The 57,671-nt window shown below is 52.4% G+C and carries 48 protein-coding genes, 3 rRNA genes and 1 other RNA gene (1 of these 52 running past the window's edge); 23 read left to right on the top strand and 29 right to left on the bottom strand.

Going from position 1 to position 57,671, the window contains the following annotated elements; genetic code table 11:
• From tkt to fba, 6 genes are all read left to right on the top strand, one after another.
• On the top strand, positions 1 to 723 hold the 3' end of the coding sequence (gene tkt, locus NDQ72_00260; protein ID WKD28418.1) for a transketolase. 1,269 nt of this gene lie to the left of the window's left edge; 723 of the gene's 1,992 nt are visible here — the last part of the coding sequence; the start codon falls outside the window, past its left edge; its stop codon occupies positions 721 to 723.
• A 33-nt stretch (positions 724 to 756) separates the two neighbouring features.
• Positions 757 to 1,110 carry a CidA/LrgA family protein gene (locus NDQ72_00255; protein ID WKD28417.1) on the top strand — a complete coding sequence of 118 codons (354 nt, stop codon included), beginning with the start codon at positions 757 to 759 and terminating at the stop codon, positions 1,108 to 1,110.
• A complete protein-coding gene (locus NDQ72_00250) occupies positions 1,100 to 1,819 on the top strand; it encodes an LrgB family protein (protein WKD28416.1) in 720 nt (239 codons plus the stop codon). The genes NDQ72_00255 and NDQ72_00250 overlap by 11 nt, the downstream gene beginning before the upstream one ends.
• A gap of 60 nt (positions 1,820 to 1,879) precedes the next feature.
• Positions 1,880 to 2,923 (top strand): erythrose-4-phosphate dehydrogenase, encoded by a 1,044-nt coding sequence (locus tag NDQ72_00245; GenBank protein ID WKD28415.1) that lies wholly within the window; start codon positions 1,880 to 1,882, stop codon positions 2,921 to 2,923.
• A 48-nt stretch (positions 2,924 to 2,971) separates the two neighbouring features.
• Complete coding sequence (locus NDQ72_00240) at positions 2,972 to 4,141, top strand: phosphoglycerate kinase (protein ID WKD28414.1); 1,170 nt, start codon at positions 2,972 to 2,974, stop codon at positions 4,139 to 4,141.
• A gap of 64 nt (positions 4,142 to 4,205) precedes the next feature.
• Positions 4,206 to 5,270: a fructose-bisphosphate aldolase class II gene (gene fba / locus NDQ72_00235; GenBank protein ID WKD28413.1), complete on the top strand. Its 1,065-nt coding sequence runs from the start codon at positions 4,206 to 4,208 to the stop codon at positions 5,268 to 5,270.
• A gap of 100 nt (positions 5,271 to 5,370) precedes the next feature.
• Here the strand turns inward: fba and NDQ72_00230 are convergent, their stop codons facing one another.
• Complete coding sequence (locus NDQ72_00230; protein ID WKD28412.1) at positions 5,371 to 5,694, bottom strand: hypothetical protein; 324 nt, start codon at positions 5,692 to 5,694, stop codon at positions 5,371 to 5,373.
• A 248-nt stretch (positions 5,695 to 5,942) separates the two neighbouring features.
• Here NDQ72_00230 and NDQ72_00225 point away from each other — a divergent pair, with 248 nt between their 5' ends.
• Genes NDQ72_00225 through NDQ72_00215 form a run of 3 tightly spaced genes read left to right on the top strand, consistent with a single transcriptional unit; the run spans position 5,943 to position 7,985 of the window.
• Positions 5,943 to 6,641 carry an HAD-IA family hydrolase gene (locus NDQ72_00225; protein WKD28411.1) on the top strand — a complete coding sequence of 233 codons (699 nt, stop codon included), beginning with the start codon at positions 5,943 to 5,945 and terminating at the stop codon, positions 6,639 to 6,641.
• Between the two features lie 2 nt (positions 6,642 to 6,643).
• On the top strand, positions 6,644 to 7,018 hold the full coding sequence (locus tag NDQ72_00220) for a translation initiation factor Sui1 (protein WKD28410.1): 375 nt from the start codon (positions 6,644 to 6,646) through the stop codon (positions 7,016 to 7,018).
• A gap of 58 nt (positions 7,019 to 7,076) precedes the next feature.
• A complete protein-coding gene (locus NDQ72_00215; protein ID WKD28409.1) occupies positions 7,077 to 7,985 on the top strand; it encodes an NERD domain-containing protein in 909 nt (302 codons plus the stop codon).
• Between the two features lie 4 nt (positions 7,986 to 7,989).
• On the opposite strand, the gene NDQ72_00210 is transcribed toward NDQ72_00215, so the two are convergent.
• The 5 genes from NDQ72_00210 to NDQ72_00190 form a co-directional block, all read right to left on the bottom strand.
• Positions 7,990 to 9,333 carry a deoxyguanosinetriphosphate triphosphohydrolase gene (locus tag NDQ72_00210; GenBank protein ID WKD28408.1) on the bottom strand — a complete coding sequence of 448 codons (1,344 nt, stop codon included), beginning with the start codon at positions 9,331 to 9,333 and terminating at the stop codon, positions 7,990 to 7,992.
• A 128-nt stretch (positions 9,334 to 9,461) separates the two neighbouring features.
• Entirely contained in the window at positions 9,462 to 10,997 is a 1,536-nt protein-coding gene (locus tag NDQ72_00205) for a class I SAM-dependent methyltransferase (GenBank protein WKD28407.1), read from the bottom strand.
• Between the two features lie 628 nt (positions 10,998 to 11,625).
• Positions 11,626 to 11,741, bottom strand: a 5S ribosomal RNA gene (gene rrf / locus NDQ72_00200).
• A 118-nt stretch (positions 11,742 to 11,859) separates the two neighbouring features.
• Positions 11,860 to 14,752, bottom strand: a 23S ribosomal RNA gene (locus NDQ72_00195).
• 318 nt (positions 14,753 to 15,070) lie between these two features.
• Positions 15,071 to 16,605, bottom strand: a 16S ribosomal RNA gene (locus NDQ72_00190).
• The 16S, 23S and 5S rRNA genes sit together here, the layout of an rRNA operon.
• Before the next feature lie 643 nt (positions 16,606 to 17,248).
• Here NDQ72_00190 and pyrB point away from each other — a divergent pair.
• A complete protein-coding gene (gene pyrB / locus NDQ72_00185; GenBank protein ID WKD28406.1) occupies positions 17,249 to 18,274 on the top strand; it encodes an aspartate carbamoyltransferase in 1,026 nt (341 codons plus the stop codon).
• 15 nt (positions 18,275 to 18,289) lie between these two features.
• Here the strand turns inward: pyrB and ruvX are convergent, their stop codons facing one another.
• The 7 genes from ruvX to NDQ72_00150 all read right to left on the bottom strand — a co-directional run bounded on the left by ruvX (position 18,290) and on the right by NDQ72_00150 (position 23,141).
• Positions 18,290 to 18,745 carry a Holliday junction resolvase RuvX gene (gene ruvX, locus NDQ72_00180; protein WKD28405.1) on the bottom strand — a complete coding sequence of 152 codons (456 nt, stop codon included), beginning with the start codon at positions 18,743 to 18,745 and terminating at the stop codon, positions 18,290 to 18,292.
• 12 nt (positions 18,746 to 18,757) lie between these two features.
• Positions 18,758 to 19,315 carry a YqgE/AlgH family protein gene (locus NDQ72_00175; protein WKD28404.1) on the bottom strand — a complete coding sequence of 186 codons (558 nt, stop codon included), beginning with the start codon at positions 19,313 to 19,315 and terminating at the stop codon, positions 18,758 to 18,760.
• 73 nt (positions 19,316 to 19,388) lie between these two features.
• Positions 19,389 to 20,345, bottom strand: coding sequence for a glutathione synthase (gene gshB, locus NDQ72_00170; GenBank protein WKD28403.1), 957 nt, complete (start codon positions 20,343 to 20,345; stop codon positions 19,389 to 19,391).
• Between the two features lie 76 nt (positions 20,346 to 20,421).
• Entirely contained in the window at positions 20,422 to 21,126 is a 705-nt protein-coding gene (locus NDQ72_00165) for a S1-like domain-containing RNA-binding protein (GenBank protein ID WKD28402.1), read from the bottom strand.
• 254 nt (positions 21,127 to 21,380) lie between these two features.
• Positions 21,381 to 22,136 carry a 16S rRNA (uracil(1498)-N(3))-methyltransferase gene (locus NDQ72_00160; GenBank protein ID WKD28401.1) on the bottom strand — a complete coding sequence of 252 codons (756 nt, stop codon included), beginning with the start codon at positions 22,134 to 22,136 and terminating at the stop codon, positions 21,381 to 21,383.
• Positions 22,137 to 22,138: 2 nt separating this feature from the next.
• Complete coding sequence (secB, locus tag NDQ72_00155) at positions 22,139 to 22,648, bottom strand: protein-export chaperone SecB (protein WKD28400.1); 510 nt, start codon at positions 22,646 to 22,648, stop codon at positions 22,139 to 22,141.
• Positions 22,649 to 22,718: 70 nt separating this feature from the next.
• A complete protein-coding gene (locus NDQ72_00150) occupies positions 22,719 to 23,141 on the bottom strand; it encodes a rhodanese-like domain-containing protein (protein WKD28399.1) in 423 nt (140 codons plus the stop codon).
• A 251-nt stretch (positions 23,142 to 23,392) separates the two neighbouring features.
• Here NDQ72_00150 and gpmI point away from each other — a divergent pair, with 251 nt between their 5' ends.
• The 3 genes from gpmI to NDQ72_00135 all read left to right on the top strand — a co-directional run bounded on the left by gpmI (position 23,393) and on the right by NDQ72_00135 (position 27,486).
• Entirely contained in the window at positions 23,393 to 24,955 is a 1,563-nt protein-coding gene (gpmI, locus tag NDQ72_00145; GenBank protein ID WKD28398.1) for a 2,3-bisphosphoglycerate-independent phosphoglycerate mutase, read from the top strand.
• A gap of 5 nt (positions 24,956 to 24,960) precedes the next feature.
• Entirely contained in the window at positions 24,961 to 26,097 is a 1,137-nt protein-coding gene (locus NDQ72_00140; protein ID WKD28397.1) for a peptidoglycan DD-metalloendopeptidase family protein, read from the top strand.
• A gap of 87 nt (positions 26,098 to 26,184) precedes the next feature.
• Positions 26,185 to 27,486, top strand: a complete 1,302-nt coding sequence (locus NDQ72_00135) for a S41 family peptidase (GenBank protein WKD28396.1) — start codon at positions 26,185 to 26,187, stop codon at positions 27,484 to 27,486.
• Here NDQ72_00135 and NDQ72_00130 read toward each other — a convergent pair.
• The 4 genes from NDQ72_00130 to NDQ72_00115 form a co-directional block, all read right to left on the bottom strand.
• Positions 27,483 to 28,739 (bottom strand): UbiH/UbiF/VisC/COQ6 family ubiquinone biosynthesis hydroxylase, encoded by a 1,257-nt coding sequence (locus tag NDQ72_00130; GenBank protein ID WKD28395.1) that lies wholly within the window; start codon positions 28,737 to 28,739, stop codon positions 27,483 to 27,485. The two genes, NDQ72_00135 and NDQ72_00130, sit on opposite strands and share 4 nt — an antisense overlap.
• Before the next feature lie 25 nt (positions 28,740 to 28,764).
• Positions 28,765 to 30,003: a 2-octaprenyl-6-methoxyphenyl hydroxylase gene (ubiH, locus tag NDQ72_00125; GenBank protein ID WKD28394.1), complete on the bottom strand. Its 1,239-nt coding sequence runs from the start codon at positions 30,001 to 30,003 to the stop codon at positions 28,765 to 28,767.
• An 86-nt stretch (positions 30,004 to 30,089) separates the two neighbouring features.
• Positions 30,090 to 31,430, bottom strand: a complete 1,341-nt coding sequence (gene pepP, locus NDQ72_00120) for a Xaa-Pro aminopeptidase (GenBank protein ID WKD28393.1) — start codon at positions 31,428 to 31,430, stop codon at positions 30,090 to 30,092.
• Between the two features lie 14 nt (positions 31,431 to 31,444).
• Complete coding sequence (locus tag NDQ72_00115; GenBank protein ID WKD28392.1) at positions 31,445 to 32,023, bottom strand: YecA family protein; 579 nt, start codon at positions 32,021 to 32,023, stop codon at positions 31,445 to 31,447.
• Between the two features lie 206 nt (positions 32,024 to 32,229).
• On the opposite strand from NDQ72_00115, the gene NDQ72_00110 reads away from it, so the two are divergent.
• The 3 genes from NDQ72_00110 (at position 32,230) to NDQ72_00100 (ending at position 33,439) form a co-directional block, all read left to right on the top strand.
• Positions 32,230 to 32,538, top strand: a complete 309-nt coding sequence (locus tag NDQ72_00110; GenBank protein ID WKD28391.1) for a cell division protein ZapA — start codon at positions 32,230 to 32,232, stop codon at positions 32,536 to 32,538.
• Between the two features lie 51 nt (positions 32,539 to 32,589).
• Positions 32,590 to 32,772: non-coding RNA, 6S RNA (gene ssrS / locus NDQ72_00105), on the top strand.
• A 34-nt stretch (positions 32,773 to 32,806) separates the two neighbouring features.
• Positions 32,807 to 33,439, top strand: a complete 633-nt coding sequence (locus tag NDQ72_00100) for a 5-formyltetrahydrofolate cyclo-ligase (protein WKD28390.1) — start codon at positions 32,807 to 32,809, stop codon at positions 33,437 to 33,439.
• Positions 33,440 to 33,851: 412 nt separating this feature from the next.
• Here the strand turns inward: NDQ72_00100 and ilvA are convergent, their stop codons facing one another.
• Positions 33,852 to 35,366: a threonine ammonia-lyase, biosynthetic gene (gene ilvA / locus NDQ72_00095; GenBank protein WKD28389.1), complete on the bottom strand. Its 1,515-nt coding sequence runs from the start codon at positions 35,364 to 35,366 to the stop codon at positions 33,852 to 33,854.
• Between the two features lie 160 nt (positions 35,367 to 35,526).
• Between ilvA and rpiA the strand changes: the two genes are divergently transcribed.
• Entirely contained in the window at positions 35,527 to 36,201 is a 675-nt protein-coding gene (rpiA, locus tag NDQ72_00090; GenBank protein WKD30453.1) for a ribose-5-phosphate isomerase RpiA, read from the top strand.
• Here the strand turns inward: rpiA and waaA are convergent.
• Genes waaA through NDQ72_00075 form a run of 3 tightly spaced genes read right to left on the bottom strand, consistent with a single transcriptional unit; the run spans position 36,193 to position 39,999 of the window.
• Complete coding sequence (gene waaA, locus NDQ72_00085) at positions 36,193 to 37,482, bottom strand: lipid IV(A) 3-deoxy-D-manno-octulosonic acid transferase (GenBank protein ID WKD28388.1); 1,290 nt, start codon at positions 37,480 to 37,482, stop codon at positions 36,193 to 36,195. The two genes, rpiA and waaA, sit on opposite strands and share 9 nt — an antisense overlap.
• On the bottom strand, positions 37,482 to 38,912 hold the full coding sequence (gene hldE / locus NDQ72_00080; protein ID WKD28387.1) for a bifunctional D-glycero-beta-D-manno-heptose-7-phosphate kinase/D-glycero-beta-D-manno-heptose 1-phosphate adenylyltransferase HldE: 1,431 nt from the start codon (positions 38,910 to 38,912) through the stop codon (positions 37,482 to 37,484). The genes waaA and hldE overlap by 1 nt, the downstream gene beginning before the upstream one ends.
• Positions 38,902 to 39,999 carry a glycosyltransferase family 9 protein gene (locus NDQ72_00075; GenBank protein ID WKD28386.1) on the bottom strand — a complete coding sequence of 366 codons (1,098 nt, stop codon included), beginning with the start codon at positions 39,997 to 39,999 and terminating at the stop codon, positions 38,902 to 38,904. Before NDQ72_00075 ends, hldE begins: the two co-directional genes overlap by 11 nt.
• Here NDQ72_00075 and NDQ72_00070 point away from each other — a divergent pair.
• Entirely contained in the window at positions 39,998 to 40,765 is a 768-nt protein-coding gene (locus NDQ72_00070; protein ID WKD28385.1) for a 3-deoxy-D-manno-octulosonic acid kinase, read from the top strand. The genes NDQ72_00075 and NDQ72_00070 overlap by 2 nt on opposite strands.
• Before the next feature lie 3 nt (positions 40,766 to 40,768).
• On the opposite strand, the gene NDQ72_00065 is transcribed toward NDQ72_00070, so the two are convergent.
• Both NDQ72_00065 and NDQ72_00060 read right to left on the bottom strand, forming a co-directional pair.
• Positions 40,769 to 41,683 carry a hypothetical protein gene (locus NDQ72_00065; GenBank protein WKD28384.1) on the bottom strand — a complete coding sequence of 305 codons (915 nt, stop codon included), beginning with the start codon at positions 41,681 to 41,683 and terminating at the stop codon, positions 40,769 to 40,771.
• A complete protein-coding gene (locus tag NDQ72_00060; protein ID WKD28383.1) occupies positions 41,680 to 42,711 on the bottom strand; it encodes a glycosyltransferase family 4 protein in 1,032 nt (343 codons plus the stop codon). Before NDQ72_00060 ends, NDQ72_00065 begins: the two co-directional genes overlap by 4 nt.
• A 77-nt stretch (positions 42,712 to 42,788) precedes the next feature.
• Between NDQ72_00060 and NDQ72_00055 the strand changes: the two genes are divergently transcribed.
• A complete protein-coding gene (locus NDQ72_00055; protein WKD28382.1) occupies positions 42,789 to 43,541 on the top strand; it encodes a glycosyltransferase family 2 protein in 753 nt (250 codons plus the stop codon).
• Between the two features lie 133 nt (positions 43,542 to 43,674).
• Positions 43,675 to 45,327 carry a sulfatase-like hydrolase/transferase gene (locus NDQ72_00050; GenBank protein WKD28381.1) on the top strand — a complete coding sequence of 551 codons (1,653 nt, stop codon included), beginning with the start codon at positions 43,675 to 43,677 and terminating at the stop codon, positions 45,325 to 45,327.
• On the opposite strand, the gene waaF is transcribed toward NDQ72_00050, so the two are convergent.
• Positions 45,317 to 46,363 (bottom strand): lipopolysaccharide heptosyltransferase II, encoded by a 1,047-nt coding sequence (waaF, locus tag NDQ72_00045; protein ID WKD28380.1) that lies wholly within the window; start codon positions 46,361 to 46,363, stop codon positions 45,317 to 45,319. The genes NDQ72_00050 and waaF overlap by 11 nt on opposite strands.
• Positions 46,356 to 47,312 carry an ADP-glyceromanno-heptose 6-epimerase gene (gene rfaD / locus NDQ72_00040; protein ID WKD28379.1) on the bottom strand — a complete coding sequence of 319 codons (957 nt, stop codon included), beginning with the start codon at positions 47,310 to 47,312 and terminating at the stop codon, positions 46,356 to 46,358. The genes waaF and rfaD overlap by 8 nt, the downstream gene beginning before the upstream one ends.
• 110 nt (positions 47,313 to 47,422) lie before the next feature.
• Between rfaD and glyQ the strand changes: the two genes are divergently transcribed.
• From glyQ to gmhB, 3 genes are all read left to right on the top strand, one after another.
• Positions 47,423 to 48,382: a glycine--tRNA ligase subunit alpha gene (gene glyQ, locus NDQ72_00035; GenBank protein WKD28378.1), complete on the top strand. Its 960-nt coding sequence runs from the start codon at positions 47,423 to 47,425 to the stop codon at positions 48,380 to 48,382.
• Positions 48,382 to 50,448, top strand: coding sequence for a glycine--tRNA ligase subunit beta (gene glyS, locus NDQ72_00030; protein ID WKD28377.1), 2,067 nt, complete (start codon positions 48,382 to 48,384; stop codon positions 50,446 to 50,448). The genes glyQ and glyS overlap by 1 nt, the downstream gene beginning before the upstream one ends.
• A gap of 220 nt (positions 50,449 to 50,668) precedes the next feature.
• Positions 50,669 to 51,223 (top strand): D-glycero-beta-D-manno-heptose 1,7-bisphosphate 7-phosphatase, encoded by a 555-nt coding sequence (gene gmhB / locus NDQ72_00025; GenBank protein WKD28376.1) that lies wholly within the window; start codon positions 50,669 to 50,671, stop codon positions 51,221 to 51,223.
• Positions 51,224 to 51,376: 153 nt separating this feature from the next.
• On the opposite strand, the gene gyrB is transcribed toward gmhB, so the two are convergent.
• From gyrB to dnaA, 4 genes are all read right to left on the bottom strand, one after another.
• Complete coding sequence (gene gyrB / locus NDQ72_00020) at positions 51,377 to 53,797, bottom strand: DNA topoisomerase (ATP-hydrolyzing) subunit B (protein WKD28375.1); 2,421 nt, start codon at positions 53,795 to 53,797, stop codon at positions 51,377 to 51,379.
• A gap of 39 nt (positions 53,798 to 53,836) precedes the next feature.
• On the bottom strand, positions 53,837 to 54,940 hold the full coding sequence (recF, locus tag NDQ72_00015) for a DNA replication/repair protein RecF (protein WKD28374.1): 1,104 nt from the start codon (positions 54,938 to 54,940) through the stop codon (positions 53,837 to 53,839).
• Between the two features lie 105 nt (positions 54,941 to 55,045).
• The gene (gene dnaN, locus NDQ72_00010) at positions 55,046 to 56,149 is read right to left on the bottom strand and encodes a DNA polymerase III subunit beta (protein WKD28373.1); all 1,104 of its coding nucleotides are present in this window, start codon (positions 56,147 to 56,149) and stop codon (positions 55,046 to 55,048) included.
• Between the two features lie 55 nt (positions 56,150 to 56,204).
• Complete coding sequence (dnaA, locus tag NDQ72_00005; GenBank protein WKD28372.1) at positions 56,205 to 57,671, bottom strand: chromosomal replication initiator protein DnaA; 1,467 nt, start codon at positions 57,669 to 57,671, stop codon at positions 56,205 to 56,207.

Below are 57,671 nucleotides of genomic sequence, written 5' to 3'. Positions count from 1 at the left end.
GGTGGTTTCGTTCCGTATGGCGCGACCTTCCTGATTTTCATGGAATACATGCGTAACGCCGTGCGGATGGCCGCACTGATGGGCCAACAAGCCATTTATGTATTTACCCATGACTCTATTGGCCTGGGCGAAGATGGTCCCACCCACCAGCCGATTGAGCAGCTAACCAGCCTGCGCACAACGCCTAACCTGAACACATGGCGCCCCTGTGACGCGGTTGAAACAGCGGCTTCCTGGGATGCCGCGGTGAAGCGCCACGCTGGCCCCACCGCGTTAGTGCTCTCGCGCCAGAACCTGCCTCACCAGCAGCGCACCAAGGCGCAATTAGCGGCTATTCAGCGTGGTGGTTACATTTTGAAAGACAGCGACGGCACGCCCGAGCTGATTTTGATTGCTACCGGCTCTGAAGTATCGCTTGCCATGGACGCCGCAGCAGAACTAGAGCGGCAGGGTAGCGCAGTGCGCGTGGTTTCCATGCCGTCAACCTACTGCTTTAATGGCCAGGACGCGGAATACCGTGAAAGTGTACTGCCCAAGGCAGTCACCAAGCGGATTGCTATCGAAGCGGGCCATGCCGACTACTGGTACAAGTACGTTGGCCTGGATGGTCGTGTTATCGGCATGACCACCTACGGTGAATCTGCACCTGCGGGCGAACTGTTCAAACATTTCGGCTTTACGGTTGAAAATATTGTTAAACAGGCCAATGAGCTGCTGGGCTAACGCCATGCAGGCTAATCTAGCGTGGGTTCTGCCATGCCCGCGCTAAATGGTCTGCTTTGGCTAATTAGCTATTGGTTAATTGGGGAAGTGGTCATCCACTTCTCCGGTTTGCCTTTTTCTTCGGGGGTGGTGGGCATGCTACTGCTATGTGCCACCCTTGGCGTCTTAGGGCGCGTGCCTTCTAGTTTGGCGGCCGCAGCACAACCATTAATCGCGCTGCTGGCCATGTTGATTATGCCAGGCGTCGTTGGCGTGTTCTTTATTCTGGATGAACTCGCGGGTCAGTGGTTCGCCATACTCATTGCGCTATTGCTAGGGACGTTATTAAGCGTGATTACCACGTTATGGTTATTACAACGGCTAATTGGGCGATCAGATGCCCACTGATATGTTGTCCACTCTAACAGCCACACCGCTGTTTGCTGTAGGACTTACCCTTGCAGCCTATTTGCTCGGCAACCTGATTTTTAAGCGCTTGCGCAACCCTTCTTGGCTACCCGCAATTCTAATCGCTGCGTTGCTATTAGCAGCGGCACTTGTCGCGATAGGGCTGCCTTATTCGATTTACCAACAAGGGGCCTCATGGCTCACCATTTTGTTAGGGCCGGCGACCGTTGCCTTAGGCATGCCGCTCTATCAACAGTTGCCGCGCATTCGTGAGCTTTGGCAACCGCTGACACTTTGCTTACCAGTCGCCGCCGCACTAGCGGCCTGCTACGCAATCGGCATTGCTTGGCTGATGGGGGCTAGCCCGACTATTTTGGCGTCACTCGCCGCCAAATCAGTCACCGCGCCAATTGCCATCGGCATTACTGAACAGCTCGGCGGCAACGTAGCGTTACTCATGGGGGCGCTGTTAATGACAGGAGTCGTTACTATTCCCTTCGTGAGTGTCGTTGCTCGGCTGCTTAAAATTAACGATGAACGCATTATTGGTTTCGCACTGGGTCTCAATGGCCATGCCATTGGCACTGTGCGAGCCTTTGAACTTAGCCCAACGGCCGGCGCGTTTGCCTCGTTAGGCATGAGTTTAACCGGTATTTTTACCGCCCTATTGCTGCCACTCGCCTGGCGGCTGATCGGCACGGTCAGCTGAAAAAAAAACTCAGTTGAAATACGCTATCATTGAGCAATTTTTTGAGAGCCGCTTCGCGACATGGCTAATGCAAACTCGACATATCGAATTGCCATTAATGGTTACGGGCGCATTGGCCAATGCGTGTTAAGAGCGTTGGTTGAGCGCAACCACCCAGAAATTGAAGTGGTCGCTATCAATGAGCTATCTGATCTTGCGACAATTACCTACCTTACTCGCTACGATACGACCCATGGTCGTTTCCCAGGCGAAGTAGACAATGACGGTGAATGCCTGCTTATCAATGGCCAGCGCATACACGTTCTTTGCGAGCGTGATCCGCAGGCTCTGCCCTGGGCAGCACTAGACATTGATTTAGTTCTGGAATGCTCTGGAAGTTTCAAGGATCGTGCGACAGCGGAGCAGCATTTAGCCGCGGGCGCTAAGCGATTGCTGTTTTCTCAACCCGCCGAAAGCGATGTGGATACGACGATTGTGTGGGGCATCAACGAACATGAGCTCACACTCTCCCACCGCATTCTCTCAGCGGCCTCATGCACCACCAACTGCCTTGTCCCGTTACTCACCGTATTGGACGAAGCACTGGGGCTTGAACACGGCGTTACCACCACTATCCACTCGGCCATGAACGACCAGCCCGTCATTGATGCTTATCATCAAACGGATCTGCGCCTGACACGCTCGGCCATGCAGTCGATTGTCCCCGTAGACACGGGGTTGGCCGTCGGGATCAGCCGCTTGATGCCAAGTCTGTCCGGTCGTTTTGAATGTCTGCACGTGCGCGTACCCACCATTAATGTCTCTGCCATGGATGCCGCATTGACTGTGCGTTGTGATACGAGTGCCGAGCACGTTAACGACTTACTACGATCCGCCAGTCAGCAGCGCTTAGCTGGCGTATTAGGCTATACCGAAGCCCCCATGGCATCGATAGATTTTAATCATGATCCACGCTCTGGCATCCTAGACGCCACGCAAACACGGGTCGCGGGGACACGCTTAATTAAGCTGCTGTGTTGGTTTGATAATGAATGGGGCTTTGCCAATCGTATGCTGGATATCACCCAACGGCTGGCATCGCTTTCCAAAAGCAACGCTCGCTAGGCCTGCATCATGTCTTTTCATCTGCTTGAACACGAGGAAACCGCTCACATGAACGTGCAAAAAATGACCGACCTGCCCCTGGAAGGGCAGCGCGTGCTGATTCGTGAAGACCTTAACGTACCGATCAAGCATGGCCGTGTTTCCAGTGACGCTCGTCTTCGCGCGGCGCTGCCAACCATTCAGGCAGCAGCTCAAGCAGGTGCAAAAGTGATGCTAATGAGTCACTTAGGCCGTCCTACTGAAGGTGAGCCCGCTGAAGAGTTTTCACTCGCTCCCGTCGCTGAGCGCTTAGGCGAGCTGCTTAGCCGCCCCGTTACGCTAATCAGCGATTATCTCGATACAGCGCCAGCATTGGCTAATGGCGATGTTGTGCTGCTAGAAAACGTGCGCTTTAACAACGGTGAGAAAAAAGACGACGAACAGCTTTCCAAACAATACGCAGCGTTATGCGACGTTTTTGTCATGGATGCCTTCGGTACGGCTCATCGCGCACAGGCTTCTACTCATGGCGTGGCGCGCTTTGCCCCACAGGCGTGTGCAGGACCGCTGCTTGCCCAAGAGCTTGATGCACTTGAAAAAGCATTGGCAAATCCGGCGCGACCTATGACAGCCATTGTAGGCGGCTCTAAAGTATCCACCAAGTTAGACGTACTCACCGCCCTTTCAGACAAATGCGACCAACTGATTGTTGGCGGTGGTATCGCCAACACGTTTATCGCTGCGGCAGGCTATAATGTTGGCAAATCGCTCTTTGAGGCAGATTTAATCGGCCAGGCAAAAGCGCTCATGGAAAAAGTAGCCATTCCATTACCGACGGATGTCGTCGTTGCCACTGAGTTTTCTGATTCCGCAGAAGCTGTCATCAAGCCAGTTGATCAGGTCGCCGATAACGAAATGATTCTGGATATCGGTCCCGACACCGCTAGCCACTTAGCCAGCTTACTGAAAAATGCAGGCACTATTTTGTGGAACGGCCCTGTTGGTGTATTTGAAATTGATCAGTTTGGTAAAGGAACCGAAGTGCTTTCTCAGGCGATTGCCGACAGCAGTGCTTTCTCAATTGCAGGGGGCGGTGATACGTTAGCAGCGATTGATAAATATGCCATTGCTGACCGCGTTTCCTATATCTCTACTGGCGGTGGCGCATTTCTTGAGTACGTTGAAGGCAAGCAGTTGCCTGCCGTCGCCGCACTCGAAGCTGCCGCTCAGCGCGGTTAAATCTTTAAACAAATGGCACGCTCACTGCCTTTGTACCTACATACAACCCAACTAAGGTGATCCCATGGCTTTGATCAGCATGCGCCAAATGCTCGACCACGCAGCCGAATATGGCTACGGTATTCCAGCATTCAACGTTAATAACCTTGAGCAGATGCGCGCCATCATGGAAGCTGCTGACGCCACTGACTCGCCGGTTATCGTGCAAGCCTCTGCTGGCGCGCGGAAATATGCCGGTGCCCCCTTCCTGCGCCACCTGATCTTGGCAGCAGTTGAAGAATTCCCGCATATTCCAGTCGTAATGCACCAGGACCACGGTACTAGCCCTGCTGTTTGCCAACGCTCCATTCAACTCGGCTTCTCCTCAGTCATGATGGACGGCTCGTTGGGTGAAGACGGTAAAACACCGATGGACTATGACTACAACGTCGATGTCACTCGTCGTGCCGTAGAAATGGCGCATGCTTGCGGTGTCTCCGTGGAAGGCGAGCTAGGCTGTCTAGGTAGCTTAGAGACGGGGATGGCTGGCGAAGAAGACGGCATTGGCGCCGAGGGCAAACTGGATATGGAGCAGATGCTCACCGATCCGGAAGAAGCTGCCGAGTTTGTCAAAGCAACCCACGTAGATGCACTGGCTATCGCCATTGGCACCAGCCACGGGGCTTATAAATTCACCAAGCCACCCACTGGCGACACCCTGTCGATCCAACGCATTAAAGAGATCCATGCGCGCATTCCCGACACGCATTTGGTAATGCACGGTTCATCATCCGTGCCACAAGAGTGGCTGGAAGTGATTAACCAGTATGGCGGTCAAATTCCGGAAACGTACGGTGTACCGGTCGAAGAGATCATCGAAGGCATTAAACACGGTGTTCGTAAAGTCAACATCGACACCGATTTACGCCTTGCCTCTACGGGTGCCGTCCGCCGCTTTATGGCCCAGAACCCTTCCGAGTTCGACCCGCGTAAATTCCTTAAAGAAACCGTGACCGCCATGCGTGACCTGTGTATTGCGCGCTATGAAGCGTTCGGTACTGCTGGTAATGCGAGCAAAATTAAGCCCGTCAACTTAGAAGTTATGTTCCAGCGCTACGAGCGTGGCGAGCTAGCTCCTAAAGTGAAGTAACGTTCTCTTCACGTGTTCCATTTAAGGCGGCCGATTGGTCGCCTTATTTTATTGCAGCGCAGTGTAGCGCTAATTCGCGACGCCTAACACGCTAAAAGCACTACTCATTATCGCTGTTGCTCTGTTCACCCTCACCGCTTTCAATTGCATCCTCGGCACTACCAGTACCTCCCGTGCCTCCCTGTGTATCTTCTTTATTATCAGCATGGTCACTTTCAACGTCGCTGGTTTCCTCAGCGTCGTTGGAAATGGATTCCTCTCGCTGAACTGCTCCTGCCTTGATACCGTACTTCTCCTCTAATGCCGCATCGTCTAATGCGTCATGCTGCGTATTATCTGAGTCTGACGTTTCGGCTTGCGCTTGTCCTGCCACCAGTAGGGATGTACAAAAAGCAATTGAAAACACCCAAAGAGTAAATCGCATCGAAGCTCTCCTTTTTTGTGGTTATCAAAGCTTAGTCTAAACATGGCTACCCATCAGTGCTGTTGCTTTAAAAAGCCCTTCCTGCCCCAGCAATGAGGCTATCACTCAGCCCTTTCCTTGGGCACCTTGCTATAAACCTATAAAAAATTATCAAACAGTGTTCACAAAAAGCTAAAAATCCCGTTCAATAGCAGTCTGGTCGGCTTAAACTAACACGGGCAGCGCGAAAGACGTTGCAAGGAATGACAATGCCGCTTCCACTTTTGCTGTTTGACTGTGATGGCACCCTCGTCGATAGCGAGCCACTTCTAGCTGAAGAAATGGCTATCGGTCTAAATTCGGTAGGCTTACCCTTTAAATCCACCGATTATCTCGGAGAGTTTCGAGGTGCCCGTTTTCGACGAATTGTGGCAGAGTTACAGCAGCGTTACGGTAGTGTCGATGAAGCTCAATTAGCTAGCATGGAGCAGGCGATGCGGACCAACTTAGCTAATCGTTTATCAAGCGAGCTAAAGGCAATTCCTGGCGTCCATGAATCCCTTGAAGTACTGAGTAATTACCCGAGTGCGGTTGTATCTAATGGCCCAGAAAGCAAAATTCATACTGCTTTACAAGCAACCGGCCTCGCCAGCTACTTTGGGAAGCGTTTGTTCAGCGGTTATACCGCTAACTGCTGGAAACCAGAGCCCTGTCTTCACCTTCATGCAGCTAGTATCATGGGTTTTTCAGCAAGTGATTGTATTGCCATCGATGACGCACTCGTTGGCGTAAGGGCAGCTCTACAAGCGGGTATGACTGTCATTCACTTGAATCGCTACCCAGACGCTGAAACTACGCCTGAAGGCGCTATTATGATCAGCAACATGTATCAGCTACCTGCAGTCGTTGAGCGCCTTACTCATGAAAAGTGGCAGATGCCAGTGCCTCAACATTCAATAGAGAAATAAGTATGGCTTCATTACGTGACCAGCTCGGCGGCCTTGTGTATTCAACAGAGCAAGGCAAGACTTGCCCAAGCTGCCGCGAGTCTATCGACCAATGCCGCTGCGCAGATACCAGCGAGCAAGCGCGCATTGCTGATTTAGACGGCATTGTGCGAATCCGACGCGAAACCAGTGGACGCAAGGGAAAAGGAGTCACCACCATTAGTGGTATACCGCTTTCCAGTGCGGAGTTGAAAACGCTTGCTAAGACATTGAAGAAACGCTGTGGCACTGGTGGTGCTGTAAAGGATGGCATTATCGAAATTCAGGGCGATCATCGGGAAACGCTACAGCAAGCATTAACATCGTTAGGCTACCAAGTTAAATTAGCAGGTGGTTGACACACCTCTGTGATAGCGCTCTGTCTTGAGGCAAAGCACTAAAGGGCAAGGCACTGCAATGAATTGGTTAGAATACCTGCTACCACTCATTTTCCTGTTTCCCATGGCGGCCATGGGTGGCATTGTCTTGGCGCTGCGTAGCCTTCACGATGCACGCGTTCAGTCTCCCTTTAATGCTCCCTTGCGTGAACCCGGCCAAGCTCTGCGGCATCGCCTTGATCAAGCTTTTTCTAGCCTGTTTTTAAACGGTGCACTCGGTCCCATTATTAGCCTTGCCCCGCTGGTGTATGGCATGGGCCGTATGCTGTTTGTGGAGAAGCAAGACTGGGTGGAGTGGGCATTATATGGCTTACTTAGCACGCTGTTAGTGCTGGCTTTTTCACTACTACTTGTGCGCGATTATCAGCGCATTCGCCGTCTGAAACTCGGTTTAGCTTGTGAATTAGCCGTTGGCCAAGAACTTGAACGCATGGTGAGGCCAGAAGCCCACCCTTATTATGTGTTTCACGACGTCCCCACCGATAGCTTTACTATTGACCATGTCGTTGTCACACCACATGGCGTTTTCGTGGTAGAAACACGTGCAAGAGCATTAGCGATTGGCAGCAATGGTAAGGAGCTTAATAGCGTAGCGGTTGAGCGTGAGCGGCTACGTTTTCCTCACTGGCAAGAACGCCGCCCTCTGCATAAAACACGTCAGGGTGTTAGTTGGCTGACGCAATGGCTTGAGCGTCGTTGTGGTGTTCCTGTGCCGGTACAAGGTGTATTGGTTTTGCCGGGTTGGGACGTTGATACTAGCGAAGCTGCACCCGATATATTAGTCGTTAGCGGTGAGCAGCTATCTCGTCAACTAACCGAGCTCACCCCTGGCCAGATGAGCGATGCCATTCACGATAAAGTGATTCATCTACTCATTGAGCGTGCACGCCTTATGGAGCTCAAACACCTGCGTCAACCCTCCGTATAGAAGGTTAATTACCGCGCAAGCGCCCACCCATTTCTTGCGCGAGGTCGACAGCATAGTGATCGGTCATTCCACCAATAAAATCCAGCATGCGCCGATAGCTATCGTAGAGCGTCCAGGACGGCAATGGCGTATTTTCACCAATCAACGCCAGCACGCGCTGGTGCTTGAATGAGCTATGCCCTGTGTGGTGCAGTTCGTTAGCAGCACCAATAAATGCCTCCAATAAAATTCCCAGCGTCGTATAGGCACCAATTTCAAGTTTGGCTTTGCGCTCATTTTGAAAAATGCGCTCACGCGCTAACTGCTTTGCCGCTTGAACGCCCCACCCCAGGTTAGGGTGACATAGCTCCAATAAATCCTGGCCTAACGTTCCGCTGAGCAACGCTTGCTCATGTTGCACAAAAACCGCCCCCACATCATTCACCGCACGTTCCATAGCGGCGCCACGCAGTAAGGCAATTCGACGCCGTTGAGATACTTTCCGCCTCTCCATCTCAGCGTATTCTGGAGGGAATTCACCCGCGATCTGACGCAGTATCTCGACCACTTCCTCATAGCGAAGAATCCCCATCTCTAAGCCATCTTCTAAATCAAGCAGGGCGTAGCAGATATCATCAGCCGCTTCGACAAGCCAGGCAAGCGGGTGACGACACCAACGCTGATCTCCTTGAGGAAGAAGCCCGACAGCCTCAGCCACTTCTTTTAACAGCGCCTGTTCAGACTGGTAACAACCGAATTTTCCAGCACGCCCGCTGTAGCGTACCGTCCAGGGGTATTTAAGCAGAGTACCTAACGTAGCGGCAGATAACCGCATGCCACCATTAAACTGGTTGTACTCAATTTGGGTAATAACACGGAAGCCTTGGGCATTGCCTTCGTAGGTTAGTAAGTCATCACGCTCCGCATCAGACAAACCATCTAGCAAGCCACTTTTTTGAGCTCGCCGAAACCAATCACGAATCGCATATTCACCGGCATGACCAAATGGGGGGTTGCCAATATCATGTCCTAAGCACGCTGTCTGGACGATCACCCCTAAGTCAGCGGGTGTTATCCAGCCAGGCAGACGATCCCTTAGTAACTCGCCCACAATCATGCCTAGCGAGCGACCAACGCAACCGACTTCCAGTGAATGGGTCAAGCGTGTATGGATATGATCATTTTCAGTCAGTGGATGCACTTGCGTTTTCCGACCCAAACGGCGGAAGGAGCCCGAGAAAACGATACGATCATGATCTTTATGAAAAGGGCTTCGCCCGATTTCATGGGTTGCTTCACGCACACCGCCAGGGCGTTTATCGTGAAGACGTTGAGGGGATAATAATTGGTCCCATTGCATCTGTGTCATAGCGTTCCTCCGTGAGAGCAACATTTTGACATAAATCCAAGCAAGATAACCGTCTTCAACCTCGAGACATGCGTGCAGCGACAACCGTCGCTACACACATGTTATATGGCAGTAACACACCCTACTGATCAGATAATTTTTAACGCTCGGTAGAGGGGTAATCGCTTGTCTAGAAAATCACCAGCCTGACGCTCAAGCTCAGCCAAATTCTCATTCTCATCCGAAACTGGCTTGCCCTCTTTAAGCAGGCATTTGTTTTGAGACGCCAAAATACGCCATGCAAAAGTAGCTAACGTTTTAGCGTCATCACCGCCCTCTAACGTGGCAAGCAGGAAAAACTGATGGAAGAGCGAGACAGCGACACCACCTCCTGTCACCGGGCTTGCGAGATAACTCAACTCAGTCGTGCTTCTTGACTGGCTCATTAAAAAACGATTTAGTCGACCAGTCTTGGACGCTACCTTAGAAATATCATCGTCGGACTGGGCAGGCAAAATAATACCCTTTGATGCCAGTATGGCAATTGCACTGTTCAATGCAGAACGCCCCACTCCATGCTCTTTTGCAACCTGCCAAAGTTCGGATACAAATATCGGTTGATAGGATGAAAGTGCATCTAGCAGCGGCGTATAAATATTGCTAGGCAAATCAAAGTTACCCAGTCGCCCTGCGATTTTTAGCTGCACATCTTTACGCGGCACCCCCATAATCACGCGAAGACCATCTAGCATTTCATCTTTATCAAGCCCACTTAAACGGCGCGCCCCTTTTACCCAGTAATCGGTACGAAACTGACGGTTCTCACAAAAATCACGCACCGACTGGCGAAATAGCGGGTTAGGGATGTTATTAATTAGGGCCTGTTGCTCATTGGTTAACTGAATACTTTCAATGGCATCTGCATATCGCGCACTGCAAGCCCAATCCATCTTGGCAGGCTCTAGCCAGCGTGCCATTTTAGCAAATGCCATCGGCTCCCAATCACGATTAAAGTATTCATGAGCTATGTAATTTTTATTATCTTGTTTAATCTTCTCTAAGCGATTCTTAATCTGGGGGTTAGCATTACAGTACTCTGGGTTCACGGCCACCAGCTGCTCGGCAAACGTGATCGCGTCTTCAATTCTCGAAATGGTGCCCGCCCCCTGAGCACTCATAAGGTCTGCGTGCTCGGCTAATAGATCACGCATAGGCACCATGGCTGCCCAGCCTGGTTGTGTGTTGTAACTAATGTACAGCACACCTCCCACCTTCAACTTACGGCGAATAAAATCGACAATCACTGCGCGGTTTTCATCCGCAATCCAACTCCATATGCCGTGAAGGCCGATATAGTCGAATTCAGGTAGGTCATCACGCTGGCAAAATTCATCAAATGCATCATCGTGTAGCTTTGCATTAGCACCGCTAATAGATGATAACTCCTGCGCAAAGGCTGCTTGATGGGGATTAAAATCTGTCCCGTACCAATTGATTTGTGAAGCAGCCGCATGAATGTTAGTACTAATACCCTGACCAAACCCCAGTTCACAGGCATTAATAACATTTGGCGGCCGAATACCGGCGTTGATAAATCCTAGCGCAATTCGCAAAGGATTCAGTTCAGTGTAATAACCATAAGTATAATTAATATCCGCTATGTATCCAGACGTCCAATCCGACATAACACCTGCTCCCAAGCAATGGCGTATTATTCAATTGTTAAGCGAAGCCACCTATCACCAGAGTCTGAGAAACAGATAGAAAATACCAATATCGCTCTGCTACCTCTGACACACACTCAGTGACATAACCCCTGGCACAAACACTGTTGTTAGAACCTTGATAGTGAAGTATTTGATCCACTGGGTCTACTGAAGAGATGATGGGAAGTTTGAAGGATTGTTACGCAATCACTCACTATATAATTGAATAAATTCGTAAATTTTTTTGCTGCCTGCTAAGTGACTTTCTTTCACACACACAAAATTCTCCAAGGCCCGGAGCTCTGGGGGGATTTTTCAGACAGTTCATAACCAATAGTGCAAACAAAAAACCAGCCAATGAGCTGGGTTTCTTGTTAAATAAGTGCCTGACGATGCCCCCCCATCCCTCCGCGCCGCCCTTGTTATTCCCGCAGGCCCTTAGCGGGAATCCATGTTGAACTGGGGCTTCGGCTGCTGCAGGCCAAGGTGGATTCCCGATAAGCCCACTCGGGAATGACGGTGCGGTGACTTGGGAACGTCCCTAATTGATTTTCTTCCGCGCAAACAAAAAACCCAGCCGATTGGCTGGGTTCTTTGTTAAATAAGTGCCTGACGATGACCTACTCTCGCATGGGGAGACCCCACACTACCATCGGCGCTAAGCGGTTTCACTTCTGAGTTCGGCATGGGATCAGGTGGTTCACGCGTGCTATGGTCGTCAGGCGTAACTTGTAATGCATATCATGCTGATGTGTTTTGTGGCGTCTCTCGTCTCCTGTCACCGACAGGAAGCGCGTATCCGGTTTTCGTTATCACTGCGACCAGACCCCTTGGGTGTTATAGGGTCAAGCCTCACGGGCCATTAGTACACGTTAGCTCAACGCCTTGCAGCGCTTCCACACCGTGCCTATCAACCAGCTGGTCTCGCTGGGCCCTTCAGGAGGCTCTAGGCCTCAGGGATGTCTCATCTTGAAGGGGGCTTCCCGCTTAGATGCTTTCAGCGGTTATCCCGTCCGCACATAGCTACCCGGCAATGCCACTGGCGTGACAACCGGAACACCAGAGGTGCGTCCACTCCGGTCCTCTCGTACTAGGAGCAGCCCTTCTCAAACATCCAACGCCCACGGCAGATAGGGACCGAACTGTCTCACGACGTTCTAAACCCAGCTCGCGTACCACTTTAAATGGCGAACAGCCATACCCTTGGGACCGACTTCAGCCCCAGGATGTGATGAGCCGACATCGAGGTGCCAAACACCGCCGTCGATGTGAACTCTTGGGCGGTATCAGCCTGTTATCCCCGGAGTACCTTTTATCCGTTGAGCGATGGCCCTTCCATACAGAACCACCGGATCACTAGAACCTGCTTTCGCACCTGCTCGACGTGTCTGTCTCGCAGTCAAGCACCCTTATGCTCTTGCACTCACTGCACGATGTCCGACCGTGCTGAGGGTACCTTCGTGCTCCTCCGTTACTCTTTGGGAGGAGACCGCCCCAGTCAAACTACCCACCACACACTGTCCTCGATCCGGATAACGGACCTGAGTGAGAACGCCAATGATGCCAGGCTGGTATTTCAAGGTTGGCTCCCCTCGAACTGGCGTCCGAGATTCAAAGCCTCCCAGCTATCCTACACAGGCAACATCAGCGTCCAGTGTGAAGCTATAGTAAAGGTTCACGGGGTCTTTCCGTCTAGCCGCGGGTACACCGCATCTTCACGGCGATTTCAATTTCACTGAGTCTCGGGTGGAGACAGCGTGGCCATCATTACGCCATTCGTGCAGGTCGGAACTTACCCGACAAGGAATTTCGCTACCTTAGGACCGTTATAGTTACGGCCGCCGTTTACCGGGGCTTCAATCAAGAGCTTCGGACGAATCCTAACACCATCATTTAACCTTCCGGCACCGGGCAGGCGTCACACCCTATACGTCCGCTTGCGCGTTAGCAGAGTGCTGTGTTTTTACTAAACAGTTGCAGCCACCTGGTATCTTCGACCGGTTCGGGCTTAGAGAGCAAGTCTCGTCACCCTACGCCGGCGTGCCTTCTCCCGAAGTTACGGCACCATTTTGCCTAGTTCCTTCACCCGAGTTCTCTCAAGCGCCTTGGGATTCTCACCCTGACCACCTGTGTCGGTTTGGGGTACGGTCGCACATGATCTGAAGCTTAGAGGCTTTTCCTGGAAGCGTGGCATCAATGACTTCCTGACCGTAGTCAGTTCGTTTCGTGTCTCGGCCTTAAAGGGTCCCGGATTTACCTAAGACCCAAGCCTACTCACTTTCACCAGGACAACCAACGCCTGGCTCACCTAGCCTTCTCCGTCCCCCCATCGCAATCATGTCCGGTACAGGAATATTGACCTGTTTCCCATCGACTACGCCTTTCGGCCTCGCCTTAGGGGCCGACTCACTCTGCTCCGATTAGCGTCGAACAGAAACCCTTGGTCTTCCGGCGAGGGAGTTTTTCACTCCCTTTATCGTTACTCATGTCAGCATTCGCACTCGTGATACCTCCAGCAGACTTCTCAATCCACCTTCATTGGCTTACACGACGCTCCTCTACCGCTCACACATAGTGTGAACCCGTAGCTTCGGTACCTGGTTTAGCCCCGTTACATCTTCCGCGCAGGCCGACTCGACTAGTGAGCTATTACGCTTTCTTTAAAGGATGGCTGCTTCTAAGCCAACCTCCTAGCTGTCTGAGCCTTCCCACATCGTTTCCCACTTAACCAGGATTTCGGGACCTTAGCTGACGGTCTGGGTTGTTTCCCTTTTCACGACGGACGTTAGCACCCGCCGTGTGTCTCCCACGCTTGCACTCACCGGTATTCGGAGTTTGCCTCGGGTTGGTAAGTCGGGATGACCCCCTAGCCGAAACAGTGCTCTACCCCCGGCGGTGATACGTGAGGCGCTACCTAAATAGCTTTCGAGGAGAACCAGCTATCTCCGAGCTTGATTAGCCTTTCACTCCGATCCACAAGTCATCCAAATCTTTTTCAACAGATCCTGGTTCGGTCCTCCAATTGATGTTACTCAATCTTCAACCTGCTCATGGATAGATCGCTCGGTTTCGGGTCTATATCCAGCGACTGTGTCGCCCAGTTAAGACTCGGTTTCCCTACGGCTCCCCTAAACGGTTAACCTCGCCACTGAATATAAGTCGCTGACCCATTATACAAAAGGTACGCAGTCACAGAACAAGTCTGCTCCTACTGCTTGTACGCACACGGTTTCAGGATCTATTTCACTCCCCTCTCCGGGGTTCTTTTCGCCTTTCCCTCACGGTACTGGTTCACTATCGGTCAGCCAGGAGTATTTAGCCTTGGAGGATGGTCCCCCCGTCTTCAGTCAAGGTTTCTCGTGCCCCGACCTACTCGATTTCACATGATCAGATTTTCGACTACGGGGCTATCACCCACTATGGCCGCGCTTCCCAGCGCATTCGCCTAATCAGTCACATGCTTAAGGGCTGGTCCCCGTTCGCTCGCCGCTACTAGGGGAATCTCGGTTGATTTCTTTTCCTCAGGGTACTTAGATGTTTCAGTTCCCCTGGTTCGCCTCTTACGCCTATATATTCAGCGCAAGATACTCATCTTATGATGAGTGGGTTTCCCCATTCAGAGATGCCCGGGTCACAGGTTGTTTGCCACCTCGCCGAGCCTTATCGCAGGCTTCCACGTCTTTCATCGCCTCTGGCTGCCTAGGCATCCACCGTGTGCGCTTCATTGCTTGACCCTATAACCCGAAGGAGTCTGGTATCTCGCAATGATAACGATTGCCGGATACGCTTGAGACGTATCACAAAACAATTACGTATAAACGTTTTAAAACGTTTATGTCAGCATGATATACATTGTTAAAGAGCGACTGCTATGCGCAGTGATAAGCGAGTGCTTTTCACATTAAAAGGAAAAGAGAGGTCTTTTAAATAAGATCTTAAAAAAGGTCTTTTCTCTTCTTTCAACATGAAGAAAACGCTTATCACTGCGTATCAACAGCATTCTGATCAGGTAATTCATTGTGAGCGCTTACCGCGAGGAGTGATGCATCGTTTAAGGAGGTGATCCAGCCGCAGGTTCCCCTACGGCTACCTTGTTACGACTTCACCCCAGTCATGAACCACACCGTGGTGATCGCTTTCCCGAAGGTTAAGCTAACCACTTCTGGTGCAGTCCACTCCCATGGTGTGACGGGCGGTGTGTACAAGGCCCGGGAACGTATTCACCGTGACATTCTGATTCACGATTACTAGCGATTCCGACTTCACGGAGTCGAGTTGCAGACTCCGATCCGGACTGAGACCGGCTTTTCGGGATTAGCTGACTCTCGCGAGCTCGCAACCCTTTGTACCGGCCATTGTAGCACGTGTGTAGCCCTACTCGTAAGGGCCATGATGACTTGACGTCGTCCCCACCTTCCTCCGGTTTGTCACCGGCAGTCTCCTTAGAGTTCCCGGCATTACCCGCTGGCAAATAAGGACAAGGGTTGCGCTCGTTACGGGACTTAACCCAACATTTCACAACACGAGCTGACGACAGCCATGCAGCACCTGTCTCTGCGTTCCCGAAGGCACCAAGTGATCTCTCACAAGTTCGCAGGATGTCAAGAGTAGGTAAGGTTCTTCGCGTTGCATCGAATTAAACCACATGCTCCACCGCTTGTGCGGGCCCCCGTCAATTCATTTGAGTTTTAACCTTGCGGCCGTACTCCCCAGGCGGTCGACTTATCGCGTTAACTTCGCCACAAAGTGCGCTAGGCACCCAACGGCTGGTCGACATCGTTTACGGCGTGGACTACCAGGGTATCTAATCCTGTTTGCTACCCACGCTTTCGCACCTCAGTGTCAGTGTCAGTCCAGAAGGCCGCCTTCGCCACTGGTATTCCTCCCGATCTCTACGCATTTCACCGCTACACCGGGAATTCTACCTTCCTCTCCTGCACTCTAGCTTGACAGTTCCGGATGCCGTTCCCAGGTTGAGCCCGGGGCTTTCACAACCGGCTTATCAAGCCACCTACGCGCGCTTTACGCCCAGTAATTCCGATTAACGCTTGCACCCTCCGTATTACCGCGGCTGCTGGCACGGAGTTAGCCGGTGCTTCTTCTGCGAGTGATGTCTTTCCTAATGGGTATTAACCACTAGGCGTTCTTCCTCGCTGAAAGTGCTTTACAACCCGAGGGCCTTCTTCACACACGCGGCATGGCTGGATCAGGCTTTCGCCCATTGTCCAATATTCCCCACTGCTGCCTCCCGTAGGAGTTCGGGCCGTGTCTCAGTCCCGATGTGGCTGATCATCCTCTCAGACCAGCTACGGATCGTTGCCTTGGTGAGCCATTACCTCACCAACTAGCTAATCCGACATAGGCTCATCCAATAGCGGGAGCCGGAGCCCCCTTTCTCCCGTAGGACGTATGCGGTATTAGCCTGGGTTTCCCCAGGTTATCCCCCACTATCGGGCAGATTCCTATGCATTACTCACCCGTCCGCCGCTCGTCAGCGGGTAGCAAGCTACCCCTGTTACCGCTCGACTTGCATGTGTTAGGCCTGCCGCCAGCGTTCAATCTGAGCCATGATCAAACTCTTCAGTTTAAAATCATTGTGATGCTTACTCGTCACCCGAAGGTAACAAAAGCGCATCAAACTTGGCTCAAGGTTCAAACGAATTCATTCAAACTTTCGTTTTCATGACCGCTTGCCTTGATGTTTGGTGATTTATCACCCTCATCGGCAAGCGCCCACATGAATTACCTGATCAAATTGTTAAAGAGCTGTTTTCGCTGCTGAACTTCCGAAGAAGTCACTGGCTAACCGATGAACTGGCTTGCCTCAGCGAGGAAGGCGTATTCTACGCATTTCCTGGTGTTTGTCAATCACTGTTTTGAGTGAGTGAAGCGAGTGAGCGAAGAAAGCGTGATAACGATGCTTTCTGGCGTGGCTCGTTTCAAAAAGGGTTGGAAGACATCGCAGCGTATTGCTGCTGAGTTCTTCTAACTCTCTGACAAACCGAAGGTTTTCACCTTCAATCACCGCTGGTAACGCTGTGCGTCCCCGGCAGCGGATGCGTACTTTACGGATTCGCTGCCGTCTTGGCAAGAGCTATTTATAGATAAGTGCGAAAAAGTTTTAAGCCAAACCGTTTGGTGTTGGAAAGCACTTCGACGGCAATCCATTGGCGGTTACACTTATACCAGCTTGATAGCCCCCAACGCCCACCCCCATTCTGAGGTCCGTGATGAGCCAGCATCTACTAACTGTCGATTCATTACAGCGCGAAAGCGTTGACCACCTGCTACGCGTTGCAGCGCGTATGGAACCTATTGCCAGTCGCCGCCAAGTTACTCGGGTGCTGGAAGGTGCTGTGCTTGGTAATCTGTTCTTTGAAGCGAGTACACGCACACGCGTGAGCTTTAATGCCGCGTTTTGCCGTCTGGGGGGAAGCGTGTGTGATACCACCGGCTTTACTTTCTCTTCTATGGCCAAGGGTGAATCGCTTTACGATACTAGTCGAGTGATGAGTGGCTATTGCGATGCGATTGTTATGCGCCATCCAGATCAAGGATCGGTAGCAGAGTTCGCCGCTGCCACCAATGTGCCGGTAATTAACGGCGGGGATGGCCCAGGTGAACACCCAAGCCAAGCACTGCTTGATCTCTATACGATTGATAAAGAGTTTCAGCGCTTAGGTAAATCACTCAGCGGCGCACATATTCTGCTGACCGGTGATTTGAAATATGGCCGCACCGTGCATTCGCTGATCAAGCTACTGTCTCTCTATGATCCGCTGCGCATTACCCTGGTATCGCCACCGGGCCTGGAAATGCCGACCGCGCTGATTGACCTTGTGACGTCGCGCGGGCACCGCGTCGAACAACGTGACTCACTGGCCAGCGACTTCTCAGATCTGGACGTGGTTTACACCACACGCATCCAGAAAGAGCGTTTTACCGATGAAATGAACGAGAGCTTTCAGGGGCTTTCCGACGACTTTATGGTTAATCGCGACTTTCTGGATCAGCGCTGCAGCCAAAGTACGATTGTCATGCACCCACTCCCCCGAGATAGCCGCCCTGGCGCCAATGACCTAAACGTGAATCTTAACGGTGACCCGCGTTTGGCGATTTTCCGCCAAACTGACAACGGGATACCCATGCGGATGGCCATTTTTGCCACGCTATTAAAGGTAGATGAGCTGATTGAGAAAGACCTGAGACCCGTGCGCTGGTTTGTGCCATCTCAAACCGGCACTCTAGACCGTTAAGTCATTCCGTCAGGTTTAATGAGCGATCCGCCCACCAGGAAGTCCTTCTTGGTGGGCAAACCAACCTTCTAGAATAAGCACAGCAGCGATGCCATCGACACTCTCTTCTCGATAGTTACCACGATGGCCTGCCGCATGAGCGATCTGCTTCGCTTCGCGAGTAGAGCCACGCTCGTCCACCATTTCACAGGGCTTGCCATAGCGCCCGTGCAGGCGATTACCAAACTTGCGTGACCGCGTGCTCATTGCGGACTCAGTACCATCCATATTCAGCGGCAGGCCAACCACAAACAAGTCAGGCTGCCACTCCTCTACTAACCGTGTAACAACGTTCCAGTCAGGAATGCCGTCTCGAGCGGTTAGCGGCGTTAGCTCGCGTGCGCTATTAAGCAACTCATTGCCTACCGCAACGCCAATACGCCGAGTACCAAAATCAAATGCGAGTATTAGCCGTTGCCCACGATCAGCCATAAAACTCAACCATCATGCATGCCCCGCGTCGCGGGTCATCAGGTTTAGATCAACGCCCAGTATGCCAGCGGCAGCGGTTAGACGCTCGGCGGGAGGGGTGTTAAACAGTACGCTGCCTTGGCCTTCGACCGTCAACCACGCATTCTCTTTTAGCTCGTCTTCTAATTGCCCAACGTCCCAGCCAGCACAGCCTAGGCACACCAGAAAGTCCTCGGGGCCTGTGTCATCGGCAAGCGCCTGAAGAATATCCATCGAGGTGGTCAGCGCGATACCGTCCTCCACCTGAACACTGGAGTCCCACTCCTGGCTATCACCGATATGCAGAATGAAGCCACGATCCTTATGCATAGGGCCGCCATAATAGACCGGTGCATTACGGTGCGGGCTATCATCGCCCCCCAGCGACAGCTGTTCAAAGAGGGCATCGAGGGTGATTTCAAGCGGACGATTGGCGATGACCCCCATGCAACCATTGTGATCATGGTCGCAAAGGTAGATCAGGCTACCGGCAAAATTAGGGTCATCCAAGTGAGGCATAGCCATCAAAAAATGATGCTTAAAGCTTTGCATGCGTCTCCTACGGCTCGCTGAATACTCAGCGAGCCTCGCGTTATTAGGCGAATAGAACGTTCAACGGCATCGGTTAGTTAAGACGACGCTCAATAGCATCCAGCAGCATTCCGGCAATGTCCGTGCCGCGCTGATCATCAATTTCACGTACACAGGTAGGACTGGTGACGTTAATTTCAGTGATGTAATCACCGATCACATCTAAACCAACAAACATCAGCCCTTTTTCACGAATCATGGGTTGCACCTGCTGAATCAACCAGTGGTCACGCTCAGTCAATTCACGGCTGACACCGCGCCCGCCAGCGGCGAGGTTACCCCGAGTTTCACCCGCCGAGGGAATACGCGCCAGCCCATAGGGCACGGGTTCACCGTCAACCAATAAGATACGCGTATCGCCATCTTTGATTTCGGCTAGGTAGCGTTGCGCCATAATTTGCCGCTGGCCGCGCAGGGTTAATTGCTCAATGACCGCACCAATGTTGCGGCCATCAGGGCCAATATGAAAAATCCCTGTACCGCCCATGCCATCAAGGGGTTTGAAAATCACATCACCATGCTCCGCGTGGAAAGCACGCAGGACGTCATCACGACTGGCGACAATGGTGGGCGCACAGCACTGGGGAAACTGCTGGGCAAATAATTTTTCATTACACTGCAACAGCGCCGCCGTTGGATTAACCACCAGAACGCCTTCCCGCTCGGCAAACCCCAGCAGATGGACCGCATTGGTAAAGTCGGCATCGACAGGCGGGTCTTTGCGCATTAGCACAACATCCAATTCCGCCAGTGGGCGCTGAGCCGCTTCGCCGAGGTCGTACCAATGGTTAGGATCGCGATGCACCGTTAATGGGCGCATACGTGCATAAGCCTGTCCTGCGTTCAAGAAAAGATCTTCTTGCTCCATATAATGCAGTGTGTAGCCGCGCTCTTGCGCCGCCCACAGCATGGCCATGGTGGTATCTTTCTTGTAAGCGATGTCGCTGATGGGATCCATCACCACACCGAGATGCAACGTTGATTGGCTCATCGGGGTAACATCCATACATGAACAAAAGGTAAGCAGTATGCCGCACTGCCTGCACAGCTCCAACCGTCGCTAGGGACTACTCGTCTTGCCCGTCCGTTAACGCCCCCGGTACAAGCCGGATAGCACCAGGCTCTAGGGTAATTAACTGCTGCTTATAAAGTCGCCCGATGGCCTGCTTATAAGCACTCTTGCTAACACCTAATCGCGTCTTAATATCATGCGCGGAGCTTTTATCACCCAACGCTAGATAACCACCACTTTCACGTAGCGCCTGCAATACTTTATCACCCACTACATCTAAGCGAGCCACACCCGGGGGGAGCAGGCAAATATCGACACGACCATCTTCGCGGCGCTGCTTTACATAGCCTTTCAGCGACTGCCCGCGGCGCAGCGGCTGGGTAATATCATCTTGATAGATCAACCCCCAATAGCGGTGATTAACCACTACCTTCATTCCAAGGTCGGTGCGATCGGCCACCACCACAGCCACTTCATCACCTTTTTCCAGCGCCCAAGCATCGTCTGTCAAAAAACGATCCAGGCGCATGGTAGCCACAGGTCGCCCTTGATCATCGCTATACAGCATTACCAGTACCCGCTTACCGGGATCGGGGCGAAAGCGCTGCTCGCTATAAGGCAGCAGTACATCTTTGGGCTGTCCCCATTGCAGAAACGCCCCTGTGCTATTGACCGCCGTCACGGTCAAATAGGCTACGTCACCCAGCTGAGCAGCGGCGTCGCTTGCGGAACGGGGAGAAGAGTGAGACTCACGGACCATAGGTACCGTCCTTACAGAAAGTAGACCTTCATTATGGTGCCTTGCGCACGCAAGGCAAAGCGCAGCCGGTATACGTAAATTCGACAGCGCATAAGCAGCGACTGACACCACTCAACAGGGCATCAGCCAGCTAGTAAGCACTCACTTATGCGTACCGCTAAAAAATAAGCTCCTAAAATATTCCTTAAGAATAAATATTTAAAGATGAGCTCTTACAAGTGGGTACAGAGAAGTGGGCGCTGAAAAGTGAGTACTTACACATCACCGAAGTGGTGCTGTAGCAGCGTTAACGCAACAACAGGCGCCGTTTCAGTACGCAATACTCTTGGGCCGAGCGTCAGCGGTGTAAAGCCACTGGCAGTGGCCGCATTAATATCCGCCTCACTTAAGCCACCCTCTGGGCCGATTAAGAGCGCTACTGCAGCAGGGCATGGCTGTTGCGAAAATACATTGCCCGTCGCTAGGTGAAGCATCAAGCGTAACGGCTCTTGCCGCTCGGCCAGCCAATCATCCAGCGCTTTTGGTGGATAGACGGGGGGGACAACCGCTCGCCCACTCTGTTCACAAGCGCTAGCCGCAACCGCCTGCCAGTGAGCCAGTTTTTTCTCTTCACGATCGCCCTTGAGACGCACATCACCCCGCTCTGTGTAGAGCGGGGTAATCGCTGCAACGCCCAGCTCAACGGCTTTTTGAATGGCATAATCCATCCGGTCGCCTTTCGAGATCGCTTGGCCAAGGTGCACCGCTAACGGCGATTCGCCACTACCCGGCCAGACAGCCTCGATGATCACTGTCGTTTGCTTGCGACCAACATCGGCTAAGCGCACGCCAGCCTCTTGGCCGTTGCCATCAAACAGCATCAGCGGTGCACTTTCGCCCAACCGTAGCACCCGCGTCACATGCCGCGCCGGGCCGTCAGGCAGAGTGATAGTTGCGCCCACTGCAAACTCAGCGGGCACATAAAGGCGGGGCATTTTGCCGTGTAAGGCAACCCAGTCAGCAGCATGCATACTTAGTGAGTATTCTCGGCTGCTTGCTGAGCCTGCTGCGCTTCACGCTGTTTGCGCTGAGCGTACATAGCTTCAAAATTCACCGGCGCCAGCATTAGCGGCGGGAAACCACCACGGTTGACCAGATTGTCAACGCACTCACGAGCATAAGGGAACAGCAAGTTGGGGCAGAACGCACCCAGAGTTTGTTCCAGCTGAGCCCCTTCAATTCCAGAAATACGGAACAGGCCGGCTTGCTCTACTTCTGCAAGGAACGACGTAGTGCCGGTTTCGCTATCGTTAACCTGGGCAGTCACCTTTACAACCACTTCGTACTGGTCGTCGGCTATTTTCTGGCTAGTGGTGTTCAGATCCAGATTCACCTTAGGCTTAAATGCCTGCTTGAATACGGAAGGTGAGTTCGGCGCTTCAAAGGAAATATCTTTCACATAGATACGCTGTAAAGAGAACTTCAGCTGAGGCTTTTCGCCTTCTGCGGCGCCTGCCTGCGGGGTGTTGTTATCTTCCGCCATTGGGATACTCCTAATTATTCATCTGCTAAAAAATTGCGCGACAGCGCACGGTTAAATACTTGCTACTTAATTACTTTTTTACCACCGGAAGACCATCGGCCTGCCACTGCACCATGCCACCTCTTAACTTATTGACACGTTCAAAACCTGCCTTAGCAAGTTTTGCCTGGGCAGCACCAGAGCTTTGGCCATGCTTACATACCACGATGATCGGCTGGCTTTTCACTTTCTCCAGTTCATTCATGCGGCTGTCGAGGCTGCTTTGAGGAATATTGCGTGCACCTGCAATATGTCCCGCTTTAAAGTCTTTGCTTTCACGGATATCCAGCACCACCGCATCTTCACGGTTAATAAGCTGAGTCGCCTGGGTAGAGGTCACAGCATGCGTGGCGGCGCTGCGCGCTTCGTACGCCACCCATGCTATTAATACCAGCAAAAACGCCCCGACAAGTAGGGGGTGGTTCATTACGAATTCGAACAGCTGATCGATCATCGTGAACACAATCTCTTGGTCTATGCAGAAAAAAGCGGCCTAGCCGCCTCCAGAAACGCAACAAGTATACACGTCACACGGCATACCGCGCAGGCCATGACGCCCAACGGCTGCCTGCGTTATGATGCCCCATGCGCGCGCCTGTCGCGACCCTGATTATAAGGTGTTGTCTGAAAACTGTTTGAGCAACCTTCACCAACGTTTCAAACAGCACCTCATGTCGCTTGGCTGACCAACATAACGAGGTTTTCATGGCTACAACTGCACCGCGCCCCGTGGCGCTAATCATCTTAGATGGCTACGGCCACAATCCCGATAGCGCCCACAACGCAGTGGCCGCAGCTAATACGCCCAACATGGACAAACTGTGGGCCAGTCGCCCGCACGCCTTTGTGCACACCGATGGTCGCCATGTGGGCCTGCCTGACGGGCAGATGGGTAACTCCGAAGTAGGCCATATGAATATTGGTGCCGGACGCATTGTCTACCAGGACTTCACCCGCATTACCAAAGCAATTGAAGACGGCGACCTAGACACCAACGAGGTGCTGACTAAGCCCATCGACGAGGCCGTTGCCAATGGCCGCGCTGTCCACTTGCTTGGGCTGCTCTCCCCCGGCGGCGTGCATAGCCACGAAGATCACTTTATTGCCATGGCCGAGCTTGCTGCCCGGCGCGGCGCGCAGCGTATTTTTATCCATGCGTTTTTAGACGGACGCGATATGCCGCCGCAAAGTGCACTCCGCTCAATCGAGCGCGCTAATGCACGTTTAGCGGAGCTGGTGGGTGCCGACAATGGCTTTGTTGCCTCAGTCATTGGCCGCTTTTATGCAATGGATCGTGATAACCGCTGGGAGCGGGTTGAGCAAGCCTACCGCTTGCTGACCGATGGCCATGCTGACTTTATTGCTTCCAGCGCTGAAACCGCTCTGCGCGACGCTTACCAGCGCGGCGAAACCGACGAATTTGTCGCTTCTAGCAGTATTCCGCTGAAGGGCACCGCCATTACGCTCCAAGACGGCGATGCAGCTATTTTCCTCAATTTCCGCTCCGACCGCGCCCGCGAATTAACCCGCGCGATCACTGAAGCTGATTTTAACGGCTTTGAGCGGCGTGTACGCCCTACGCTGGCTGGCGACGGTTTAGTCACGATGACCCAGTACGCCGCCAACATTCCAGCCCCAGCGGCCTTTCCCCCTTCTGATCTCACCGACACCCTGGGGGAAGTGGTTGCTAAACGAGGCCTAACCCAGCTACGTATTGCAGAAACAGAAAAGTATCCCCACGTCACCTTTTTCTTCTCTGGCGGTAATGAAGCCGAGTACACAGGCGAAGAGCGCATTTTAGTGCCCTCCCCCCGTGACGTTAAAACCTACGACGAAAAACCCGAGATGAGTGCCTTTGAGATCACCGATAAGCTGGTGGACGCTATCGATAGTGGTCGCTTTGACTTAATAGTGTGCAATTATGCCAATGGCGACATGGTTGGCCATACCGGTGACTTCAACGCAGCCATAAAGGCGATTGAAACCGTTGATACTTGCGTTGGCCGGGTAGTGGAAGCCATTGAGCGTGCTGGTGGTGCTTGCCTGATCACAGCTGACCATGGCAATGCCGAGCAGATGGTGCATCCAGAAACAGGCGCGCCGCAGACAGCCCACACGACCTTTACGGTGCCGTTGATTTACGTGGGAGAGCAGAATGGGCGGCTGGAAGATGGACGACTGTGCGATTTAGCGCCGACGCTGTTAACCATGATGAACCAGGCACAGCCCGAAGCAATGACAGGTAATCCACTGATTCATTTTGATTGATGCTGATGCGATGGACGTTAGCTGTCGCGCTCATGCTGGCGTTAGGTTATGCGCCAGCAAGTTTAGCCCAGCCAAATGAAAATGCCGCACGCCAGCAGTTGGATGCGATTGGCCAGGAGATCGAAGCGGCTGCCCAGCGCCTCAGTGCGACCGGGCAAGCGCGGGATAGCGCCGAACGCGAGCTGCGCCATGTGGAAACGGAGCTTGCCGAGACTCACCAGCGCCTGGATCAACTTCAGGCCGAGCGCCGTCAACTGGCCGACGAAACGACCCAACTTCGCCAGCACCGAGAGCGCTTGGAAGGTGAACGTGAATCACAATACGCTGCGCTGAGCCAACAGCTGGCAGCCCTTTATCGACTAGGGCCAACACCCCAACTAAAACTGCTCCTTAATCAAAGCGACCCTGCCCAACTAGACCGAATGCAGGCGTATCTAAATCGCCTGACTCAGGCGCGTCAGCAACGCCTTACGGATATAAGCCGCCTCGACACCGCGCTGGCAGATACCGAGCAAGCGCTCAGTGAGCGTCAAACACGCCTTGATGCCTTAGCCGACGAGCTAGAAGAGCAAAGCGCTATACTCGCTCAGCGAACCGAGGAACGGCGTGGCGTCGTAGCGACCCTGGATGACCGCTATGGCAGCGAAGAAGATCGCTTAGCCGATCTTAACCAAAGCCGTGAGCAGGCCGAACAGCAGCTAAGGGCGATACAGGCGGAGCTGGCTCGTTTAGCCGAGCCAACACCGACCACACACATTACTCGCACGCGGGGCGATTTACCCTGGCCCGTTCAAGGAGCCATTACGGCAACCTTCCAGCGTAGAGACGGCGTGCACTATAACGGTATCGTGATCCGAGCAGATTCGGGCAGTGCAGTAGCAGCCGTTCATACGGGCCGCGTGGTATTCGCCGACTGGATGCGTGGCTTTGGCAACCTGCTGATTATTGATCACGGCGATCAGATCATGACGCTCTATGCTCACTTGCAACAGTTTAGTGCGCGGCCCGGCCAGCAAGTAAGCCGTGGCACTGAAATTGGACGTGTCGGCAACAGCGGCGGGCAGACCAATCCCGCGCTTTACTTCGAAGTACGGCGTAGCGGTGAACCAATTAATCCACAACGTTGGATTGCACGCCGCTGACGGGATAAGCTGACTCCTATGAATTAACAATCATGTCTCAACTTATGCAGCGCCTTCTGGCGCTGCCTTTCGCCTAGCGGAGTCCGCATGACGCTATCTGTTACCAAGGTATCGGCCCCTGCCAAGCGCTTTTTGGCTACCCTGCTCCCGCTTGTACTGCTGACTGCTCCTCTCCCCTTAATGGCTCAGTCTGCAAATAGCGTTGCTGATGACCTACCGCTTGAAGAGATCCAGACCTTTGCTGAGGTGTTTGAGCGCATTAAACGCGGCTATGTCGAAGAGGTTGACGACCGCACGTTATTGCGTAATGCCATGCGAGGCATGCTCAGCGAACTAGATCCCCACTCAGCCTATTTAGACGAAGAAGAGTACCGAAGCCTGCGCGAATCCACCCAGGGTGAGTTTGGCGGTATTGGCATTGAAGTAGGCACAGAAAATGGCCAACTCATGGTCATCACCCCCATCGATGATACACCGGCTTCACGAGCAGGTCTGATGTCGCGTGACGTGATTGTGGCCATTGATGGAACGCCAACCGACAGCTTATCGCTTCAAGAGGCGGTTAACCTGATGCGTGGCGAACCGGGTAGCCAACTGCGTATTTCCGTCTTGCGGGCGGGTGAGGAATCTCCGCGTGAGTTCACACTAACGCGCGAAGTGATCCGCAACGAAAGTGTCAAGCATGAAGTGCTGGAACCAGGCTATGGCTACTTGCGAATCAGTCAGTTTCAGTCGCGCACCCCAGAGCAGGCACGCAGATCGCTAGAACGCATGGCCCGAGAGCAGCCACTTGAGGGACTCATTCTCGACTTACGCAATAACCCAGGTGGCGTTTTGCAGGCCGCCGTTGGCGTTGCCGACCTCTTCTTGGATGAGGGGCTAATTGTGTACACCGAAGGACGACTTTCCGACACCGAAATGTCGTTTTCGGCATCGCCAGAGACACCCGCTGGTGATGTGCCGCTAGTGGTACTGATAAACAGTGGCAGCGCCTCGGCTGCTGAAATTGTCGCTGGGGCGCTTCAAGACCAGCGCCGCGGGGTGGTCATGGGCACCGAAAGCTTTGGCAAAGGCTCCGTGCAGCAGATCATGCCGCTTGGCAATGGTGAAGGCCTTAAGCTGACAACCGCGCTTTACTACACCCCCAATGGGCGCTCAATCCAAGCACAAGGTATCGAGCCTGACGTGGAAGTGGTGCGCGGCCGGCTGGAAATAGCTGAGGGGCAGCGTCAAATCCGCGAAGCTGATCTTGATGGTCATCTAAGCGGCCAAGACGCAATGCCCCGGGAGCGGACTGAAATGTCTCAGCGCCTACGCGAGGACTATCAGCTCAGTGAAGCGCTGAACTTACTCAAAGCATTGAACGTGGTGGATCGTCGGCGCCGTTAACGACACGATTGCGGCAAGCGTCCTCGCTCTCCGATTGCCTGCCGCATCACCAGTCGTTTTATCGGCACCAACTGATTCATACCACTCATCCCCATATTGCGCGCCAGCGTCAATGCAGGCACTTGGCTACCGAAAAGCACTTTAAACCCTTTCATCAGCCCCAGCATGGCGCTGTTATCGAAGCGCCTACGCCGCTCGTAGCGACTCAGCGTGGTCAGCGCCCCCCAGGGGGCTCCTCGCTGCCATGCATTAACCACTTCCTCAGCCAGCACTGCCGCATCCATAAATCCTAGGTTAACGCCCTGCCCCGCTAGCGGGTGAATGCTATGGGCAGCATCGCCCACCAATGCAAAATTAGGCTGCACGTAGTGAGCGGCGTGGCGCTGAATCAGCGGAAACCGATAGGCCGTATCGACGGCACTCATCTGACCTAAACGGTAGTCAAAGGCTTCACTTAGCGCCTGCCCCAACGCCTCACTAGAGAGCGATGTAAGTTGATGTGCATGATCAGGCGTGGTCGACCAGACAATCGAACAGTAGCGGTCATCACCGCCCACCGTTAACGGCAAAAAAGCCAGTGGATGGCCAGCGATAAACGCCTGACGCGCCGTGTCGCCATGGGACTTTTCACACCTTACGGTGGTAACGACGGCCTCTTGCTGCATAGACTCTTCGGCCACCGATATCCCTGCCAATTCACGCATGGTGGAGCGTGCACCGTCGGCAGCAATTAATAATGGCGTATGCAATTGTCGGCCATCATCCAGCACTAGCCAGCGCCCGCTATCAGAGGTTTGCAAAGCCTCCACGCCCACTCCAAAGAGAGTGCTAACGGAAGGCAGCGCTAGCACCTGCTCATTTAACGCGGCCAATGTCACATCGTTTTCAACAATATGTCCAAGTACGGGCGCACCTGCTTCATCGGCGGAAAAATGGATGCTACCGCTGCCTTCTGCATCCCACACCTGCATATAACGGTAAGGCGTTATCCTAGTAGCAGCCATCGCGGGCCACGCCTTCAAGTGTGAGAGCAGCCGCTGAGAAACGGGTGTCAGTGCACTTACCCTGGGGGCAGGCGGATGGTCACCAAAGGCATCTAAGCGCAGTGGTGCTGCTTTGGTTTCAACCAACGCCACTTGCATCCCAGCATTAGCCAGTAGCCCTGCTAGTGCCGTGCCGACCATTCCGGCGCCTACGATCACCGCGTCAAAACGTTCAACCGGCACATCTGTTGCCGCTGTTTGCGTCTTCATAACGTTCCTTTAGCTACTTGTTGCATCAGCGCTCCAGACCCATTGCTCTGCGTGCCAAGCTGCGGCGAAGCGGGCCCACTAAATTGAGCCCTACCAGACCAGCGGCTCGGGCCTGCGGCAGTAGGGGCAGCGAATAGCCGAATAGACGCACTAACCCATCGCTAAACCGAATGACATTGGCACGGTCTTGCGCACGACGCTGCTCAAAGGCGAGTAGCATGTCCATATCACCAAGAGCACGCTGGTTCTGAGCGCCCTGCGCTAGTGCTTCGACCAGATCCATCACTGAGCGCAGCGCCAAGTTGAACCCCTGCCCTGCTACCGGGTGAAGCGCATGGGCAGCATTTCCCAACACCGCCAACCCAGGTCGAACGGGCTCTTCCGCGGTAATCAGCGAAAGGGGGTAGCTGAAACGCTGCCCCACCCGAGTAAAACGCCCGACTCGATCACCAAAGGCAGCTTGTAGCTGGCGTAAAAACGCCGCATCGGAGAGCGCTAGTCGCGCCTGCTCTGTGCCGCTGGCATGCGTCCAGACCAGCTCCATCGCTTGTCCAGGCAGTGGCAGCAGTGCGATTGGCCCCTCTGCTGTAAAACGCTCATAGGCAACCCCCTCATGGGGCTGGCTAATACCAACATGGGCAATGACGGCTGTTTGCTCGTAAGAGCGGTGACGACTACTGATGCCCAACTGCTCTTTCAGCCCAGATCGCCCGCCGTCGGCGAGAATTGTCAGCGCTGCCGTAAGTTCACTGCCATCGGAAAGTACAAGGCGGTGACCGTTAGCTTGTGGCGTTAGTTGCGCCACCGTCGCAGGGCAGTGCCACTCAATCGGCAGTTGCTGAAGATGGCGATGCAGCACACGCCCCATCCAAGCATTAGGAATGACATGCCCCAATGCCGACACTCCCAACTCCTGAGCGCTAAGCCTCGTGGCACCTAAACGACCGCGCTCGCTGATATGAATGCGCTTGATCGGGGTAGCTTCACTGCGCATCGCCTCCCAAACACCCAGTTGGCGAAAGCGTTGCGCAGAGCCTTCGGCGATAGCACTGGCCCTAGCATCAAAGCTTGGCTGCCACGCTGACTTCTCAGCGTTTTCAGGTAAGGCGGCCGCTTCAACAATTGCCACACGCCAACCGTAGCGCTCAATCAACGGCGCTAACGCACAGCCCAAGCTGGCACCGACCAGCCCGCCTCCCACAATAACGATATCGTGGGTGAGCGTAGCTGCTTGCTGCTGTCTTACCTGCTGAGTCCCATGCATTGTCATCTCCTACGGATAAACCAAACCCAGCAAATGTAATTTCGTAATGTAAATTACATAAACAAATATCAATAGAATTTTACTACTTATTTATTAACCATTAATTGCTCTATATCAGCAATTCGCTTCGGCACGGCTGACGTAAGCACTTCGTGCCCATCACGGGTCACCACGACATCATCTTCAATACGAATGCCAATTCCGCGGTAAGCGGCAGGAATATCATCATCGCAGGGAATGTATAAACCAGGCTCAATCGTGACGACCATGCCTTCGATTAGCAGGCGCGGCGTCTCTTCATCCAACCGATAAGTTCCTACATCATGCACGTCTAACCCCAACCAATGGGACGTAGAGTGCAGGTAGAAGCGCCGATAGCTCTCATCATCGATGCGTGCCTGCATATCGCCCTCTAATAACCCGAGACCGATCAGTCCAGCGGTTAAATCCCTCACGACCTCTTGGTGAATATCCGCCAGCGTGGCTCCCGGCTTGACGGCACGCACTGCACGCTCTTGCGCATCTAGCACCACTTGATAAAGCGCCCGCTGAGCGTCATTGAACCGACCATTAACCGGGAAAGTACGGGTAATATCCCCAGCGTAGAGGTCGAACTCGGCCCCTGCGTCAATCAGCACAAGTGTATCGGCCTGCAACGTATCGCTGTTCTCAATATAGTGCAGCACGCAAGCGTTAACGCCACCACCAACAATGGTGCTATACGCAGGCCCGCTAGCACCTTGCCAAACGAATTCGTGCTCTAACTCAGCCTGCAACTGATACTCGCTTAACCCAGGACGGCAGACACGCATCGCACGCGTATGCGCCTTTGCTGAAATAGCGGCCGCATGGCGCAGTAGAGTAATTTCAGCGGGGCTTTTAATGAGCCGCATCTCATGAACAAGCGGGCGGCTATCCAACCACCCTTTCAATGCTGGCTTACCTCGACGCAGGCCAGCTTGAGCGCAGGCCAACGCCTCTTCTGCAATATTCAACGCCTCGGGATTATCTAATGGCAGGTAGAGCAGTTCGCGGCCTGCCAATAGACCTGGTAACAGCTCTTCCCGCTGAGCATTTTCAAACGCTTGGTCAATGCCATGCTGAGCCTCAACGCCCTGGGCTCCTAGTCGCCTACCTGTCCAGGCTTCCATAGTGGCGTCGCGGTCTTGGCAAAACACCACGCTTTGGCCTGCCTCGCGCCCAGGCAGCACTACAAGCAACGCATCGGGCTCTTGAATGCCGGTTAAGTAGTAAAAATCACTCTGCTGCCGGAACGCGTATTCGCTATCGTGAGAGCGCGTTACCAAGGTAGCGCTTGGCACCACTAGCGCAGCATTGGCAGGTAGCTGGGCGATGAGCGCTTCTCGGCGCTGGCGGTATTCTGCCGACGCAATAGCGGCGGGCCGAGGCAGTAACTCAGGCAACATAGATAACTCCTATATTAATGAACGGGGGCGTCGGTCTGCTCAACCTGGGGCATTCCTGGGTGCTGCTCGGTGTAGAGCAGCATTGCCGCCATACGCGCGTGTTCCGTCAGCGCAAATAGATCATTTTCGTTTTCAGGACTATCCTCGATATCGGTTTCGATCTGTACGAGTCCTGCGAGATCATCGATGGCCTCTTGAAGCGTCTTAGACCAGCGTTCGCGTAGCGCCTTATCAGCTACGTCCTCAACAACTTCCATAAAACCCAGCGTCCACTCTTTTAGCCCCTGGGCTTGCTCGGCGAGTGAAAAAAGCTCATCGGGTAGCAGCGGTGTGTAATTCAAATCGCTGGCGCTCAATGCCTCCAGCGTTTGACGCCGCCAACCTAGTAAGCGTTCAGCGCTAGCAGGATCTCGCGGCTGCTCGACCCCTAAGCTTAGGCATACCTCTTCTAGCCATGCTTCAGCCGTCACATCACGAAGCGCTAACAGACCACTTAGGCGGCCATCCAAAAACGCGGGCGACTGCATACTTCCATGCAGAAGAAAAACATCCGCGACGTCAGAAAAATCCTGGCGTTCATTGATTAGGGACATGGGCATTGCTCGCTATACAGAATGGGGAATGAAGTCGTCGTAACAACATGTCTAAAAGGGTGTTAAACCGCAGAAGGAATCTTATGGCGCGCGCGCCTGTGCGTTGACCCCACATAAGCGGCTCTCTTATAGTGAACGCCAACTATCCTTCCTATGCAGCGATGTTAACGCATTGGTCAACAAAATGACCTGTGCCGGAGTTTTTGATGAGTAACGCGAAGCGGCCAACCAAAGAAATCACCCTACTGGGTCGCAGCTACATGATTGCTTGCGACACTGGCGAAGAAGCTAAGCTTGAACGTGCTGCTCGCTATTTAGATCGCGCGATGAATGGCATTCACGCCCAAAGCAGCGCTCTTGGCAGTGAGCGGGTTGCAGTGATGGCAGCCCTAAATATCACCCATGAATTGCTTGAGATTATGGATGAGCACCGCGCGAGCGAAGCAAACCTTAGCCGCCTAAACGACCGCCTTGAACGGGCACTAACAGATACACGCCAACAAAAAGAACCGTAAGAACCTGCTGTCGGCTCTTTGGCATTATCACTGGCTCTGTTAGGATAGAGATGTTCTCTGGGGTGTACGCCAGTCGTTATAGTCCCTCGAGCCTATGCGAAGTACCCAGGGGGCCAAATGCTAGCCAAACCCGTGTGCATGTCCGTGCGTCGGAAAGCCTGACGGTTTGGCTGCGGCCACCCACCTGAACCAGTAGGTTCAGGGCCAGAACGACAGCGGCATTCTGGGGAACACTAAGTCTTGATTAGCTCGTCACGAGTAGCTCGTTATGAACGATACTGCTGCCCGCAGTACATTCGGCGATAAAATTGCGCTTCGTCGTGAGCTTAGACGCAGACGCCGTACCCTTTCCCTAGATCAGCAAAAACAAGCCGCTACCGCCCTTTGCCAGCGCCTTAAAGGGCTGCCTGAGATTCGTCGTGCGAAACGCATTAGCCTTTATTTACCGGTTAACGGCGAGATAGACCCGACACCATTAATACCTTGGCTTCGTCAGCGAAAAGTAAGTATTTACTTACCGGTATTGCGCCCATTTTCGACTAATCGCCTTTGGTTTGTTGCCTACCGCGAATCAACGCCCATGGTTAAAAACCGTTTTGGCATCGCAGAGCCCTGCTCACGATTTGCCGCCGATAGGCGCAATCGCCTGCCAGCTTGGGCGCTAGATACGCTTATTGTTCCGCTGGTAGGATTTGATAAGCAAGCAAATCGCATGGGCATGGGAGGTGGTTTCTATGATCGCAGCCTCGCTTTTATGCGCCGCCAAGGGCCAGCACCGACACTCATAGGCGTTGCTCACGCCTGCCAACAGGTGGATGCGCTACCCATCGAACCTTGGGATATTCCGTTGGACGTGATAGCTAGTGACACAAGGGTTATTCGACCAACTAAAACGGGCTGATCTTAATGATCAGCCCGTTTTAAATATCAACCTCGACTAGTTTGGCGCAGCGTTTACGCTGAAAGCGCTGAGATCAACTTAGTAAGTTAACTCCCCGATAGCGCTTGCGCGTATCCAGTGGCGAGTACTCCAAGTAAAAACACCACTGTTAGCGCCATCACCATATCAGGCTTTTTACGCCGCATGCCTCATCTCCAACGTCTTTCACGGTTGCCAAATGTCCTTAATGCGTCATCTAAACAATGTTTCTAACAAGATGACACACCTCATTAATTTCGCCCACGACTATAGGGCCATAGGAGAGGACTGACAACTGCTTTCAGTGCTATTTTTAACGCACTATTAAACGTTTTCAAAAGCTCACTCTTCTTAACAACTCTACATCCCGGGGTTAGTAAGCACTTACAATTCTTTACGCCATGAAGAGTCGATAGGCTGGGTTATCACTCTCCCACCAATAACGGTAGCCAATCGCATCCAAGTACTCTGCAACATGGGTTTGATCACTGCTCGGCACTTGCATACCGACCAATACACGACCATAGGCGGCACCATGATTTCGGTAGTGGAACAGTGAAATATTCCAGTCATGGGGTAGCTGGGTTAAAAAGTTCATTAGCGCACCCGGGCGCTCCGGGAACTCAAAGCGGTAGAGCTCTTCTTCAAAGCGCTCGCTAGGCCGACCACCGCTAAGATGGCGAATATGTAGCTTCGCCAGCTCATTGTCGGTCAAATCTTCAACCTGATAGCCAGCTTCACGAAGCTTATCAATCACCGCCTGGCGGTCTTCCCCACCCGGCTTAACTTGAACCCCCACAAAGATATGAGCCTCGCTATTATCTGCATAGCGATAGCTGAACTCGGTGACCATGCGCTTGCCTAGCGTGCGGCAAAACTTTTTAAAACTGCCTGGGTTTTCCGCAATGGTCACCGCCAAGATCGCTTCACGCTGCTCACCCAGCTCGGTGCGTTCCGCAATATGCTGCAAACGATCAAAATTGGTATTCGCACCAGAGTTAATACATATCAACGTCTCGCCTTCAGCACCGGTTTGCTGCACATATTTCTTCAAGCCCGCTAGCGAAAGCGCCCCAGACGTTTCTGCGACGGCACGGGTATCTTCAAAGATATCCTTCACCGCCGCGCACATCTCATCGGTATTCACCGTGATAACGTCGTCGATTAAGTCACGTACTAGAGAAAAGGGCACTTCACCGATTTGCGCGACGGCGACACCCTCCGCGAATACGCCAACTTGATCCAGTACGACCCGCTCCCCGGCTTCTAGCGCGGCTTTTAAACAGGCACTGTCTTCGGCTTCTACGGCGATGATTTTGATATCTGGGCGCAGATATTTCACATACGCCGCGACGCCTGCAATTAAGCCGCCACCACCGACAGGAATAAAAATAGCGTCTAGACGGCCGCTGTGCTGGCGCAGAATTTCAACACCAATAGTGCCCTGACCTGCGACCACATCGATATCATCAAACGGCGGAATATAGGTATAGCCATGCTCTTTAATCAATTCTTGAGCATGTTCAGCAGCAGCAGCAAATGCATCACCTTTCAAAATAACCTTAGCACCGCGAGCACGGACTGCCTGAACCTTAATATCGGGCGTAATACGCGGCATCACAATAACTGCTTTCACCCCCATCAGCTTGGCTGCCATAGCCAGACCCTGGGCATGATTGCCCGCCGATGCTGCAATCACACCCTTGGCCTTCTGCTCTTCAGTTAGCTGGGCCATTTTGTTGTAAGCACCACGAATCTTGAAAGAAAACACTGGCTGAAGATCTTCGCGCTTAATCAAAATTTGGTTATTGAAACGACGCGACAAAAAGGGAGCGGGTGAAATAGGGGTCTCACAAGCGGCTTCATAAACGCGGGCTTGGAGGATCTTTTTGACGGTTGCTTCGAGCATGCGGGAATCCCAAAAAAATAACGTGGCCCTGACGGGAGAGAGCAAAGCCTTTATTGGTAGCAGATTACGCCTAGCGTCGTCTAGCGGCGTTTCCATCGGCAGTGGGCGCTAAGGCCGTTATACTAGGGAACACTGCCTAACCCTGACGCAGGAAAATATGATGACCCAAGATGAATTGAAAGCGGCCGTAGCGGATGCTGCGGTTAAAGAGATTGAGCCTCATCTCGAAAAAGATACCGTGCTAGGTATTGGCACAGGCTCAACAGCGAACCTGTTTATTGATCGTTTAGGCCCGCTAAGAGATCGTTTCAAAGGTGCCGTTGCCAGCTCAGAAGCCAGTGCTAAGCGCCTACAGGCGCTAGGTATTGAGATATTCGAGCTGAACAATGTTGGCGATGTCCCTTTCTACATCGACGGTGCGGACGAAGTAAACGCTAACTTACAAATGATTAAAGGCGGTGGCGCAGCGCTAACCCGGGAAAAAATCGTCGCCGCCTGCGCCAAGCGATTTATTTGCATTGCCGATGGCTCGAAATACGTAAACCAACTTGGCAACTTCCCGCTACCGGTAGAAGTTATTCCGATGGCACGTTCCTACGTCGCTCGAGAGCTGGTCAAACTAGGTGCTGACCCCGTCTATCGACAAGGGGTAGTCACCGATAATGGCAATCAAATTATCGACTGTTTTGACTTTATGATCGACGACCCAGTCTCCATGGAAGCGCGTATTAATGCCATTGTAGGCGTCGTCACGAACGGTTTATTCGCCCAGCGCGGTGCCGATGTACTGCTGTTGGGTAAAACGGACGGCGTAGAACGAACCGCGTTACGTTAACCACTGACTAAGCCCATCGAGCGTGCGCGCCAATGCGCCTCTATGGGCTTCAACTACCTCTCGCCCAGCCTGCCCAATGTGCAGCGCAAATGATGGCGTTGCCAGCCGCTCGGCCAGCGCGTCGGCTAAGGCATCGGGTGTTTCCACCACGCTTAACGCGCCTACCGCTAATAGCGGCTCGGCCACATCGCTAAAGTTGTCAAGCGAAGGACCGCAGAGCACTGGTTTGCCCAGCGCCGCAGGCTCCACTACGTTGTGCCCGCCCAACGGCACCAAACTACCGCCAACAAAGGCCACATGCCCTGCTGCATACAGCGTTGCCAGCTCACCTAGCGTATCCCCCAGGTAAATCTGCGTTTGTGGCGTCACGGCCTGCTGCTGGCTACGACGGCTTAGTGCCCAGCCGCCCTGGGCACACAGCTTGGCCACTTCATCAAAACGCTGCGGGTGTCGCGGCACCAATACCAATAACGCTGTTGGAAAGCGCTGCAATAGCTGACGGTGGGCCTCCAAGAGCAGTGCTTCTTCCCCGTCGCGGGTGGAACCTGCCACCCACACTGGGCGCGCGCCCCAAGACTGAAGTAAGTACTCACTCTCTTTCAGAGCCTTTTCCTGAGAAGGCACCTCAAATTTTAACGATCCAACGACATGAATTGCTGCTGCGCGGCAACCCAGTGCCTGAAAGCGCTCGGCATCTTGGACAGATTTAGCAGCCAGCCATGTGACGTTAGCTAATGCACTCGCCATTAACGAGCGCAAGCGCTGATAGCGTGCAAAGGCTCGTGGCGATAGCCGCCCGTTGACTACCGCGACAGGTACTGCTTGTTGGTGACAAGCGTGTAGCAGATTGGGCCACAGTTCGGTTTCAAACAGAATGGCAAGAGTGGGCTGCACGCGGGTAATAAAACGCTTGGCCGCTCCCGGAAAATCCAGAGGGAGGAAGCAGTGAGCAAGCCTTACTTGATCCGGCGCGGTTTGTTCACCGATGAGTGTTTGAACCTGCTGAGCACCCGTGGCGGTCATTGTGGTCAACAGCAGGCTGTGCTGAGGGTAACGCGCCAGCAAACCCTCTATTAGCGGACGGGCAGCGCGCACTTCCCCCACCGAGGCACAGTGCAACCAAATGCGCGGCCCAGGGGGAAGCGTCCCCAAACGCATACCAAGCCGCTGCAAGCGCGAGTAAGTAAGTACTTGCTCACGCCAGATGCGCCAGCCAATCAGCGGCGACAACATATAAAGCACCGCTGAATAAATAAGCCGAGGCCAAATCGGCGACGCCATTAGCCCTCGCGATCCAGGATGGAGCTAATCATTGCGGTGGTCGATACGCCATCTTCAAAGCCAAGTACTTTTACATCGCCGCCGTTGGCGATAACGGCCTCCCCTCCTGCAATATCTTCAGGGCGGTAATCGCCACCTTTCACCAAAATATCCGGCAAAACGGCTTCAATTAGCGCTTGGGGAGTATCGTCACTAAATGGCACGACCCAATCGACAGCGCCTAACCCAGCCAGTACTTGCATGCGGCGGTTAAGCGGATTGATTGGCCGTTTAGGGCCTTTCAAACGGCCAATAGAGGCATCATCATTCACCGCAACGATGAGGCGATCCCCCAGGCGTTTGGCTTGTTCCAAGTAGGCCACGTGTCCTGCATGAAGAATATCAAAGCAGCCATTGGTCATCACCACGCGCTCGCCACGCAGTTGGGCAGCACGCACAGCGTCGACCAGCGGGGCTTGGTCAATCACCCCAAACTCAGCCAGCTTGTCGCCGTGTAGCGCGGTGTAGAGCTCGGCTATCGAGAGCGTCGCCGTTCCCGGTTTGGCCACCACTAAGCCCGCCCCCAAGTTGGCCAGCATCATCGCTTCTGGCAATGCATGGCCTGATGCTAGCGCGAGCCCCATCAGGCCAATCACGGTATCGCCAGCGCCAGTCACGTCGAACACTTCCTGGGCTCGGGTGGGTAAATGGAGCGGTGCGTGGTCTTCACGAATAAGCGTCATACCTTTTTCACTGCGAGTGATCAGCAGCGCTTCTAACTCAAGCTCAGCGCGCAACGCTTCTCCGCGCTGGGCAAGAACATCGTCATTGGCACAGTGACCAACCACCGCTTCAAACTCGGTTAAGTTAGGCGTAATCAAGCTCGCCCCACGATACTTACTAAAATCTTGGCCTTTCGGATCGACCAGCACTCGTTTGCCAAAAGCCCGCGCCATCTGAATCAGCGTCTCGACCTGGTTAAGCGTTCCTTTACCGTAGTCGGAAAGAATCATCACATCGCAATCAGGCAGCGCTTTTTCGACCTGCTCCAGCAGAGCGGTGGTATCGACACCATCAAGGCGCTGCTCAAAATCCAGCCGCAGTAGCTGTTGATTACGACTCATCACACGCAGCTTGGTAATCGTTGGTATCCCTGGGCTTCGCTGAAAGTAAGTACTTACATTCGAAGCCGTCAAACGCGACGTCAGCAGCTCGGCGTTCTCATCCTCGCCCACCACACCGGCCAGGGCGACGTGGCCGCCTAGAGAAGCCACATTCAGTGCCACGTTCGCCGCGCCACCGGGACGATCATCAGCATCTTCGACACGCACCACCGGCACCGGCGCTTCGGGTGAAATACGCGACGTGCCACCATGCCAGTAGCGGTCGAGCATCACATCCCCCACCACCAATACGCGGGCATGTTCCAGGGCGGTTAAATCAACTCTCATCCGAAGGTCCTGTTGTTGGCGGCACTGCGGTATACGCCAGCAGCGCGTCTAGCTTAGCAATCACGTCGTCGGCTTTGATCAAATCCATGGCATCCGCATGGCGTACTCGCTGTCCCCAGCTAACCTCATCGACGGATTTATTCAGATACGTGCGAACCGCTTCGGGATAAGCATTGACCGCAAAATCCCGCCAACAATAAGGCGCGGCACGCTGGGGGTTGGTGGTCGCATAGAGGCCAAGCGTGGGCGTGCCCATGGCATTCCCCATATGCGCCGGCCCCGTGTCGGGGGCAATAACCGCACGGGCATTGTCAATCAACGCCAGCACGCCTTTGAGCGACGTACCGCCGATAGCATTAATAACGCTATCCGGTTGACATAGCGCCTCAATTTGATCGCCGATTTCTCGCTCTAATGAACTCCCCCCACCGGTCAACACGCTCTTCAGACCATGGTGTACCCAAGCATGTTCAATCACGCTGGCATAGCCTTCCACCGACCAATTGCGGAAATTACGCAGCCGTGCGTTGCTGCAAGGATTAATGACCAAATATGGCGTATCGCCACTAACCCCGCGGGCTTCTTCATAGGCCAGCGGTGGTACGGCCAGATTCCATTCCAATCGATCATCTTCTACGCCGAGCAAGCGAGCAAAGTCCATAAACGACTCCAACACATGGGCGTTAGGATGCGGCGCAAGCTGATGCTGTGTAAACCAGTGCTGAGCGTCTTTGGCGCGCGACTTATCATAGCCCACTCGTACATTGGCCTTGAGGCCAAGCGAAAGCACGCTGGCGCGTATCGCTTGCTGCATGTGCAGCAGTACATCAAAGCGAGTATCGGAAAGCTCTTTCCACAGGGCGCGCATGCCCGCAAGACCGGAGGACTTGTCATAGACAACAAACTCGACCCCAGAAAGCCCCGCCAGTAAACTGTGCTCCCCCTTGCCGATTATCCAGGTAATGCGAGCGTGCGGCCATTGGCGCTGCAACGCACGCACCGTGGGCACAAGATTGCACACATCTCCCAACGCGGAGAGGCGCAAAATGGCAATATGGTTAGGTTGAGCAGGCAGAGAGGGCTTCATGCGCTTAGCGGCACTCCGGCAAAGAAATTGGCTGATTTTACATGATGTAGACAGTTTAAGTGACGCTGCCACGTCACACCAACTGTCGCAACATGGATCTCAACAACGATCGCAACAACGGTCTCAAGGGCAGTCACACCCACTTCATCCTGAGCTTTTTCATCAGGCCTATTGGCGTGAGCGTAATTTAATCGTCGGGGAAGCACCAGGAAGGGGGAGCAGTTTTTTCTTAAAGGCCAGTGATTCAGAGCAGTGGGTATTGCGCCCTTATCGCCGCGGCGGATTGATCGCCAAGCTAAGCGAGAAACGCTACCTGTGGCTGGGTGAAGAGCGCACCCGTGCGTTTCGCGAGTTGCGCTTAAACGCTGCGCTGTACGACCAGGGACTGCCAGTGCCACGCCCCGTTGCCTGCTGTGTTATGCGTTACGGCCCTACGTATGAAGCGGCGCTTATCACCGTTAGGATTCCAGGCGCTCAGGCGCTGGCTAGCTTATTGGCGGCAGGGGAAGCAGGTGAGGCGTTACTTCAGCGCGTTGGCGCAATGATCAAGCGCTTCCATCAAGCAGGCCTTGATCATGTTGATCTAAATGCGCGCAATATCTTGATCGACCCCCTGGGCGAACCCTGGCTGATTGATCTGGACCGCTGCCGCCTACGGCCACCAGGTAAGTGGCAGGAACACAATATAAACCGCCTGGCAAGGTCGCTAAAAAAATTCCATTGCCATAGTGTGCTGTCCATCATATTAAAAGGTTATAACCGTTAACCTTTATTTTTCAGCGCCAACTTCACACGCGAGGATTTTCGATGCGCAGTTTATTAGCTCATCAGGAGTAATTGATGAAAGGTCTGCTTGTGATGAAACATAACCGCTGTTATCTCTCTCAAGAAACCATTCGGATAAATACTCTTTAAAAACAACCACTTGATTCACTCCCATTATATGAGCGACATGCGAGGGGCCACAATCGTTACTGACAAATAGTTTACAACTATTTACCAATCTAAAAAGAGTAGTTACATCAGGGCTATGAATAACAGCAAACCCTTCTTGCTCAAGGATGTTCTTTTCCTCTTCTTCTTTTGGTCCTGTGAGAAAAACAATCTCCTCTGATCTTAACTCAGCAATCTTTCTTGCTAGCTGAATATAATTAGCAAGCGACCATTTTTTTTCTTCCCCCCCAGCCCCAGGAGCAAGTACAATTTTATTGTTTAATGTTCCATCAGACTCAATATGTTTTTTCAAACAGGGAACAATATCTAATGTTGATGATATCCCTAGCAGGGATAAGAAAAGGTCTGCCCTGTAGGTAGTGACATCAAGAGGTACCGAGTGCGTATAAAACGCTCCGAATTTTTTAAATCCTATTCTATAAGGAATTCGCAGCTTTAACATTTGTAGAGAAGTCCCAACGCTAGAAGGACGCAAGTTAAAACCAATATCGAAATTATATTTTATTTTTAAGCTAGCGGTGCTAAAGCCGTCAATCACTTCAAGTTCATTTATAAAACCTGCTTCAACTAGGAAATCTGCCCCTGAATTCTTAGAGATACCCACCAATATAGCATTTGGATACCTTTCCTTAACAGCGACTAAAAAAGGAATATGAACTACATATGCACCAAAAAAAGGCCTATTATGTAAAAATATAGCGATGCATTTAACTTTTAAAAAGTCGTTCATTTAAAAATAATTCCTTTATAGACATCGAGATAATTTTCAGCCATTTTTTCTTTACTATAAAACTCTAAAAGATGACGTGCATTCTCAACCGCAGACTCTCTCATCTGTTTATTTTTTGCTAGCTTTACTATCCAGTTCTCGATTTCTTCACTACTTCCTGGCGTTACTAGAAAACCTGTTTCACCATGTTTAATTAAATCAGGAATGCCGCCAACATTACTAGCAACAATAGGCACGTTTGCATCCATAACATCTAAAAGAACTGAGCCTAGACCTTCGTTGCGAGACGGAAAAACAAACAGATCCAGCGCTGGAATAAAATCACCAATATTAGGCTTAAAGCCAGCCCATACAACATTTTTTAAGTGGCTGCTTTCCAAGTGAAGTTCTTCCTCATCCTCCCCTCGACCAAAAAAAACGCACAGCACTTCGGGATGGCTATGCTGTAATCGTTCCGCAGCTTCAAGTAGTACCCGCTGACCTTTGTGACGATCAACTAATGCACCAATATGGCCGACAATAAAGCGGCCTGGATAGCTAGCACGAAAGCGAGCAGCAACTTGGGCATCCGCTGTAAATCCCGTCATCGCACTAGGAATCGTTAATACTTCATTCTTATTCCAGTGTGATAGCTGTTGCCGAATAATCGATGAAATAGCGACACAGCGGTCTGCATCACGATAGAACAGTCGATTCACCCATTTATCTTTAATGGGTGTATCCACTCGGCGAGTCACCACATAGGGTGTGCCGTATATACGCTTATGCAACCACGCCCAGTGCACCGCTTTAGCTTCATGAGCATGCACCACCGATGCGCGGCCAGCTTGCCTATGCCCAGCCATCTGCTGGTTAGCATCTACAAATCTTAAGTTCTCAATGCATTGAAGCTCATTACGCAATGGAGAATCTTTTCTGCATACCAGCGTTTGCTGACCTACATGCCGTTGCAAGGCTTGAATTAGCAGCGCTGTCTGGCGTTCTCCACCGCGAAAACCTTTGGCAAGGTTAACGTGAATAATATGCAAATTGCCCTCATACAAATCGTTGCCATCACCCTGGTATAGTACTGTATCTACCAACCACCAGAGCAGGGTGTGAATAAATGTCTATGGATGTGAGCGTCGTTATCATTACTCGCAATGCGGCCGCGACACTTAGCCGAACACTAGACGCCTTGACGTGCTATGACGATGTCGTGGTATATGACAACGGCTCCACAGACGACACATGTAGCATTGTACAAGCCTACTCCAATACAACATTACACCATGGTGAATTTTTAGGCTTTGGCCCTACCAAGCGTGCTGCCGTATCGTTAGCAAAATATGACTGGATCTTCTCAATAGATGCTGACGAAGCGCCAACAAAAGAGCTTAACGCTGCGATTAATGACTGGGTAGCCACTGCAACACCTCAGCAGGCTGGCAAAATATTGCGCGAAAACTGGATGCTGGGTAAACCCGTTCACCACTCTGGCTGGGGAAATGACTGGTTAATTCGACTGTTTAACCGTAACACAGGTAACTTTAATGATGCCGCTGTTCATGAGTCAGTAAGCTTAGCAAAGAATACAGAAGTTTCTCAGCTTAATGGAAAAATTGAACATCTTGCCGTTAACGACCTCGCTCAGTTCCTTGATAAGATAAATCGCTATTCAGACCTTCGCGCATCATCAAAAAAACTCAAGCATTATCCTTTTGCGCTGATATTTCTCAAGGCACTTTACGCATTTATACGCACTTATTTTTTCCGCCTCGGCATACTGGATGGCTGGCGTGGGCTTACTATATCTGTGGCTAATGCAAATGGCGTTTTTTGGAAATATGCCAAAAATAATGTTAATAACCGCCTATAATACGTTGTAAATTTTCTATCACGACGTGTTGATATCAAAAGATACCTCTACTACCGGGCAGTCTCTCACCTGATTTTGTGATCACTATGCGTCCGTATGTCTTTACTCTATCAACACTCGTTTCGGGAGACGCATGCCAGCACTAAGGTCACTCAAACTTACTCCATGGTTGCCACTGCTCGTGATCGGCATCTGTCTTGGCTATGCCCTCACCGTGCTTACTCGGCTACCTTGGTGGACACTATTTTTTACAGCCGCCGTGTGGGTAGGCTTCGGCATCAAGTTACGCTGGGGAGCTCCGCTAAACGCCCGCTACCGCCCGGTGTGGCCTTGGTCGCTGGCACCGCTCAGCTTACTAGGCGTTTATATCTACTTAGCTGATAGCTTTGGCAATGTTGATTTAGGTGCGGTGTTTTTCCACCTTCAAGCGGGCATGGCCGAACATGGCGGTGCTGGAAAAATGATCACTGCCGTTATTTACACAATGAGCGTCATCGCAGTGCTGGCATCTGTTACCTGGATCACGCGGAATGATCAGCGATGGCGGCTCACTGAACGCTTCGTTGCCCTTCTCTTATTAGCCGCAAATCCAATGCTTTACGGTTTAGGGCAACGCAGCGCGGCCATTGTAACGGATGATGGTGCCTGGCTAGATCGCCGTTACGTGCCGCCGCTCACGGACGATCAAGCTAATACGCCTAACCTTCTGGTCATGTACCTGGAAAGCATTGAGCGTACGTATAGCAATGAGCTATTTGGTGATGCTTATGCTGACTTAACCGCGTTAGGCGAACGCGGACTGGTCTTTGAAGGTATCCAGCAAATGGAAAACACTGGCTGGACCATGGCAGGCATGATTGCTAGCCAGTGTGGCGTGCCGCTGATGCCTGCGGGACTTTTGCACGACAGTCAGTTCGAGCCGCTTTCCAAAGTAGTTCCCGGCGTCGATTGTCTGGGTGATGTGTTAGCAGCTCAAGGCTATCGGCTTAGCTATTTGGGTGGAGCGAGTGCTCAGTTTGCCGGGAAAGGACTCTTCTATCGTGGCCATCAGTTTAATACGGTAAAGGGCAAGGAAGAGCTTTCAGCGGAACTCAAGGATCCAGAGTACTTAAATAGCTGGGGTCTATACGATGACACACTTTACGATTTTACGGTGGATGAGATTCGTCGTTTGAGTGAACAAGATGACGGCCCATGGGCAGTGGTTAATCTAAGCATTGCTGGTCACGCCCCTAACGGTTTTCCCTCACAGACATGCCTAGACCGTCAGGGTGAATTCGATGGTCAAGATATCTTATATTCGGTGAAGTGTTCAGCAAGCCAGGCGCGTGACCTTATTGAGCGTCTTGAACAAGAAGGCCTGCTTGAAAATACATTGGTTGTCGTGCTCAGCGACCACCTCACGATGCGGGTATCGGTTTGGGATCAACTGACAACATTAGATCGAGACAATACGCTGATCATGCTGGGCGAAGGTATCTCACCGCTGACAGTGCATCGGGGGGCGACAATGTTAGACGTATTCCCGACTATTTTGGACGCTATGGGCCTACCGCTTAGCGATAACCGTGCAGGGCTCGGGGCATCTCTACTTAGCAGTCAACCAACGCTGGTTGAAACGCATGGGCTTGAGGTGCTTAACGAGCGGCTCCGGGAAGAGACCGCCTTACAGCACCGTCTTTGGGAAGGACTGACCCCTCAACGGCGCGAACCCCAAGCAAGCGCCGACCAACAAGTCATAGAAACGCCTGCTGATCAGGCTGATGAAGTCGAGATTATGCGCTAACGTGAGCGCCGTTAGCACGCTGACTATCGACACGCATCGCTCGGTACACTTGCTCCACGCCTAAATCATTCAGACAGTTAGTATGCCCCAGCGGGCAAGTACGCTTAAAGCAAGGTGAGCAGGAAAGCGCCAGATAGTGAATGACAGCATTATCGGTTAGGGGGGGTGTATAAGCAGGAGATGAAGAGCCGTACAGAGCGTGAATGCGCACGCCTACCGCGGCGGCAACGTGCATTAAGCCTGAATCGTTGGTGACCACCTGACGGCAGTCTGCCAATAGATCTACCGCATCCGCCAATTGGGTTTTGCCGCATAAGTTATGCGCGTGGGGCAACCCTTTCACAATGCTATCTCCAGCGGCATGATCTTTCAGCCCGCCAAACACACGCACCTCAAATCCATCCTTAACCAGTCGCACTGCTAACGCATGGAAATAGCCTAACGGCCACTGTTTAGCGGGCCCGTACTCCGCTCCTGGCATCATACCAATAGCTGGACGCGACGATAGCGCGTGAGTAAGACGTAAATTGACCAAGTTATTTCGATCAATCGTTAAACGCGGTGTCGGAATCTCAAATTCGCCTTGTATGGCTTCTTCCAGCGGCAGGCCCAGAGAAACAAACCGCTTAACCGTTTGATCCAACACCTGCTTATCCAACTTGCGGCGCTCTTTCAATAAGCCGTAACGGTGTTCACCCAAAAAACCGATGCGCTCGGGAATACGTGCCATAAAGGGCACCAGCGCCGCTTTCCAAGAGCGTGGCAGAACAATGGCACGATCAAAGCGTCCTCGTAAACGGGCAGCCAGCTCACGGCGGCTGGCTAGGCCAAATTCACCATGTCCTACTGCCAATGGAAGCACCTCGTCTACCTCAGGCATACGCTCCAAAATAGGCTGTGACCATGCCGGAGCGACCACCCCAAGGGTTGCCCCTGGGTTACGGTCTTTCAAGGTCATAAACAGGCTTTGCGCCATCACCATATCGCCGACCCACGAAGGGCCGACCACCAATATGCGCTTGGCAGAATTAGCCATTTAGCCACTCCAAGTAGGCTTTCACACCTTGGGCAACGGTTTTGAACTCAACATCGCAACCTGAGGCACGCAGATTGCTGATATCTGCACGCGTGTAACTTTGATAGCGGCCTTTTAGTTCTTCAGGGAAGGGTATGTAGTCAATTTCACCCTGACCATAAAAGCCGATTACAGCCTCGCCAATAGCTTTGAACGGCTCTGCTCGCCCGGTGCCCAAATTAAAAATACCGGACGCATGAGGGTTATCTAAAAACCACAGGTTGACGTCGACCACATCGCCAACGAAAACAAAGTCACGACTCTGCATTCCTGCCTCATAACCGCCGTAAGCGCCAAACAGCTTTAACGTTTCCCCATTGCGAATTTGTAAATGGTTATGGTAGGCGACACTCGCCATCTTGCCCTTATGCTGTTCACGGGGGCCATAAACATTGAAATAGCGAAAGCCAACTACTTGCGTCGTCAACTCATCCCAGCGAGAGCGCACGTGCTGATCAAACAACAGCTTAGAGTAGCCATAGACGTTGAGCGGTTTTTCGTGCTCAGGCGCCTCTTTAAACACCTCGCTACCGCCGTAAGTAGCCGCCGATGATGCGTATAGAAATGGAATGCCTAACGCTTCACAGTAGTTAAGCAGCACTTTTGAGTACTCGAAGTTATTCTCCATCATGTAGTGCCCATCCCACTCCGTCGTATCGGAGCACGCACCCTCATGGAAAATAGCATCAATGGTCGGCAAATCGACTGACTCACCTCGCAATGCAGCTTTAATCCGCGCTAGAAAATCATCTTTATCCAGATAATCTGCCAGCGTGCAGTCAGCTAAATTGACGAACTTAGTGCCGTCACGTAGGTCATCAACCACCATCACATCATCGCGGCCACGAGCGTTCAGCGCTTTGACAATATTGGCACCGATAAAACCAGCCCCGCCTGTTACAACGATCATCTCGTTCTCCTCACCAAAAACAGCTCTGTTGGCTAACGTGCCTATAACCCATCTCTCTGTGATTGTATACTTGACGGCCTATGAATTCATGGCCAACGGTGCTTTCCGCGATGAGTGTCTCGACAAACCAATCGACACCCGATGTGTCGACCTTTCAAGGCTTGATCCTTGCTCTGCAACAATACTGGGCAGAACAGGGCTGTGTCATTCTCCAACCTCTCGATATGGAAGTCGGCGCGGGCACCTTCCACCCTGCTACCTTCCTACGGGCAATTGGTCCAGAAACCTGGAACGCGGCCTATGTGCAGCCTTCCCGCCGTCCAACAGACGGCCGCTACGGTGAAAACCCCAACCGCCTACAGCACTATTACCAGTTTCAGGTGGTAATGAAGCCATCGCCCAGCAATCTGCAGGATCTCTATTTAGGCTCTTTAAAGCGCCTGGGGCTCGATCCTCTCGTCCATGACGTGCGCTTCGTGGAAGATAACTGGGAATCTCCTACCCTGGGTGCCTGGGGCCTTGGTTGGGAAGTGTGGCTCAACGGCATGGAGGTCACTCAGTTTACTTATTTCCAGCAGGCAGGCGGCATTGAATGCTACCCCGTTACTGGTGAGCTCACCTACGGGCTTGAGCGTATCGCCATGTACCTGCAAAACGTCGATAGCGTATATGACTTGGTATGGGCCATCGCCCCCGACGGCAGCAAGGTCAGCTACGGCGATGTTTATCTTCAAAATGAACGCGAGCAGTCGGCGTATAACTTTGAGCATGCTGACGTTGATCAGCTATTTGCCTCCTTTGACCACCAGGAAAAAGAGTGCAGTAAGCTCCTGGTAGCCAATCTGCCGCTGCCTGCCTACGAGCAGGTTTTGAAAGCATCCCATACGTTCAACCTGTTAGATGCTCGTCATGCGATTTCCGTGACCGAACGCCAGCGCTTTATTCTGCGCGTTCGCACCATGGCGCGGGATGTCGCCACTGCCTATTTTGAGTCTCGTAAAGCAGAAGGATTCCCAATGGCGCCCGAAGCCCTACGCCGCGAACTACTAGCCGACCAGGGAGACGCATAATGGCTGTTGATACGCTTCTATTAGAACTAGGTGCCGAAGAGCTTCCTCCCGCTGCGCTGGATACACTTTCCGATGCATTTGCTGCCGGCATCGAAAAAGGCCTGCAAGAAGCCGAGATTTCCTTCAAAAGCATCGCCGCTTACGCGACTCCGCGCCGCTTAGCAGTACAGGTTAGCGGGCTTGCAGACAAGCAGCCTGACCGTGAGGTTGAGCGTCGTGGTCCTGCCCTAGCCGCTGCTTTCAAGGACGGCGTGCCCACCAAAGCAGCCGAAGGCTTCGCGCGTTCTTGCGGCGTCAGCGTTGATGAGCTGATTCATCTAGAAACCGATAAAGGCACTTGGCTTGGTTTCCGCGAACAGCAGCAAGGCGAGACGGTACAGGCGCTGCTGCCAGAGATGGTTCGCAAAACGCTACAATCGCTACCGGTACCTAAGAATATGCGCTGGGGTTCGTCACGCGTTGAGTTCTCCCGCCCAGTTCACTGGCTAGTTGCTCTGTATGGCAGCGACGTCATTGCCGCAGAAGCGCTTGGCCTTCAGGCTAGCCGTACCACCTTTGGCCACCGCTTCCATGCGCCAGATGCCATTCAGCTTGAACATGCCGATGACTACCTAGCCGCACTGGAAAATGCCTACGTCCTAGCCGATCGCCAGCGGCGCCGCGAACGCATTCGTGAACAGGTATTAGCTGAAGCAGAGGTTCAAGAAGCCAATGCCGTTATCGATGAAGAGTTGTTGGTAGAAGTCAGCGGCCTGGTCGAATGGCCAGTCGCATTAACCGGCAGCTTCGATGAACGCTTTCTGGAAGTGCCCGCCGAGTGCTTAATCTCGTCCATGAAGGCTAACCAAAAGTACTTCCACCTGCTGGATGACCAAGGCAAGCTGAAACCACTGTTCATTACAATTTCGAATATCGACAGCGCTGATCCGCAACAGGTGATTTCCGGCAATGAAAAGGTCATTCGCCCACGCTTGGCCGATGCAGCCTTCTTCTACGAAACTGACCGGAAGCGTACTCTTGCCTCACGTATTCCTCAGTTGGAAAGCGTGGTATTCCAACAACAGTTAGGCACCTTGGCTGACAAAGCACGTCGCAGCACAGCCATAGCAACGTATATTGCCGAGCACATTAATGCAGATGTGAACCATGCGCAGCGTGCAGTGGCACTGGCCAAGTGCGATTTGGTCACCGAGATGGTGCTCGAATTTCCAGAGCTTCAGGGCATTATGGGCCGCTATTATGCCGAACAGGATGGTGAACCAGCTGAGGTTGCTCAGGCATTAGAAGAGCAGTACCTGCCCCGCTTTGCTAGTGACGACATTCCACAAAGCCTTGCAGGCCAAGCGCTAGCATTGGCTGATCGGCTAGATACCCTGGTTGGTATCTTTGGTATTGGACAACGCCCAACCGGCGCAAAGGATCCGTTTGCCCTACGCCGCGCCTCTATTGGTGTGCTTAACATCCTGGTCAAAGGTCAGCTTAATTTAGATCTTCGCGAGCTACTCAGCGTAGCCGCAGAACAGCACCAAGGCCTGCCTAAGGCGGAAGGCTTGGTGGAAGACGTCTTGACCTACATGCTGGATCGCTTCCGCGCCTGGGGCCAAGAAGAAGGTATTAGTGCTGAAATGTACTTGGCGGTACGCGCTCGCCCAGTAACTAAACCGCTGGATTTTGCTCGTCGCTTGCGTGCCGTTAAGGCCTTTGCACAGCGGGAAGAAGCCGCTGCTTTGGCTGCCGCGAACAAGCGAGTTTCTAATATCCTGAGCAAGCAAGAACACAACGGTAGTACCCAGGTTGATCAGAGCCTGCTTCAGGAAGAAGCTGAGAAGACGCTGTTCAATGCAGTAACGACCAGTCAGCAGCAAGTGGCTCCGTTATTTTCAGCCGGCGACTACCAGCAGGCACTAGATGCGCTGGCAACGCTACGTGAACCTGTCGATGCTTTTTTCGATCAGGTAATGGTGATGGCCGATGACGACGCTGTCCGCCATAACCGCTTGGCACTGCTTGCCAGCCTGCAAGCACTGTTCCTTGAGGTGGCGGATATTTCTCAACTGCCGCAATAAGGCGCTGTCACGCTATCGGTTTACTCCGCTCAAATAGCAACAGCAGCAAGCCCGGCTCTCGTAAGCCGGGCTTTTTTCGCTCTTCACATTTGTCTTGCCTCTCTTACCCTAAGACTAAACTCGGGGTTACGCCGACTAAGTGTTTCACGTGAAACACTCGCCCAATGACTATGTAGCCATTACTCTAAAAGAATACAGTGATGTGCGAATAAGGAACTCTATGATCTCGGCCAACCAACTGGTGATACTTGATCGTGATGGCGTCATTAATCACGACTCTGATGCTTATATTAAGTCACTAGACGAATGGGTGCCCTACCCTTCAGCGATCGATGCTATTGCCCAGCTAACCCAGGCAGGATACACCGTGGCAATAGCGACCAATCAGTCGGGTATTGCACGGGGCTATTATGATGAGGCAACGCTCCATTCAATGCATGAGCGCTTAACGGCACTGGTTGAAGCGAAAGGTGGACGTATTGCCCATATTGCTTACTGCCCTCACGGCCCCGATGATCAATGCGCTTGCCGAAAACCCTTACCAGGATTGCTTTTGCAAATTCAGCAGCAATTAGCAATGGAGAGTCTCGCTGGCAGTTGGATGGTTGGCGATAGCCTGCGAGATCTCAGAGCGGGTGAATCAGTAGGATGTCGCTCTGTACTGGTCAGAACAGGCAAAGGAGAGCAAACGCTAGCCAATCATACTAATCTTGAAAATACGCTTGTTTATCCCGATCTAGCGGCATTTGCAGATTGGCTATGCCAACAGCAGTAATGGAGTTTCTTCCGCCCTCTCCCTCCCTCTACTCTAGCTACGCAAAAAAAACGCCGCTCCTATTTAATTAGGCGCGGCGTTTTATTTTTCATCTGACTAAGTTTATTAGTGCCTATCGCACTGTTTCACGTGAAACACACGCTGATAAACACATCAGACATCGAGATTAGCAACGAGCGCATTCGTCTCGATAAAATCACGGCGAGGCTCAACTTCATCCCCCATTAACGTGTTGAACATCATATCGGCAGCAACCGCATCTTCAATGGTTACTCGCAGCATACGACGACTGTCGGGATCCATGGTGGTTTCCCACAGCTGATCGGGGTTCATTTCCCCCAGACCTTTATAGCGTTGGAAAGAGAGCCCACGCTGCCCCTCTTGCATCAACCAAGCCAGCACTTCGGAGAAGTGCGTAACTGGCTTCTGACGCTCGCCACGGGCAATGTAAGCACCTTCTTCAAGCAACCCGTTTAACGTCTCACCGAGGCCCGTAATGGCCCGATAATCAGTGCTCTCAAAGAAGTCCAGTCCCCACACATACTCAGTCGTGACGCCGTGGGCAATCAAAGACACCGCTGGCAAGTGTAAACCGCGCTCGCTATCTTCCTGCAGATAGAACTGGTAACGCGGCCCGCCTTCATAGGCCACCATGTCATCCATTGCTTTCTGTAGCTCAGCAATCCAATTTTCCATGGTGACACGGTCTTTAAGACTGACTTCGCCTTGAAGCGCCGTTGTATGCACAGCCTGCTTGAGTACTGCGATAGGATATACCCGCGCAAGTCGGTCAATCCGCTTCATCACATTTCGGTACTGAGTAACTAATGCTTCTAGTTGCGAACCAGCGATGCCAGGCGCATCAGCATTGACATATAACCCTGCCCCATCTAGTGCTGTGGTAGTCAGGTAGTCAGTCATTGCCTGTTCATCTTTCAGGTAGAGTTCTTGCTTACCCCGCTTAATTTTATAAAGAGGAGGCTGAGCAATAAAGATGTGACCACGCTCAATCAATTCTGGCATCTGACGGAAAAAGAACGTTAGCAGCAACGTGCGAATGTGCGAACCGTCAACGTCGGCATCCGTCATAATAATGACCGAATGGTAACGTAGCTTATCGGGATTAAACTCTTCGCGACCAATGCCACAGCCTAACGCTGTAATCAGCGTGCCGACTTCTGCTGAAGACAGCATCTTATCGAAGCGCGCTTTTTCGACGTTTAGTATCTTACCTTTCAGCGGCAAAATTGCCTGGGTACGGCGGTCACGCCCCTGCTTAGCGCTGCCACCAGCCGAGTCGCCCTCCACCAGATACAGTTCAGATTGGCTTGGGTCTTTTTCTTGGCAGTCTGCAAGCTTTCCAGGCAACCCAGCAATATCGAGCGCACCCTTACGGCGAGTCATATCCCGTGCTTTACGAGCGGCTTCTCGCGCCCGTGCAGCGTCTAGCATCTTATTAACGATCGATTTAGCTTCGTTAGGCTTCTCAATCAAATAGTCAGCAAATAGCCGCCCCATTTCTTGCTCAACCGCCGTTTTAACTTCGCTGGAAACCAGCTTGTCTTTGGTTTGAGACGAGAATTTAGGGTCGGGAACTTTAACCGAGATAATCGCGGTCAAGCCTTCACGAGCATCGTCGCCCGACGTATTAACCTTGGATTTTTTCAACAGCCCCTGAGCTTCGATATAGTGGTTAAGCGTTCGCGTAAGCGCGGCACGAAAGCCCGCTAAGTGGGTTCCACCATCTCGCTGAGGAATATTATTGGTGTAGCAAAAAATGTTTTCAGTGAAGGCCTCGCTCCACTGCATCGCCACTTCTACTTCAACGCCATCTTCTCGCACTGCATTGAAATGGAAGACAGGGTTCAGAACTGTTTTATTTTTATTCAGGTGGTCAACAAATGCTTTCAAGCCACCTTCATAATGAAACAGTTCCTCTTTGCCGCTGCGCTCATCCATTAAACGGATAGCAACGCCTGAGTTCAAAAATGAAAGTTCACGCAGGCGCTTAGCGAGAATATCGTAGTGAAACTCGATATTCGCAAAGGTATTCGGTGACGGACGAAAATGTACACGAGTGCCACTTTTTTCCGTTTTACCGACAACACCTAGAGGCGCTTGAGGTACACCGTGGTGATAGACCTGCTCAAACACTTCCCCTTGACGCCAGATGGTTAGCCGCAATTCTTCCGAAAGCGCGTTAACAACCGACACCCCTACACCGTGTAGACCGCCTGATACTTTATATGAATTATCATCGAACTTACCGCCAGCGTGCAGCACTGTCATGATAACTTCTGCGGCTGAGACGCCTTCGCCTTCATGTATCTCGGTGGGAACACCACGGCCATTATCACTCACCGTTATTGATTCATCCGGGTGGATAACCACACGAATTTCACTACAGTGACCTGCCAGAGCTTCATCGATGGAGTTATCCACCAGCTCGAAAACCATGTGGTGCAACCCGGTGCCGTCGTCGGTATCGCCGATATACATGCCTGGGCGCTTGCGTACTGCGTCTAGCCCTTTGAGCACCTTAATGCTTGATGAATCGTAAGCCTGCTCGCTCATTGACCACTCCGTCGTGAAGTCTGTCTCGTTCCGTGTCGCCTACCCGTCCGGTAGTAATTGGCTTAACCCTTGACTGGACTGTTTCACGTGAAACATCCCGACATCTGTTGAGGGTTCCCATATACCACGAAGCGCGGAGGGTTCGACGCTTGTAATAAATGCCTGACACTGCATCTTTTCAAGCAAATTGCAAAACCGATTTCGGTGCGTGCTATCTAGCTCCGCTGGTAAATCGTCGATTAAGTAGATGCAGTGTCGTTGTGTGGTACTTTCCAGAAGCCGCCCCTGGGCAAGCTTTAATGCACTAACCACCAGCTTTTGCTGGCCTCTGGAAAGGACTTCAACAGCAGGCTGCTTGTTTAATCTGATTCGCAAGTCTGCTCGCTGCGGCCCCTGCTGGGTAAAGCCCATTTGCTGATCCGCTTGACGACTATCCTGCAAAACGTCCGCAAGGGCGCGCTGCTTATCCCAGCCTCTTACATAACGCAGCGTTAAATCGGGTAGAGAGATCAGTTCCTTTAAGGTTTCATCGAATACCGGCAAGAACTCGTTGAACCATGCTTGCCTGAGTGCATCCATCTGCTCCCCCCAGGTAGCTAACTCGTACTCCCATACTGCTATTTCGCTTGGGACTATTCTACCACGCCTAAGGAGCGCATTCCGATGTTTCACCGCGCGGCGCGTTCGCTTCCATGCGTCGAGAAAAGAGTGTTTCACGTGAAACACTCCCCAATCCAAAAACTCTCTGCGACCTGCGGGCGATCCTTCGAGAAGGCGAAAGGCATCTGGATTTATTAGCTGCAACGGCATAGCTTCAACCAATTCGGCCAAGCGGACGCCTTTCTCTCCACGCAAACGCAACTCTAACTCGCGCTGAGCGCGCATTCTCCTCACACCGAGCGTAACCTCAGGGTCTCCTGCCAAACGGCCGTAGAGCGTCATATAGGGCGCCTCAGACTGTATAGCATGTTTAAGCTGACGAGTTCGGAAAGAGCGCCCCATTCCTAAGATATGAATACCTTCCAGCAGGCTAGTTTTACCACTGCCGTTAACGCCGTATATCACATTAATACGGGATGCAGGGCACATCTCAACTGGCGCTAAATTACGCAGCCCCTGAAGATTTAACCGAGACACACTCATTAACGACTGCCAGTAAATAAGACCATAAAACCTGCCATCCTTTAAAACGCGAAAACGGCGCTTCTGCCATCAGAAGCGCCGCCCTCATTAGCCAGCTATTGCGGGCTATAGCCGCATCGGCATAACAACATAAAGCGCATCACCGCCGCCAGGTTCTTCTAACAGCGCACTGCTGTTGGGATCCGCCAGCGTCATCTGCACTCGATCCTCATCCAGTACCGAAAGCACATCTACCAAGTAACCTACGTTAAAGCCAACTTCCATGGCTCCGCCATTATATTCAACGGCCACATTCTCTTCGGCTTCTTCCTGTTCAGGGTTATTGGCCATTACTTTAAGATTGTTTTCCTCAAGGTACAGCCGCACACCACGATATTTCTCATTCGAGAGAATGGCAGTACGTGAAAGCACCTGACGCAATTCAGCACGCTCAGCGATTAATACTTTATCGCCGTTGCGCGGCACTACACGCTCATAGTCAGGGAATTTGCCGTCAATCAGCTTAGAGGTAAACGTAAAGTCGCCGGTATGAGCGCGAACATGGGTTGAGCCCAGGGTAAGGCTTACCGGTTCATCACTATCGTCCAATAAGCGAGAAAGCTCTAAGATACCTTTCCGCGGTACGATTAGCTTTTGCGCTTGGTCAACCACAATATCGATAGGCCGTGAGCACATAGCTAAGCGGTGCCCATCAGTGGCAACGGTGCGCAACAAATTACTTTGAATTTCGAGCAGCATGCCGTTCAGATAATAGCGAACATCCTGCTGGGCCATTGCAAAAGACGTTGACTCAATCAGGTGCTTCAATGTCCCCCTGGGCACACTAAGCTCCTGACTACCATCAGCATCTTCAATATTTGGAAACTCTGCAACGGGCAGCGTCGAAAGTGTAAAGCGCGAACGACCACTGCGCAGTACGGCACGCCCCTCTTCTACCGCCAGCTGAATCTCAGATTGATCAGGCAACGATTTACAGATATCCATTAGCTTACGAGCAGGAACCGTGGCAGCACCCTCTTGATCAACTTGGCTCGCCACGGTACGGCCCACTAGCTCTACTTCTAGGTCGGTACCGGTTAATGCTACCTGATCCCCTTCTACTTGGATCAGTACATTAGAAAGTACTGGTAGCGTTTGGCGCCGTTCGACTACGCCCGCCACCAGAGTCAGCGGGCGAAGCAGCGCCTCTCGGGAAATAGTAAATTTCATCGGTACTCCGGTTTCTATCCTGAAAGGCCCGCAGTGCAGGCCCAAACGATAACGGTTAACTAGTTAGCAGGCGAAGAAGATTTTTGTAATCTTCACGAATATCCGCATTTTCCTCTTGCAGCGCTTTTACCTTACGGCAAGCATGCAACACGGTCGTGTGATCACGGCCACCAAAGGCATCGCCTATTTCCGGCAAGCTGTGATTTGTCAGCTCTTTAGCTAGCGCCATAGCAACTTGCCTCGGCCGTGCGACGGAACGAGAGCGGCGTTTAGAAAGCAGATCGGCAACTTTAATTTTGTAATATTCGGCAACCGTTCGCTGAATATTATCAACGCCTACCTGCTTATCTTGAAGCGCTAACAGGTCTTTAAGCGATTCGCGAATAAAGTCCTGGGTAATGGTTTTCCCCATGAAATGCGAATCTGCAATCACCTTTTTCAGCGCACCTTCAAGCTCGCGGACGTTTGAGCGAATCTTCTGAGCAATAAAGAAGGCAGCATCATGCGGGAGATCAACTTTCGCCTGATCTGCCTTTTTCATTAAAATCGCTACGCGGGTTTCAAGCTCTGGCGGCTCAATAGCCACTGTCAGGCCCCAGCCAAAGCGCGATTTCAGACGCTCCTCCACACCACTAATCTCTTTTGGATAGCGGTCAGAGGTAAGTATCATTTGCTGCCCACCCTCTAATAATGCATTAAAGGTGTGGAAGAACTCTTCCTGGGAACGCTCTTTTCCAGCAAAAAACTGAATATCATCAATAAGTAGCGCATCAACGCTGCGATAAAAGCGCTTGAAGTCGTTAATCGCATTTAACTGCAGTGCTTTCACCATATCCGCGACAAAGCGTTCAGAGTGCAGATACACCACACGGGCATTTTCACGGCGGCCAGCCAGGGCGTTACCGACAGCGTGCATCAAGTGTGTTTTACCTAAACCAACGCCACCGTATAAAAACAGCGGGTTATAGGCGCCGCCAGGATTTTCAGATACCTGACGAGATGCCGCACGAGCGAGCTGGTTCGATTTACCTTCAACAAAGGTATCGAAGGTAAAATTAGGATTAAGACCACTACCATGTTTGAGGCTGCCTTCAACCTGTACCTGGCGCTCATTTCCTCGCCGATTCGGTGACTCTTCCCGCAGTTGATCAATTTCTCGCTCATCAGCAAGGTCTCCCCTTGGCGGCGTATGAACCGCAGGCGATGCTTGCCTTGAGGGAGATGCAGAGACCGGATTACCCAAATCTCTTGGCTGAGGCGCAGGTGCGGCCACACGGCGGCTACCTACCGTCAAACTGACTTTGGGAGGCTTGGATGGCGCAAGTTCTCGCATCAGCTCGCTGATACGCTTTGAATACTTATCACTCACCCAGTCGCGCACAAAGCGATTCGGCGCCAACAAGCGCAGCTCATTGGTCTCTCCTTCTTCTGCCTGCAGCGGACGTATCCAGGTATTGAACTGCTGTGAATTCAGTTCGTCCTGCAGGTAGTCCAGGCACTGTTGCCAAAGCGCGAGTGACAC

This window comes from Halomonas sp. KG2 (genome assembly GCA_030440445.1).
In the GTDB taxonomy this organism is placed as follows: Bacteria; Pseudomonadota; Gammaproteobacteria; order Pseudomonadales; family Halomonadaceae; genus Vreelandella.
Note: the sequence above shows the minus strand (reverse complement) of the source record. Positions and strands in the feature narration are given on the sequence as shown.

Excerpts from the sequence above, each read along its gene's own strand:
- NDQ72_00255 (WKD28417.1), top strand. The coding sequence starts at position 757 with ATGCCCGCGCTAAATGGTCTGCTTTGGCTAATTAGCTATTGGTTAATT.
- NDQ72_00250 (WKD28416.1), top strand. The coding sequence starts at position 1,100 with ATGCCCACTGATATGTTGTCCACTCTAACAGCCACACCGCTGTTTGCT.
- NDQ72_00245 (WKD28415.1), top strand. The coding sequence starts at position 1,880 with ATGGCTAATGCAAACTCGACATATCGAATTGCCATTAATGGTTACGGG.
- NDQ72_00240 (WKD28414.1), top strand. The coding sequence starts at position 2,972 with ATGAACGTGCAAAAAATGACCGACCTGCCCCTGGAAGGGCAGCGCGTG.
- fba (WKD28413.1), top strand. The coding sequence starts at position 4,206 with ATGGCTTTGATCAGCATGCGCCAAATGCTCGACCACGCAGCCGAATAT.
- NDQ72_00230 (WKD28412.1), bottom strand. The coding sequence starts at position 5,694 with ATGCGATTTACTCTTTGGGTGTTTTCAATTGCTTTTTGTACATCCCTA.
- NDQ72_00225 (WKD28411.1), top strand. The coding sequence starts at position 5,943 with ATGCCGCTTCCACTTTTGCTGTTTGACTGTGATGGCACCCTCGTCGAT.
- NDQ72_00220 (WKD28410.1), top strand. The coding sequence starts at position 6,644 with ATGGCTTCATTACGTGACCAGCTCGGCGGCCTTGTGTATTCAACAGAG.
- NDQ72_00215 (WKD28409.1), top strand. The coding sequence starts at position 7,077 with ATGAATTGGTTAGAATACCTGCTACCACTCATTTTCCTGTTTCCCATG.
- NDQ72_00210 (WKD28408.1), bottom strand. The coding sequence starts at position 9,333 with ATGACACAGATGCAATGGGACCAATTATTATCCCCTCAACGTCTTCAC.
- NDQ72_00205 (WKD28407.1), bottom strand. The coding sequence starts at position 10,997 with ATGTCGGATTGGACGTCTGGATACATAGCGGATATTAATTATACTTAT.
- pyrB (WKD28406.1), top strand. The coding sequence starts at position 17,249 with ATGAGCCAGCATCTACTAACTGTCGATTCATTACAGCGCGAAAGCGTT.
- ruvX (WKD28405.1), bottom strand. The coding sequence starts at position 18,745 with ATGGCTGATCGTGGGCAACGGCTAATACTCGCATTTGATTTTGGTACT.
- NDQ72_00175 (WKD28404.1), bottom strand. The coding sequence starts at position 19,315 with ATGCAAAGCTTTAAGCATCATTTTTTGATGGCTATGCCTCACTTGGAT.
- gshB (WKD28403.1), bottom strand. The coding sequence starts at position 20,345 with ATGAGCCAATCAACGTTGCATCTCGGTGTGGTGATGGATCCCATCAGC.
- NDQ72_00165 (WKD28402.1), bottom strand. The coding sequence starts at position 21,126 with ATGGTCCGTGAGTCTCACTCTTCTCCCCGTTCCGCAAGCGACGCCGCT.
- NDQ72_00160 (WKD28401.1), bottom strand. The coding sequence starts at position 22,136 with ATGCATGCTGCTGACTGGGTTGCCTTACACGGCAAAATGCCCCGCCTT.
- secB (WKD28400.1), bottom strand. The coding sequence starts at position 22,648 with ATGGCGGAAGATAACAACACCCCGCAGGCAGGCGCCGCAGAAGGCGAA.
- NDQ72_00150 (WKD28399.1), bottom strand. The coding sequence starts at position 23,141 with ATGATCGATCAGCTGTTCGAATTCGTAATGAACCACCCCCTACTTGTC.
- gpmI (WKD28398.1), top strand. The coding sequence starts at position 23,393 with ATGGCTACAACTGCACCGCGCCCCGTGGCGCTAATCATCTTAGATGGC.
- NDQ72_00140 (WKD28397.1), top strand. The coding sequence starts at position 24,961 with ATGCGATGGACGTTAGCTGTCGCGCTCATGCTGGCGTTAGGTTATGCG.
- NDQ72_00135 (WKD28396.1), top strand. The coding sequence starts at position 26,185 with ATGACGCTATCTGTTACCAAGGTATCGGCCCCTGCCAAGCGCTTTTTG.
- NDQ72_00130 (WKD28395.1), bottom strand. The coding sequence starts at position 28,739 with ATGAAGACGCAAACAGCGGCAACAGATGTGCCGGTTGAACGTTTTGAC.
- ubiH (WKD28394.1), bottom strand. The coding sequence starts at position 30,003 with ATGCATGGGACTCAGCAGGTAAGACAGCAGCAAGCAGCTACGCTCACC.
- pepP (WKD28393.1), bottom strand. The coding sequence starts at position 31,430 with ATGTTGCCTGAGTTACTGCCTCGGCCCGCCGCTATTGCGTCGGCAGAA.
- NDQ72_00115 (WKD28392.1), bottom strand. The coding sequence starts at position 32,023 with ATGTCCCTAATCAATGAACGCCAGGATTTTTCTGACGTCGCGGATGTT.
- NDQ72_00110 (WKD28391.1), top strand. The coding sequence starts at position 32,230 with ATGAGTAACGCGAAGCGGCCAACCAAAGAAATCACCCTACTGGGTCGC.
- NDQ72_00100 (WKD28390.1), top strand. The coding sequence starts at position 32,807 with ATGAACGATACTGCTGCCCGCAGTACATTCGGCGATAAAATTGCGCTT.
- ilvA (WKD28389.1), bottom strand. The coding sequence starts at position 35,366 with ATGCTCGAAGCAACCGTCAAAAAGATCCTCCAAGCCCGCGTTTATGAA.
- rpiA (WKD30453.1), top strand. The coding sequence starts at position 35,527 with ATGACCCAAGATGAATTGAAAGCGGCCGTAGCGGATGCTGCGGTTAAA.
- waaA (WKD28388.1), bottom strand. The coding sequence starts at position 37,482 with ATGGCGTCGCCGATTTGGCCTCGGCTTATTTATTCAGCGGTGCTTTAT.
- hldE (WKD28387.1), bottom strand. The coding sequence starts at position 38,912 with ATGAGAGTTGATTTAACCGCCCTGGAACATGCCCGCGTATTGGTGGTG.
- NDQ72_00070 (WKD28385.1), top strand. The coding sequence starts at position 39,998 with ATGCGCTTAGCGGCACTCCGGCAAAGAAATTGGCTGATTTTACATGAT.
- NDQ72_00075 (WKD28386.1), bottom strand. The coding sequence starts at position 39,999 with ATGAAGCCCTCTCTGCCTGCTCAACCTAACCATATTGCCATTTTGCGC.
- NDQ72_00065 (WKD28384.1), bottom strand. The coding sequence starts at position 41,683 with ATGAACGACTTTTTAAAAGTTAAATGCATCGCTATATTTTTACATAAT.
- NDQ72_00055 (WKD28382.1), top strand. The coding sequence starts at position 42,789 with ATGTCTATGGATGTGAGCGTCGTTATCATTACTCGCAATGCGGCCGCG.
- NDQ72_00050 (WKD28381.1), top strand. The coding sequence starts at position 43,675 with ATGCCAGCACTAAGGTCACTCAAACTTACTCCATGGTTGCCACTGCTC.
- waaF (WKD28380.1), bottom strand. The coding sequence starts at position 46,363 with ATGGCTAATTCTGCCAAGCGCATATTGGTGGTCGGCCCTTCGTGGGTC.
- rfaD (WKD28379.1), bottom strand. The coding sequence starts at position 47,312 with ATGATCGTTGTAACAGGCGGGGCTGGTTTTATCGGTGCCAATATTGTC.
- glyQ (WKD28378.1), top strand. The coding sequence starts at position 47,423 with ATGAGTGTCTCGACAAACCAATCGACACCCGATGTGTCGACCTTTCAA.
- glyS (WKD28377.1), top strand. The coding sequence starts at position 48,382 with ATGGCTGTTGATACGCTTCTATTAGAACTAGGTGCCGAAGAGCTTCCT.
- gmhB (WKD28376.1), top strand. The coding sequence starts at position 50,669 with ATGATCTCGGCCAACCAACTGGTGATACTTGATCGTGATGGCGTCATT.
- gyrB (WKD28375.1), bottom strand. The coding sequence starts at position 53,797 with ATGAGCGAGCAGGCTTACGATTCATCAAGCATTAAGGTGCTCAAAGGG.
- recF (WKD28374.1), bottom strand. The coding sequence starts at position 54,940 with ATGAGTGTGTCTCGGTTAAATCTTCAGGGGCTGCGTAATTTAGCGCCA.
- dnaN (WKD28373.1), bottom strand. The coding sequence starts at position 56,149 with ATGAAATTTACTATTTCCCGAGAGGCGCTGCTTCGCCCGCTGACTCTG.